The sequence below is a fragment of the Bacteroidota bacterium genome (genome assembly GCA_036522515.1).
Taxonomy (GTDB): domain Bacteria; phylum Bacteroidota; class Ignavibacteria; order UBA10030; family SZUA-254; genus VBOC01.
The window spans coordinates 1-57,671 of record DATDFQ010000055.1 but is presented as its reverse complement, the minus strand read 5'-3'; the positions used below and the strand labels follow the sequence as shown (position 1 = coordinate 57,671).

Here is a 57,671-nt window from a genome sequence, read left to right as displayed (position 1 = left end):
GCATCCCGGCAAGCGTGCGGAAGAGAAATTTAAACACCACGAAGTTTACGAAATAGTTGGGTGAGAATCGAATGAATCCCGGCGTTCGTACCCCGGGCCTCGTCGTCTTTCTCCCCAGCTCGTCATGCTGACATGCTCCTGGTCAGCATCTTTCAACGCTTTTAGAAAGATCCCGGCCAAAAACATGCCGGGATGACGAGATAAGATGAAAGCGCGGCACTCACCGATATTTTACATTCTTGCGGGAATAGAGTATATTTCCAGGAGTCAGTCTACCCCGCAACCCCTCAAATCCATCGACAGGAGATACACCGTGCCCAAATGCCCGACCGTGTTACGCGCAATCTGGCCGATACTGTGCGCGTCGCTTCTATTCACTTCTGACTCCTTCACTCAGAGCTCAGTCAAACCGCTCGACCCCACCAACTTCGACACGTCCGTAAAGCCGGCGGACGATTTCTTCCGTTATGCAAACGGCGGCTGGATGGCCCGGAACAGTATTCCTGCGGACCAGCCCCTGTGGGGGAGCTTTAGCGAACTTCAGGACCAAAATTATGCCGTCCTGCGCGGCATTCTGGAGCAAGCCGCGAATGACAAGTCCGCCGCGGATGGCAGCCCGAAACAGATGATCGGGGATTTTTACGCCAGCGGCATGGACTCCGCCGCTATCGAAGCACAGGGGACAAAATCCCTCGCAGAGGAGTTTGACCGAATCAACTCTCTCACCGATGGCGGAGCGCTCCAGTCCGAGATTGCGCACCTGCAGACGGTCGGTATCGGCGCCCCCTTCGCCTTCTTCGCAAACCAGGACGCTAAAAAAAGCACGGACGTGGTCGCCCATCTCTCGCAATCCGGTTTGGGGCTTCCCGACAGGGATTATTATACGAAGGAGGATGAACATTCGAAGAAACTGAGGGACCAGTATGTCGACCACGTCAGGAAGATGTTCGTCCTTCTGGGCGACGACGGCGCGACCGCGGCAGGCGAAGCGGCGACGGTCATGCAGATCGAAACGGATCTCGCGAAGGCTTCGATGACGCGGGTCGAACGGCGTGACCCGAACGCGACCTACCACAAGATGACTCTCGAGGGGCTCTCCGCCCTGGCCCCCGACCTCGCCTGGAAGGCGTATTTTACGAACGTCGGCCTCCCCGAACCCGGCACTATCATCGTGGGGATGCCCGAATTCATGAAAAAGGTCGACACCCTCTTCTCCGCGGTGCCCATCGACAAATGGAAGGTGTACCTCCGCTGGCATCTCATCAACAGCACGGCAGATTATCTCAACGCCGCGATCGTCGACGAGGATTTCCAGTTCGGAGGGGCCGTTCTCACCGGTGTGACGGAGATGCGACCGCGCTGGAAGCGGATTCTTGAAGCGACGAACCGCGCGCTCGGCGACGACCTGGGCCAGCTCTATGTCGCGAAGACGTTCACCCCTGAAGCGAAAGCCCGCGCGAGGGAAATGGTCATGAACCTGAAAGCGGCCCTCCACAACAGGATTTCAAAGCTCGAATGGATGGGCGACTCGACAAAAGAGCAGGCGTTCAAGAAGCTCGACGCCTTCGGGATCAAGATCGGCTACCCGGACACCTGGCGGGATTATTCGGCCCTGAAAATCAGACGCGGTCCGTACGTCCAGAACGTCCTGGCCGCGCGAAGGTTCGAGTTCAACCGGAACCTTCAGAAAATCGGGAAGCCCGTAGACAAGACCGAATGGAGAATGACTCCGCCGACGGTCAACGCATCGTATAATTCGAGCATGAACGACATCACGTTCCCCGCCGGAATCCTGCAGCCCCCCTTCTACGACCCGAAGGCGGACGACGCTGTCAACTACGGCGGGATGGGGGCGGTCATCGGCCATGAGATGACCCACGGATTCGACGACCAGGGAAGAAAATTCGACGCCGCGGGAAATCTCACCGACTGGTGGAAGCCGGGCGACGCGGAGAATTTTGTTTCCAGGGCTTCGATGGTGGAGAAACAATTCAGCGGTTTCACGATGCTCGACACGCTGCATGTGAACGGGAAGCTGACTCTCGGTGAGAATATCGCCGATCTGGGCGGGCTGAAGATCGCCTATGACGCGTTCGAGAAGACTCTGGAGGGAAAGCCCCGGCCGGAAAAGATCGACGGGCTGACGCCGGAGCAGCGCTTCTTCCTCGCCTGGGCGCAGATCTGGCGGGTCAATATCCGGCCGGAAGCCGCGCGGTTGCGCCTGAACACCGATTCCCACGCCCCCGGACGGTTCCGCTGCAACGGCCCGCTCTCCAACATGAAGGAGTTTCTCGAAGCTTTCGACGTCTCCGACGGGAGCCCGATGGCGAGGCCTGTTGATATGCGCGCCCGCATCTGGTAGGGAGATCCTTCGGTCGCCTGGCTTCCCCGGGACGACAACGTTATGAGCCTGGAAAACGTTCGGAAAGAAATCAACTCCATCGACGAGCAAATTCTTGAGTTGCTCGGCAGGCGCCGCGGCCTGGCCCGCGAGATCGTCAAGGTCAAGGATGAGCACAAGGGTCCCATCCGGGATACGGGGAGGGAGGAAGAGCTCCTCGCGCGTCTCATCAAACGAGGACGCGAGCTTGGACTCGACGCGCACCTGATCACCAGGATCTTTCACGAGATCATCTCCGACTCGATCCGGTCCCAGCAGAACATCCTCCAGAAGAGCCTCAACCCCGAACGGGACGGGTCGAGGCGCATCGCATACCAGGGCGTCGAGGGGGCTTATAGCCAGCTCGCCGCGAAGAAGTTCTTTACGGAGTCTCTTGACAAGACTTCATTTACCGGATACTCCTCCTTCGCCGAAGTCGTCGAGGCGGTCGAGGAGGGATTCGCCGATTTCGGTATGCTTCCGGTCGAAAACACCACGGCGGGGAGCATCAACGAAGTGTACGATCTCCTCTCCCGGACGAAACTGAGCATCATCGGGGAAGAGGTCTACCGCGTCGACCATTGCCTTGTGGGGCTCGGGGAGGTGCCGCTGTCGTCACTCCGCAGAATCTATTCACACCCCCAGGCGCTCGCACAGTGCGGGAGATTCCTCTCCCGGCTGCCCAATTGCGCCACGGAGGAATTCACCGATACTGCGATGGCCGTTCAGCTGGTCAAGGAAGAGGGCGACCCGGCTCAGGCTGCGATTGCAAGCGCGGAAGCGGCAAAACTCTACGGAGTCGGCATTCTCGCGCGGGGGATTGCGGATCATCCGAACAATTTCACCCGCTTCCTTGTCGTCTCCCCGGCGCCGATCCAGGTGGATGCCCGGGTCGCGAGCAAGACTTCCATTATCATGGCGACGCTCCACCAGGAGGGGGCTCTTTTGCGGGCGCTCGACGTGCTTCACCGGGCCCGCATCAGCCTGACGAAACTCGAATCGCGCCCCAAGCCGGGATCACCGCTCGAATATCTCTTCTATATCGACTTTGAAGGGAGCACCTCGGAGGACCGGGTCGGCAAGGCGCTGGATGAGCTTCGCGGAGCGACGAGCTACCTGAAGATCCTCGGAAGTTATCCGAGCGATTTTCGGATCTGAAACCGGGGACAAATCGAATCAAATGATTGAGGTTCCCTCACCAGGACAATAGCGAAAAGGGTTCTCCATGTCTCGAAAACTGGCAATCGTTCTTTGCATCTCCCTCTGCTCGCTCCTGACGCTTCCCTCGTGCCACAGCCAGGATCTGACGCCAAGGGAGGGATTCATCGACGTACCCGGAGGACGCGTGTGGTACCGGATCGCGGGGACGGGGAATCGCACACCTTTACTCTTGCTTCACGGAGGCCCCGGCGCACCAAGCTACTTCCTCAAGCCTCTTGCGGCCCTCGGGGATGACCGGCCGGTGATCTTTTACGACCAGCTCGGATGCGGCCATTCGGATCGCCCCACCGACACGACCCTCTGGACGATTGACCGGTTTATCGAGGAGCTTAAAACCGTTCGCGAGGCGCTGGGGTTGAAAGAGGTCCACATCTTCGGGACTTCGTGGGGGACGATGCTGGCAGTCGACTATATGTTGACGCACCCGGCGGGCGTCCGGAGCCTGATTCTCGCGAGTCCCGCGCTCAGCATTCCTCGATGGGTTCATGACGCCGACAGCCTGAAAACGACCCTTCCCGATTCGACCCGATCCGCCATTTCGCGCCACGAAGCCGATGGGACCTACGATTCGCCGGAGTACCAATCGGCGATGATGGAATACTACCATCGCTACGTCTCCCGGACAAACCCCTGGACCGCGGATATCGAAAGTACCCTGGCCGGGCTGGGGCAATCGGTGTACATGACGATGTGCGGCCCGAGCGAGTTTACGGTAACGGGGTCGCTGAAGGATTATGACAGGACCGGCCGCCTGCACGAAATAACCACGCCGACTCTTTTCACGGCGGGCCGGTACGATGAGGCGATTCCTTCCACGGTACAATATTATCAAAGTCTTATGCCCGGATCCAGACTCGAGATCTTCGAGAATAGCGCTCATTTGACCATGCAGGACGAGCCGGAGAGATATGTCCAGGTGGTGCGCGATTTTCTCCGCGAGATTGACGGCCGTTAAAGGGACCGGAACGTTTACAGGGAAGGCGTCGTTGTGGCAGGGAGACAGATAGCCCTCATACGGGGGATCAATGTCGGGAAAGCGAAGCGCGTCGCGATGGCGGACCTGCGGGCGGTCTGCGAGAATCTTGGGTACAAGGAGGTGCGCACATTGCTTAATAGCGGGAATATCGTCTTCAATTCTCCGCGCACAACTCCGGCCAAATCCGCCGTCGAAATCGAACAAGCCCTTTCCAAACGCCTGGGCGTTTCCGCCAGAGTGATGGTTCTGGGCGCGAAGGAACTTGCCGGAGCGGTTGAGGAAAACCCTCTCGGCAAAGTCGCCGACAACCCGTCGCGGCTCCTGGTCACGTTTCTCATGAATCCCGCCGACCGGAAACTTCTGTTGCCGCTGACAAAACGGCAATGGAAACCCGAAGCATTCGCGGTCGGATCGCGAGCGGCATATGTTTGGTGCCCGGAGGGGATGCTCAAGAGCCCCCTGGCCGAAGCTGTCGGCCGGACGTTGGGAGACGCCGGGACCACGCGCAACTGGGCGACGGTGCTCAAACTTCACGCGCTCGCCGGAGCAGCGGAATAGTAATCGACAATCCATAAAGATGCGATTCGTCATCCCGATTGCATTCTGTTTGACCCTCACGGGGTCTCTCGCTTCAGGCGGGACCGCGCCACGGCGAGCGATCCCATCGAAGCCTGCCGCAGATCGAACCCCATCCACTTCTTTTCCGGCGGCAATCACGCTTGAGGCGGATAGCGTCACTTCCAGGTCCGCGCGGCTTCGGGCGTTATGCAGCCCCCATGGTACAGCCGCAACTGCTTTCTTCGAATGGGGGAGATCGCTCGAGCCGGATACAGGCTCGGTTGGCACCGACCCGCAGACATTCGACCATGATACCGGCGACGTGGTCATGTCGGAAACCGTCGGACCGCTCATGCCCGGCCAGACCTATGACTTCCGGATCTGGATTTCGGCCGGCCCCTCATACAGCCAATGGGCCCACGGCGAAATACGAAGCTTCACCACCGCTTCCGACACCACCGCCCTCTGGCTGGCGATCCCTTTGAGAGTCACCGCGGAGGGAGCCCCGGGGGCCACCATCCGGTTCGGTGTGCACTCGTACGCCACCCCTTGCGTCGATCCCGGTCTCGGCGAGTTGCCGCTCCCACCCCGCCCTCCTGAAGGCTCGATGGAAACAAGATTCCTCGGCCGGTGCCTGGGTCTCGGTTCGTATGTCGATTTGCGCCCCTACGACGCTCCGGCGCAGATCGACACCTATCATGTCAATTTCCTTGCGGGGGGAGCCGGATACCCCGTGACGGTCTCGTGGCCTGACCTCGACAGCCTCTACACCGGGTCTGTCAAGTTGCAAACCGTCGACGAGACGATCGAGATGAGAGGTTCCACCTCCTATGTCATTTCAAATCCGGAAATAGAGGACATTCGCATCATCGCGGCCGGTCCCCGGCCGAAGCGATTGTGCCCGTCTGTCGCGGTCGACACCGTCTCGGCTCTCGCGTCGGGAAATGCGCGGCTGACAGCCACCGTTTACCCTCACGGCCTTCCCACAACCGGGTGGTTTGAATGGGGGACGACCGACAGGTACGGGAACCGGACCGCTCCGCAGGAATTGGGCGATTCGGTCGGCCCCGTCATGCTCGCGGCCGACATCTCGGGACTTGCGGGTCATTCTCTCTATCACTACCGGGTTGTCGCGGAGAACACGGCCGCCACGGTCGCCGGCGATGACCGGTCATTCTCGATTCCGGGCGTATCGGACAAAGAGCTGCCGCATGCATTCGCGCTCCATCAGAATTACCCGAACCCCTTCAATCCGACGACGCAGATCCGTTACGATCTCCCGGTGGATGCGACCGTTGTCATCAGAATCTTCGATCTGCCGGGGCGACAGCTCCAGACTCTCGTCTCCGGTCCGCAGAGCGCCGGCTTCCACTCGGTCCCTTTTGACGCACGCGATCTGCCGTCAGGAATCTATCTCTACCGGATCACCGCGGGCAGCTTCACAGACACCAGGAAGGCTGTTGTGATCCGGTGATTGACATTTCCGGCCAATTTCCGTAAACTACATCACGCAAGCCTGGCGGGGGCCTCCGCATTTTTTCCCTTAAGGATTTCTGCACATGATCGGTCAAACTATATCGCATTATAAGATTCTCGACAAGCTCGGCGAGGGCGGAATGGGCGTGGTGTACAAAGCCCAGGACCTGAAACTCGACCGTGCGGTCGCAATAAAGTTCCTCCCCGCTCATCTCTCCGGTTCCGAGCTGAACAAAGAGCGCTTCCTGCAGGAAGCCAAAGCCGCGGCGGCGCTCAATCATCCGAATATTCTCGGGATCTACGAGATCAACGAAGAGAACGGAAATCTCTACTTCGTCATGGAGTATGTCGAGGGAAAGACGCTCAAGCAGCATATCACCGGCCTGAAAACAGGGACGGGAATTCCGGTGAACCAGGGGCTCGAATGGACCGCACAGATTGCGCAGGGGTTGAAGTCGGCCCACGAAAAGAGCATCGTCCACCGCGATATCAAGCCGGAGAACATCATGCTTACGCGGGACGGAACCTTGAAAATCATGGATTTCGGCATCGCCAAGCTCAAGAGCAGCTCCGGTCTGACGAAAACCGGCACCTCCCTGGGAACTCTCTCCTACATGTCACCTGAACAGGCGCAGGGAATGGCTGCAGATCAGCGTTCCGACCTCTGGTCGCTCGGCGTCGTGCTCTACGAGATCCTCACCGCCGATTTGCCGTTCAAGGCCGAGCACGAGGCGGGCCTCCTCTACCTGATCGTCAACGAGAACCCGCCCGTCCCGAGCCTCATGGACCGCAAGATTCCGCATCAGATCGACACCTTGATCAATAAGATGCTGGCCAAGGAACGAGGGCAGCGGTACCAGAGCGCCGATGAAGTGCTCACCGCCCTTCAGGACGCCCGGCGGGCGATCGAGAATACCGCCTCTCAGGCTCCGACAAAGGCGATCGCCGTCCTCCCGTTCGGCAATATCAGTCCGGATAAGGAAAGCGACTACTTCAGCGACGGGCTCACCGAAGAACTGATCATCAATCTCTCCCGGCTCAAAGATATCCGTGTCGTCCCGCGCACTACCTCCATGCAATATAAAGGGACAACCAAGGAAGTAAAGGCGATCGGGAGGGAGCTCGGCACACGCTACATCCTGGCCGGAAGCGTCCGGAAGTTCCAGGACAATCTTCGCATCGCGGTGGAGCTGGTCGATGTCGAGGCCGACGCGCAGCTCTGGGCCGAGACCTACAAGGGAAAGCTCGAGGACGTCTTCGATATCCAGGAGAAGGTCTCGAAGCAAATCGTCGACGCGCTGATGGTGAAGCTTACCCCCAAGGAGCAGGTGGTCCTCTCGAAACGCCCGACGCTCAATCCCCAGGCGTTCGACTGCAACCTGAGAGCGCGCGACTCCCTCTACCGCTTTACCAAGAACAGCATTCAAACGGCCATCGAACTCTTTCGCAAGGCGATCGAATATGACGGGCGGTATGCGGACGCTTATGCGGGACTGAGCGAAGCTTGCGCACACTTCTACCAGCAATTTGAACGGAAAGATACCTGGCTTGATCAGGCGGTCGAGGCCGGACTGAAGGCCCTCATGTATGACCCGTCCCTGTCGGAGGCGTATTCCGCGCTCGGACTGGTCTACCTTTACAAGAAATCCACTGACGAAGCGGTGGAATCGAGCCGGAAGGCGATCGAGCTGAACCCGGCGAACCATGCCGCGTACTGGATACTCGGCCGCACCTACCTCACGATGGACCGCGCGCGCGAAGCCGCCGACCTCTTCAGGAAAGTCATCGAGCTCAACCCTGACTTTTATGCTGCGTATGGCGACCTGATTCTCTCCCTGGACCAACTGGGCGAACAAGAGCAGATCAAGAAGGCCCTCGCGGCAGCGACTGAGATGTTCCCCCGGTACCTCTCCCTTCATCCTGACGATGCGCGCGGGCACATCTTCTTTGCCATTACACTGGTTCGATCTGGAAGGATTGAAGAAGGGAAGGCAAGGGCAAGCAGAGCCATAGAATTAAGCCCCAATGACCCCCTGATGTTCTACAACGCCGCCTGCTTTTACTCCACCGTGGGCGACAAAGCGCTCGCATTGGAGTCCCTCAGGAACGCCCTCGACTCCGGATACGAATTCTACGAATGGATCAAGCGGGATCCCGATCTCGATTCGATCCGCAATGAGCCGGAGTATCTAAGATTGATGGACGGTAAATAAGCTGTACTTTATTTGATACGGCTTGTTGGTTTGAACCCAATTTTGCTGAACCATTGGGACCCCCTCCGTTGGTTAACCTTTGGATTTCACCCAAATTTGTGCTTTCTTTAAGATAACCCGCCTCCGAAGGGTGGCACTATTATTGTGGATTAATCTTCCAAATGGGTGACCGTTCTTTTGCACCAATAAACCCGATGCGACACGTATTCATCAAAACCTCATTTTGCCTTCTTCTTCTCGCTCTGCTCCCCTCGACCCGGGCAAGGGCGCAGGAATCGTATGCCTATGACTGGGAACTCTCCCAACTGAGGGGTACCTGGGAATACCGCACGTTCCGCGACAAGTGGAGCCTCGAGTTCGAATGCGATCACAAGATGTTCTTCGACCGCGAGCCCGCGGACTACTCGCTCGTCCCCGGAGCGATTCGCATCCAGGACGGCAACGGATCTACCGACTACCCTTATACAATCTCCGCCGAAGGACTCACGCTGACGCTTCCCGACGGCTCCCAGCGGATCTACAAGAACACCGATCCCGGAGAAGCGGAGAAGGGCGTGTTCGGAACGATGTACGGGCCAAAAAATGGTTCATCTCCCCGGGAGAACATTTCGTTCGATGGGGACCACCTGTTCGTCTACCATTCGCTCCAGAACGGGGGAAGCGCCGGACAGGCCGATGCAAACGGGAACAGCGGCCTTTTGGAAACAAGGGGCGTCTACAGGGTGGAAGGGGATGTCGTTGTCCTGGCGTTCTATGACAGCACAACCATCGAAGCAAAAGCTCACTTTCGCGATGAGGATGGATCCATTAAAAGCATTCTGATCGGCGATCGTTTGTTCGCGAACGAAGAGCCGGTTGCATCATCATCTTCCGTTTCTCCAGTACAAAACCCGGGCGCGTACTCGTCGCCTCCCCCGGACATCCTCGTGCCTGTCTATGTCCCGCAGGCGCCGCCTGCTTACTCGATATCAACGCGGCCTGCCGCCCAGCCGGCAGCGACGCCCGCAAAGACAGACAGGGGCGCCGGTAAACCGAAGGAGACGCAGCGCGAATTCGGCACCTCCCGCGGTAAGAGTGACGGCAGGTAAAACCACCACGTTGAATTTCCCCATGAACGACACCATGAAGTCCGCGGCACTCGCCGCACTGTGCGTTTTTCTTTCCTCCTGCGAGACCCCCAAACGTGAGCAGGCGGCTCTTCAGACTCATAAAGACAGCCTGAGCTATGCGATCGGACTCGACATCGGAAGAAATCTGAGGCGGCAGGCGATCGAGATCGATCCGGCGATTCTCGCCCGCGGGATGAAAGACATGTACGACAGCTCGGGGATGCTCATGACGGATTCCGTCAACCGGTCCGTCACCGCCGAGTTCAGAAAACGGGCGCGGGCCAGGCATGCCGAGGAGGTGCGGCTCGAAGCGGAGAAAAACATGAGGGAGGGCGAGGCGTTCCTTGCTGCGAACAAGAAAAAAGAGGGTGTCGTCGAATTGCCGAGCGGACTGCAGTATAAAGTCGTGAAAACGGGAACGGGGAAGAAACCAAAATCCGGACAGACGGTCACAGTCAGGTTTCGGGGGACGCTGCTCGACGGCACGGAATTCGATAACTCCGACAAGAACCCCGAACCGTCCACGTATTCGGTCGATGCGGTCATCAAAGGCTGGATGGAAGCGCTCCGGTTGATGCCTGCCGGGTCAAAGTGGGTGCTTTACATCCCCCCCTCCCTTGCCTTCGGCGAGCGTGGGGCGGGTCAGACCATCCCTCCCGCCGCCACGGTCATCTTCGAGCTGGAGCTCCTCCAAGTTAAGTAGCGGTACCCGAGCCTGTCCTACCTCTTCGCTCGTCATGCTGACATGCTCCTGGTCAGCATCTTTCAACTCTTTTATAAAGATCCCGACCTAAAACATGTCGGGATGACGAGATAAAATCAACTTGGCGCTCTGCCGGCGGATGCCTTCCTTTTGAATTGCCACCCATTTTTCCCTCTCGTTCCGCCGCTCTGCGGCGGAATGCATACCGGGACGCTCTGCGTCCCGACCCCGTTGCGGCGCAGAGCGCCGCACACTGCGTTCCCACGCAGAGCGTGGGAACGAGTTGCACGCCCTCCTTTTGAATTGCCCCCGAATTTTTCTACATTTTCCGACGCATGATCGGACAAACGATATCCCGTCCTGAGCGAAGCGAAGGATCTCAGAGATTCTTCGTCGCTACGCTCCTCAGAATGACAAATGGAACGCCCATTTCAGGATCCACATAGGCAATGATCGGCCAGACGATTTCCCACTATAAGATATTAGAGAAGCTGGGCGAAGGAGGCATGGGCGTGGTGTACAAGGCCCTCGACACCAAGCTCAACCGCGCAGTGGCGCTCAAATTTCTTCCCCGCAGGCTGACGGCGGACAATACCGAAAAGCTGCGATTCGCGCAGGAAGCCCAACTCGCCGCAACGTTGAACCACCCGAACATCTGCACGATCTACGATATAGCCGAACACGACGGCGAAATGTTTATCGCAATGGAGCTGGTCGACGGGCAAACCTTGCGGGAGAAAAAGGGGGCCATCAGCTTCAAGCAGGCGATCGACATCGGCATCCAGATCGCCGACGGCCTGGCGGCGGCGCACGACAAGGGGATCGTCCACCGGGACATCAAGCCGGAAAACATCATGATCCGGAAAGACGGTATCGCACAGATCATGGATTTCGGGCTGGCAAAGCTGCGCGGAAACGTCTCACGGCTGACCAAAGAGGGGAGCACTGTCGGTACGGCCGGATATATGTCCCCTGAACAGGTGCAGGGACAGGATGCCGACCACCGGTCGGACATTTTTTCCTTCGGCGTTGTCCTGTTCGAACTCTTCACCGGCCAGACACCGTTCAAGGGAGTCCATGAGACCGCCCTGGCGTACGAGATCGTGAATGTCGACGCTCCGCCGATGTCATCGGTGAAACCTGAGATTGACCCGGCTCTCGATGCGATTGTCATGGAATGCCTCGAGAAAGATCCCAACGAGCGGACACAGTCGGTTAAACAGGTTTCCATCGATCTGAAACGCTTTAAACGTGAATCGAGCCGCTCGCGAGCCAGCCGGATCACGGCTGCAATCCCGGTGAGAAAGCCTGAGCCCGGGGCTCTGCTCCCGGCACCCGATCTTCCGATCCGGCGAAATTATCTCTGGCCCGCGATAGCAGGACTTCTCACAATCGCCCTGGCCGTGGCCGGGTGGATGCTGTGGCATACGCCGCCGGTCACCCATCCCATCGCACGCTTCCGGATTACGCTGCCGAAGGATCAATCGATAAGCATCGAAACCCATACCGCGATCGCTATTTCGCCCGACGGTTCGCGTATCGCCTACGCCGCCAACGACAAACTCTACCAGAAACGGATGGAGGCTTTTGACCCGGAGCCGATCGCCGGAACGGAGGACGGATCGAGCCCTTTTTTTTCTCCCGACGGGCGGTGGGTCGCATTCTTTACCGCTTCAAAGTTGAAGAAAGTGGCGATCGCCGGGGGCGTTCCGGTCGTCCTGGCTGACGTTCAGAATAACCGCGGGGGGACCTGGACGACGGACGGAACAATCGTTTATGCTCCGGGGGGAAGAGGCGGACTGTTCCGGGTCAGGTCCGACGGGGGTGAGGCGCAACAAATCACCACTGTGGACAGCACGCAGAAAGAACGTACGCACCGCTGGCCGCAGTGCCTTCCTGACGGCAAGAACGTGCTCTTTATCGTGGGCAAGATGGAGAGTCCGGACTACTATGAGGATGCCGCAATCGCATCCGTGAACCTCGAGACCGGTCAACGAAAGATCATCATGAAGGGCGCAAGCACTGTCGCTTACCTGCCGACCGGACACCTCCTCTATTCCCATTCCGGCATCCTGTTCGCGGTTCCTTTCGATGCCGGCCGCCTCGAGGTCACCGGTATGTCGTTTCCGGTCGTCGAGAACATCGGAGGCGATCCCACGACCGGCGCCACCGACTTTTCGGTCTCGGCAAACGGAACTCTTGCCTATGTCCCGGGGCTGGCCAACATCACCAATCGGGTCCTTGCATTCATCGATCAGGCGGGCGCGGTATCGACTCTTGCGGCCCCTGTCCAGCAATACATGGAGCCCGCGTTATCGCCCGACGGCCGGCGCGTGGCTGTCGTGATCGGATCGGGAAAGGATGAGGATATCTGGGTGTTCGACATTCAGAGCGCAACGATGAGCAAGATTACCTTCGGCGGGCCAAACCGGACTCCCGTCTGGTCTCCCGACGGGAAGCGGGTCGCCTACTCGTACAATGAGGACGGCAACGCGAAACTGATCATCCGGTCGGCCGACGGCAGCGGAACGCCCGATGAGATGAAAGTCGATTATGACCGCACGTATCTGACCTGCTGGTCTCGCGACGGCTCGACGCTCATCTTCACCGGAACCAGGACCGGCGTGGGGTGGGATGTCGTCTCTTTGCGGCTCGACGGCGACCGGAAACCATCGCCTATCCTGTCGACGAAGTTTGACGAATCGGTGGGATCACTCTCTCCAGACGGCAAATGGCTTGCGTATATTTCGAACGAAAGCGGTAGATCGCAGGTGTATGTTCGGCCATTCCCCGCAGGAAGCGGTAAATGGCAGATATCGACCGAGACGGGGGAGGAGCCGCGCTGGTCGGGTGACGGAAAGACCCTTTTTTACGGGACCGCAACCGGGTTGATGGCCGCTTCGATCAACCCGACGCAAGCATTCGATATCGGGCAACGCAGAGTTGTGCTCAAAGAATTCCCGCACCTCGCGCTTGAAAGCAGCGTTTCATTTGATCTCGCGCCGGATGGCCGGCATTTTCTGGTTACGAAGGTGCAGGAGGGCAACGAGATTTTCCAGCAGATCGGGATCGTCTTGAACTGGTTCGACGAAGTCAAGGCGATCGCCGCCCAGGCGAAATAATCATCGAACGTCCCTCTCTCCCGAATGCAATTCCTCGGTGAAATCAGCGCCCTGCTAACCGCCTGCCTTTGGTCCGGCAGCTCTCTTTCGTTTGCCGCGGCGACCAAGCGGGTCGGTTCGGTCAAGGTCAACATCACACGGTTGCTGCTCGCGGCTCTCGCTCTCCTCGCGATCGTTCTGATTGCCGGGCTCGCCGCCCCGCTTTCCAACAATCAACTTGCCTACCTCGCCGTCAGCGGGGTGATCGGTTTCGCGATCGGAGACACCTTCTTGTTCATGGCATTTCAAAGACTCGGCGCCCGCATTTCGATGCTTGTCATGTCACTCGCGCCGGCTGTGGCAGCGATCCTCGCTTTCCTCATGCTGGGGGAAGGAGTCTCGACTGTCGGCGCAATCGGAATCACATTAACCATGGTTGGAATCTGCATCGTCATTCTGGAGCGCTCCGAACTTGACGGCGAGGCCCCCCGTTTCCATTTCACCTCCGCGGGGATCGCGCTGGCGCTTGTCGCTGCGGCCGGGCAGGGAAGCGGCCTGGTCTTCGCAAAGATGGCGTTCCGGGAAGGGCACGTGAACGGGGTGCTTGCAACGCTTGTTCGCGTCCTTGCGTCGCTCGTCATCCTTCTTCCGGTCACACTGATTGCAGGGAAATACAAGGCGCCGGTCGAGACGTTCCGCCGGGACAGCAAGGCGTTTGTCCTGACCGCGGCGGGAGCTCTTTTCGGCCCGGTGTTCGGCGTGATCTGCAGCCTCGTTGCGATCCAATACACCACTGTCGGCATCGCGGCGACTCTCATGGCTACGACGCCGATCCTGATGCTCCCCCTGGTCCGGATGGTCCACAAGGAACATCTTGGCTGGCGCGCATTTACCGGTTCCTTCGTCGCCGTCGCGGGCGTCGCGGTCCTGTTCCTAAGGTAACCTCCGGTCCCGCGCGCCCCGACTCCTCATGTCTAACGTCCTATCGGTTGCAGAGCTCTCCAAGTCCTACGGGGAAAACATCGCGGTCGATCACATCTCGTTCGAGGTCGGCCGGAATGAGATCGTGGGGCTCCTCGGGCCGAACGGCGCAGGGAAGACGACGACCATCAGCATGGTCCTGGGGGTTCTCGAACCCGGTTCCGGAACGATCCGTATCGGGGATCTGGACATCGAAAAGCAACGCTCCCGGGCGGTGCAGTCCGCGAACTTTGCGGCAACCTATGCGCCTCTTCCCGGCAATCTTACGGTTGCTCAGAATCTCCGGATCTTCGGAATGCTGTACGGCGTCAAGGACCTGACGGAACGGATCGAAGTGCTTCTCAGGCAGTTCGATCTTGAAAAGTTCCGCAACTTAAAAAGCGGCGTTCTTTCCTCCGGGGAGCAGACCCGGCTTTCGCTCGCAAAGGCCATGCTGAACCGGCCCCAGCTTCTTCTTCTCGACGAACCGACCGCCTCTCTCGATCCTTCCTCGGCACGCGAGATCCGGGCGAAGATCCGGGAGTTCGCAGCCGGGGGGACCGCCGGCGTGCTCTGGACTTCCCATAATATGTACGAGGTGGAGGAAGTATGCCACCGGGTGCTCTTCCTTTCGCACGGAAAGATCCTCCTCGAGGGGGATCCGAAAACCCTCCCGCGCGAGCACGGGAAGAAGACGCTTGAGGAACTCTTCATTACGGTCGCCCGCGAACCTCTCTCGCTCGAGCCCGGCCCATGACCTCTTTCAGACGCAGTTGCGCCGTCGTGCTTCGACAGTTCTACCTCCTGCGGGGAAGCCCGGCGCGGATCCTGCCGCTGTTCGCGTGGACTGCGATCGACATCATTCTCTGGGGATTCATCACGACGTATCTCAACCGGATCGCCTCTCCCGGCTTCGATTTCGTTCCCGTGCTCCTGGGGGCGATCCTGTTCTGGGATTTCTTCACCCGCGTGATGCACGGCGTCGCGACCGCGTTTCTCGAAGATGTCTGGTCGCGGAATTTCCTGAACATCTTTGCGTCGCCTCTGACGATTCCGGAGTATCTCGCGGGCCTTGTCGTCACGAGCATCGCCACGAGCCTGCTTGCCCTGCTCGTGATGCTGGCGCTGGCGACGATGGCGTTCGGCCTCCCCTTCCTTGCGTACGGGCTCTCGATTATTCCGTTCCTCCTTATCCTCTTCCTGTTCGGCGTTGCGATCGGCGTCGTGGGAATCGCCCTGGTGTTCCGGTTCGGACCCGCCTCGGAGTGGTTCGTCTGGCCCATCCCGGCCCTTCTCTCCCCGTTCGCCGGGGTCTTCTACCCCGTTTCGACACTCCCGGTCTGGATGCAGTATGTCTCCCGCCTCCTTCCGCCCTCCTATGTGTTCGAGGGCTTGCGGGCGATCGTCGCAGGCGGCCATTCGTCCGCACCGGCCATGCTTTGGGGCGGGGGACTGGCGGTTTTATACATACTCGGAGCGGGATGGTTCTTCGCGCGCATCCACAGGCATGCGGTTCGCACCGGGTTGATTGCGCGTTACAGCGCCGAGAGTGTGAACTAGATTCGGTTTGATATTCTCCAAATTATTCCTACATTTTCAGCCAATCCTCGTCTGCGTCAAGGCCTGCCCGGATGAGCCCGGGCGGCGGTCAAATCAACCAATCATTGGAGGTGTCTCATGGCTAAATTCATGATCAAAGCAAGCTATACTTCGGAGGGCATGAAAGGCCTGATGAAGGAAGGCGGATCGAGCAGGAAAAAGGTAGTCGAAAAAATGCTCGCACCCCTCGGAGGCTCGGTCGAATGTTTCTATTATGCGTTTGGCGACGCCGACGTCTATTCGGTCGTCGAACTCCCCGATGCTGTCAGCGCGGCCGCGGTCAGTTTTGCGATCAACGCCTCCGGCGCGGTTCAGACGTCGATGGTTCCTCTCCTGAGCCCGAAAGAGGTCGACGCTGCGTGCAAAAAATCAGTCGGCTACAGGGCTCCCGGGAAATAGGCCTTCGCGTGGATCCGCAGGCAAATTACCCGACATCGGGGGCGGGGGGACGACGGAATGCTGATGCAGCCGATCCTTTCGGGTGGATCGGCTTGATTTGTTTCACAGCACTCTTATCGCTTTCCGGGTGCAGGTCGGACGTGACCGGAATTCCCGCGCCTGTTTTGCTCGACCACTCCTCCCACTGGGTCGAGGTAAAGGGGGATGCGACCCAGAGCTCGCACATCCGGATCTCTCCGTCGAGTGTGCAGGTCACAACTACAATCCAATTCGATCTGCCGGCGGCCGCGATCGTTTCGATGACGATCTACGACGGGACCGGCGCGGTCGTCGCGAAGCTGCTGGATCGCGAACGACTGGGCCCGGGGACTTACGAGGTCTCGTTCGACGCCTCCTCGCTTTCGACCGGGCTCTATGCATTCACGATCGTCGCCGAGACGCTTCCCTCGGAAGGCCTCCCTGCGGCGGGCGTCCTGACCATGACACACAAAATGCTGCTGATCAAATGAAATCGGCCCTTGCCGTGTTGGTCCTGGGTCTCATCTTCGCGCCCGCAGCGCAACAGTGCCGCGCGCAGGGGGAAGCCGCATTGCCCTTTCTATTGATTCCTCCTTCGCCGCAGGGGGACGGGATGGGGGGCATCATCGGCTCGACAATTTCGGACGATCCGCTGGCGATGCTTGCCAATCCGGGCCAACTGGGATTGGCCAGTCTCGATCATTACTTTTCGGTCAGTTATTTTCCCCCGCAACTTCATGGCTTCCTGCATTGCACGCGACGGACCTCAACTACCGTTCGAGCGCGTTGAGCGCCGGATTGAAGCTGAACCGTTTTTTTTCGCTTCCCTTCGAATTGACCGCCGGCGTTGGCTATTCGAACGTCACCCTGAACCTCGGAACGTTTGGGATCTCGGTCGACGATCCGACGGTTTTGAATTATTTTAGCGCAGAGGAACATTCCAACAATCTGAGCTTCGGAATCGGGGTCGATTATTATCTCAGGCTCGGTTTAGGATACACGCTCAAAATGGCGCAGTCGAATCTTGCACCCTTCGATGTGCAGCGACAAGGCCGGGAGGGTGTTGCCGAAGCGACCACCTACGACATCGGCATGATCGGGCAACTCCCCGTCATAGGGGTCCTCGATCGGATCACCGGTGACTTGATTTCACTCTCCGGACTCGCGGAGCCCCTACTCGATATTTCGTTCGGCTACGCACGCTCCAACCTCGGCGACGATTTCGTCCCCTACATCGACCCGGGTCAGGCGGATCCTTTGCCCCGGACTGCCAGGCTCGGTTTGAGCTACAAAGCGGGCGTCACAAGGCGGGGACCGGCGGCAAACTGGGAACTGTTTTCATTCACGCTCGCCCGGGAAGCGGAGGATCTCCTTGTCGAGCGCTTCCCTGCCCCGACCGATAGCTTCGGTAACGCAATCGCCTCGCCCCCGCCCCCTCAGTACGTCGATGGAAACGGCGCGATTCAATTCGTGAAGAACGTCGTCCTCGGAGAGGGGAACGGGCGCGTGACTCTCCGCAAGGGGTGGCAGCTGAACTTTGGCGAATTGTTTTTTCTGCGCGGCGGTTCGGTGACGGGAAGGGGGGTTGAGTATACGACAAGCGGCTTCGGGGTGCACCTGGGAGGGGTGTTGAAACTTCTGGATAACCTGAGCCCCGCTTTTTCCTCCACTCCCTTTATGGGGTTCGTCGTGTCGCACGTCGACATCCGTTACGACCACGCGTCGAGCGACTATAACGACCCGTACAATCCGAATAACGGGGTTACCTTCAACGCGCTCAGCGTGGTGGTGAAGTAAATCCCCGGACCCGAGAGAGCAGAGCTCCTGAGATATGAGTGATCTGATCAAAGCTGCGCTGCTCGGGATCGTCGAGGGGATCACCGAATTCCTTCCGGTCTCCTCGACAGGCCATCTCATCCTCTTTAACCAGTTCATCACTTTCGAGCCTGAGTTCACGAAGAAGTTCGACGTGGTCATCCAGCTCGGAGCGATTCTGGCGGTGGCGGTCCTCTACAGGAAGCGGTTGTTCCCTCCCGCGGGCGGAGTGACCCCCTTCCTCAAAAGCGACGCCTTCGGGCTCTGGAAGAAGACGATTGCCGGCGTTCTTCCCGCGCTCATCGCCGGCGCCCTGTTGCACAAACAAATTGAAGCCGCGCTCTTCAATCCCCTGGTGGTTTCGATCGCGCTCGCCGGCGGAGGAATCGCGTTGATCATCCTGGAAGGTTCCGCGAGGCGCGAGCGGATCGACTCGGTATCGCTCCTCGATTACAAAACGGCCTTCCTCATAGGCCTCATTCAGTGCCTGGCGATGATCCCCGGAACATCGAGGTCGGCGGCGACGATCATCGGCGCGATGCTCCTGGGGTGCAGCAGGATCGTGGCGGTCGAGTTCTCATTTTTCCTCGCCATCCCGACGATGGTGGCTGCCTCGGGCTACTCCTTGCTCAAGATGGGGCTCTCGATGACAGAAACTGAGATGGGGGTTCTTGCGGTGGGGTTCATCGTCTCCTTCATCGTTGCCTGGGTCGTGGTGAAGGCGTTTATCGGCTACGTGAGCAGGAGGGATTTCAAGCCGTTCGGCTATTATAGAATCGTCCTGGCGGGCATCGTGTTGACCTACTTCTACCTCATCCGGTAGGCGGCAACATCATTCCGCAAGAAGCTCAAACTTCGTTTCCTCCCTATCCACTGAGTTCGGCCCCACGAAGACCGTAAACACGCCCGGTTCGGTGACGAGTTTCATCCCGGCGTCGTAGAACGCAAGATCCCCCGCGGTGAGAGCGAAATGCACGACTCTCGATTCGTTCGGAGCAAGATGAATCCTCCGGAACCCTTTCAGCTCCTCGACCGGCCGCGTGACGCTTGCCACCTCGTCGTGGATGTAAAGCTGCACGATCTCATCGCCTTCGACTTTCCCGGTGTTTTCCACCCGTACGCTCACCCTGACGGTGTCGCTCATCGAAACGCGCTTTTTCTCGACCCGCAGATCGCTGTACCGGTACCGGGTATAACTCAGGCCGAACCCGAACGGAAACTGCGGCGAGTTCTTCAGATCGATGTATTTTGATGTGTAGTGGTCTTCCGTGCTCTCAGGCCGTCCGGTGCGTTTGTGGTTATAATAGAGCGGGACCTGCCCGACGCTCCGGGGAAATGAGACCGGCAGCTTACCGCCCGGGTTCACGTCGCCGAAGAGAATGCCGGCGATCGCATTGCCGGCTTGAATCCCGGGGTACCATGCCTCGAGGATCGCCGGCACATGATCGGCTTCCCAGGGAATCGCCAGCGGACGGCCGTTCATGAGGACCAGCACAACCGGTTTACCCGTCGAGATTATCCTCTCGATCAACTCACGCTGGACTCCCGGGAGCCCGATTCCGGACCGGCTCGCCGCTTCGCCGCTCATCGAACGGTCTTCTCCCGCGACGAGCACGACGGCGTCGGACTGTATCGCAGCCGAAACCGCATTCGCAAAGCGGCTCGTATCATACGACTCGATGTCGCATCCCTTTTCGACAACGATCCTCGTCTGCAGGCCTGCGTGAATCCCGATTCCGGTCAGCACGGTCACCACATCCGCGCTCTTGCCGGCTCCGGCCCACGGACCGAGCATGTTTGCGCTGTCGGCGGCGAGCGGACCGATGAGGGCAAGCGTTCCGATATCCTTGCGCAAGGGGAGGAGGTTCTTTTCGTTTTTCAGAAGGACGATCGATTCCTCGGCGAGCTTCCTGGCCGCCTCGAGATGGCGCGGGGCAAGGATCACTTTCTGATCGAGGCCGGGAGTGCAGTTCCGGTAGGGATTCTTGAAGAGACCGAGACGAAACTTCGTCCGCAACACGCGCCGCACGGATTCATCGACGACCAATTGTGAGAGCTTCCCCGCCCGGACCATTTCAGGCAGGTCGTTCACGTAGATCGAGCTCACCATATCCATGTCAACCCCGGCGGTCATCGCCTTGATCCCCGCCTCAGGCCTGTTCCCCGCGATGCCATGCTTTTGCAATTCTTCGATTGCGGTCCAGTCGCTCACCACGAACCCGTCGAATCCCCACTCCTTTCGCAACACCGCGGTCAGGAGCCACGGATTCGCCGAGCTTGGGACTCCGGAGACATCGTTAAACGCGCTCATGAGCGAGCCCACACCGGCGTTGACGGCGGCATGAAAAGGGGCAAGGTAAATCTCGCGGATGGTCCGCTCGGAGAAATCGACGGTGTTATAGTCGCGTCCCCCCTCCGCACCCCCGTAGGCGGCGAAATGCTTCGCGCACGCGAGGAGCGCGCTTGAATCCTCGAGCCCGGCCGATTGAAATCCGCGCACGCGCGCTGCCGCGATCGCCGATCCGAGATACGGGTCTTCGCCCGCGCCCTCCGCAATTCTCCCCCACCTCGGATCGCGCGCAATGTCCACCATCGGGGCGAACGTCCAGTTGATGCCTGAGGAGGCAGCTTCGGTGGCGGCGATCCGCTCGGCACGCTCGATCAGTTCCGGATCCCAGCTCGCGGCTTGCGCAAGCGGAATCGGGAAGACGGTTCGAAACCCATGGATGACATCCAAACCGAAGATGAGCGGAATGTGCAGCCGGGTTTCCTCCACGGCGATCTTCTGCATCCCCTTCGTCTCCGCCGCGCCCACCACATTCAGAAACGAACCGATGCCCCCGCCCCGCATGAGCTTCAGTTGTTTCTCATCGAGGAACGGCTTTTTCTCTTTGTCGTTCCAGTTCGCCACGATCTGGTTGAGTTGTCCCAGTTTTTCCCCGAGCGTCATGACCGACAGAAGGGAATCGATCTTCCGCTCGACCTCCGGATCGGCGGCGCGGCGCGAGCCGGGCTCGCCCCCGGGCGCACGCAGTGCAGGGACGAGGAAAAGAAACGCAGTGCACCATCGCACGGTTTTCAAAATCCGGTTAATCATCCTGGGCCGCATAGGAGAGAAGGTTTAAGAGATACTGCTGAAGAACCGGATCCGGCCGGCGGGAGTAGAGCGACTCGTTCCCGGCCGATTCCGCCAGCCTCCCGCGCAGTTGAAGCCGGGAAACAAGGACCCGGCCCCTGCCGGAGCGCAGTTCAAACACCGCCGCATGCTTCAACTGCATGCCGCAGCGCGCGTGAATTGTGACGGGGAGATTCGCCGAAACATGATGTTCCGAAACCACCTCCCCGCCGTATCCCCCGTTGAACATCTGCAGGTGTTCCCTGGAAATTCCGCTCCAGAGCGGGTGGGCATGGTTTTCCGCGAACACGTAGGAATCGTATCCGCCTTTGTCCATATCGTTTCTCGGCTCGATCGTCAGGTCAATCCCGCCCGGAATCTGCTGCACTTCCTTCGAAGTCACGCCGAACTCCGGCTCGATGAGGATGAGCGTCCCCCCCGATTCCAGAAAACCGGAGATCTCTTCGGCGCCGGATTGAACGTATGCGTCACTCATGGACCCTTCCGACACGACCAGCGTGCGTGTCTTGGCGAGCCCGGAGCTCCGGACGTCGTCTGTCTCTATTCCGACGGACGCGAGGTAACCCGTCAACTCGCCGCCGGGGTCGAGGAGCGCGACCCTCTTTTTCAAGAGCGTAACCGACGCCTCCGGCGGCTTCAGAACGTGCGCCCTCTTCCGGCTGACCGCGACAACGGGCTCATGTTCCTCGACAAGCTCGGCCGTGACTGTATACGCGCCCTCCTTCGGGGGAAAATGCATGAGCACCGATTCCACGAGGCGCTCCCCGGCCGGTACGTCGACCGGCATCTCGAGCTTCGAAAACCACCTGCCCTGCTCATCGCATATTCCCATGCGAACCACACCCTCCCGGGCTCCCCCTCCGTCGTTGAAGATGAATATCTGCATCATCCTCGGCTCGTCGGTGAAGAAGTGTCTGTCCCACAATTCAATGCTGAGGCCGAACGGCGCAAACGCGTTCTTCAGGGCGGCCAGAACCGGTTTTGGAACGAGCGCGGCGATGTCGCCGGAAAACCAGTTGCCGGTCGGACCCTGATCGTTGCTCAGGTAGACGAACGGCTGGATCGCCTTCACGTCCATGCGCCGGAAAAGCTCGACCAGTTCCTGCGCCAGGAACGACTGGCGTTCGATCAGCTCTTCCTTCTGCCAGGAGGGACCGAGCCACCGCTCAACCACCTCCTTCGTGAGGAGTGTCGGATTGAAATCCCTGTCGAGCCACCACCAGAGGAACTCATTGACCATCGACGGAATTTCCGACCGCTCGATCTCGTCGAGCGCTGACGTGAACCCGAACTTCCAGTTCACCAGGACCGGCCCGAGCGAGTAAATATACGGATGCTGCTCATGAACATCAACGGATTCCCACGGCCGCGTCGGGTCGAGTTTCTTCATTTCCGGAACGATCTCGTCCTGCACGGCCGGATCGGCCGACTCGTTGAGCGGATCCCAGATGACGATGGCCGGGTGGTTCCAGTTATCCTGCAACCAGCGGGTGAACTCTTTTCTGATCTGCTCCGGGGTCCCGGTCGTGGTCCAGAACTGCCATTCGTTCTGGAGGAGCATGCCATGCTCGTCTGCGAGGTCGTACCACCGGTTGTATGCCTGGCCGATGTGGAACCGGAAGAAATTGAAGTGGTGCGCCTTCGGTATGTCGATCAGGAGTTTCTTCACCCAGTCGAGGTTCCACGGCAGGAGGCCGCGCCCGGCGTCCGACAGAAACCGGTGGAACGCGATATTGCCGCCGCGGAGGCGGATTGTTCTTCCGTTCAACAGAAAATCGGGGCCCGCGATCCTGAACTCCCGCATGCCGAATGTGGTGAGGACCCGGTCGAGGATCGACTGGCGGTCGAGCACATAGGCGTCGAGCTCGTAGAGGAACGGGTTCGCGGGCGACCAGAGTTTCGGATCCCGGATACGAAGGTCGACCGACAAATTCCTCTCCTTCCCCGGAGGAAGGATGATCCGCCGCGTCGCGAATTCCGACGCAGGCTTACCCTCGCGCTTCTCCAGCACGCGCAGGGCAATATCGACGGAGACCTCCGCTTCAGATTTGTTCGCCACCCAGAGACGGGCTTCGGCCACGCCGGTGTCGATGTGCGGGATCACCTGCACGAGTTTAATGCGCGGATTCCCGCACACGGTAAGGTGCACATCCCCCCAGATGCCGGGAATGAACTCAGCCCGCTCCTGATCTCTCCCCACGGCGCTCTCCTGGGGAAGCGTCTCTTTGGCGCCCACCCTGACGAGGAGTTCGTTCTCCGACCTTGAAACCAGAAAGTCGGTTAAATCATACACCTGGGAAGTGTAGCAGGCAATGTCCCCGCCCAGTCTCCGTCCGTTGAGCCACACCTCGGTGCCGAACATCGCCTGCTCGATCGTGAGCAGGACCGCGTCGGGACTGAACGGCTCGTCAAATTCGAACAGGGTTCTGTACCAGTTGTACTTGTGATGCCGCCACTCGTACGGCGGGAGCGCGAGGTCGACGAGTCCCGGAACCGGGACGCTGCTGTTCCATCCGCCTGACGGCATTTCTTCTCCCCCGGGTTGGATCTCCCACGTGCCGTTGAGAGGGAACTTGTTCCGGGGTTTGGATGGGTCGATGTGAAAGAGAAACGCTGTCATTGTGGGGTCAATACCGGAACTCAATCGATGCCGGAAGTTTGCGGACAATGACCTCGGAGGACCGGGTCGCCCGGGCTTGAACGCCGTTTATCCTGACCGATGTGAGCTTCTGCTCAAGCGGCGACGGAACAACCAGCCCTCCGCCCGGCACGCGGACGCCCCCGCTCAACTCGAGCCGGATGATCGGGGCGGACTTCTTCCCCGATTTTTTCATGGCGTACGACAGCAATCCGTAGAAGGTCGGAAGGTCGCGCACCTCGACCCCTTCGGGCCCGTTCAGCCATTCTTCGGGAATGCCCGCGCCGATGACCAGGGCGGTGTCTTTCTCGCGCTCGTAGACAAACATCGAGCGGACGGACCGGATAAAATCCGAACCGCACCAGGTGTGCGGCATATCGCCGATGAATTCCGGCGCGAGCGAATCGCGGTGGACCACCTCGGCCCACTCGTTCCACGCCGCCGGTCGCCGGCCGCGCATGAAAAATTCCAGGGCCTCTTCCGCCCGCCGTTTCTGGCCCAGGTAGACGAATGTCCCGATCAGGCGATTCTCGTACGGGGTGTAGGCATCCCAGGGAATCGAGCCCGCGCGCCGTTTCTTGAAATAATCGTAATACTTCTCGAACGTGTTGTGGAGTCCGGGCTCGGGGATCAAGCCCAGTTCGTTTACCGGGTTGACGCCGATCGTGGTGGAGGTCGCGTCGAAATCGCCGAGTTCGACACACCCGGGGATATAGTCGATCCCCTTGAGCGCCATCGCGGACCGCATGGAAGTGTAGAGATCGTTCCGCATGTCGTCCCGCTCGGCGGAAAACTCTCCGGCGAGTTTCGTCTCGCCGAGAATTGCCGCCATCGCCGCCGCGTCCTTCAATCCGCGGAGGATGAAGAAATCGTCCCAGTACGAATGCATCGGCTTCGAGGAATATCCTTCATGGCTGATCGACTGAGGGACCAGTCCGTAGCAGGCGCGCTCTTCGGGGGTCCCCTGCCTGTAGAGCTCCGTCTTTCGCCCGGCGCGTAGAGACTGGATCGCGCGGACGGTCTTCACGACCGGATCAAATTTGGAACGGAGCCACGCCGTGTCCTTCGCATAGTCGAAGTACTGCATCACCGCGTAGATGTACTCTCCGTGACTGTCGTGCTCGGCGGTGGGATCGGCGCCCCTGCTGTCAACCACGCAGGGAATCCTCCCGTCCGGGAACTGATAGCCCGTGTACCAATCCAAGTACTCCTTCACCTCATCCTTCAACCCCATCTCCAGAAGCGCCGTGGACGTGAGGGATCCGTCGCGGATCCACGAACGCTCGTAGCTCCGCGATCCGGGCTGAATCCCGGGGCCGTCCCTGTTGATCAGGATGTAGGCAAGCGTCGATTTCAACGTGTTGACGACCGGTGATGCGATGGCGGGAAGATTGAGACGGACCGTGCTCAGCTTCGACTCCCAGAACCGTAGGGTCGCGTCATGGGCAAGGCTCACGTAGAGATCCGCGCCGGCGCCCATGTTCGGCGAGGGGCTTCCGTTCCACGCGTGGAACGGGACGGCGACGTGGAACTCTTTCGAATCACCGGACGGGACATCGTAGTCGTACTCGAGCGCGCCCGAGGCGAAGCCGCGCGAGTCGAGGACCGCCTGAGAGGGAGGGACCGTTCCGTTCTTCAGATGTTCCAGAATCTCGCCGCCGTCAAAATCGGTCGCGCCGAACGATGACGCGTTGGAAAGGGGTATGACGAGCTTGTCCTGAACGCGCAATAGCCCCTTGTCGTCCCGGATGCTGTCGATCCGCGCCGCCCCGCCGATGAGATTCAGCCTCTGCCAGGGCGGATTCACCTGAAATGGACGAACCGCGACGAAGAGTTTCCCCTTCGGGGGAGAGCTCCCCTCGTTCTCGATCGTGTAACTTGCAAGCAGCATGGAATTGCCGGCCACGCCGGCTGAGAACGCGCGGACCGTCAGCTCGATCCCGCCGTACTTCCATTTGACGGACGGGATGGGGAGGTAGCCGTTCTCGAGGGACTGCTCCAGCGACACGTCGCTCCATGTAATGAGCTTGTTGCCGATAAACAGGAACGGCTCGAGCGAAAAACGGAGCTTGTCGACTTCGATCGCCCCCTGTTCGTTGACGAGGGCTTCCTTCGTATCGCCGCTTGCGCCGACGACCGTCCAGTAGCTCTGCTGGTTCAGGAAGTATCGTGGAAAGTATCCCCGGGGCGAGTCTTTTGCGAGCGCAGAGAAGAAATCGTTCGCGCTTGAGGAAAACTCCGGGCCCTTCACCTCCATGCGCGCGATGCCGTAGCCCTTCCCGCCCGGGCTCTTTCTGAAATTGAGACGCAACTCCCGCGTGTCCGTCTCGGGAAGATAGATGTAATCCCTCCCGCCGTTGCCGTTCGTCACGGTGTAGCACGCCGTCCACTCCCTGCCGTCGTTCGAGAGCTCGACGTCATAGGAGCTTGCGTAACCGGCCTTCTCCCAGTCGATCACCAGCCCCCCCACCTCTTTCAGGCAATTGAAATTGATGGAGAGCCATTCCTGATCATGCTCTCCCCTCCATCCGGTGAGGAGTGTTCCATGTTCGTCCAGGACCGGCTCGCCTCCCTTTTTCATCGAGGAGGCCGCGAACGCGGCGTGCGCGCTCTTTGCCGCCTCGTCGTCGATCGGCTCGAGCCTGAAGTTATCGATGAAGACACTCCCTTTTCCCCCGGTCCCCACCGAGACGACGAACTCGATTTTCTCCACGCGGCGAACCTCCCCGCCCCCCGAAGGCCCCCACGCAAACGAGATCTGGCGTTTCTTGATGCGCTCGGGCGTCCATTGTTTGGGGTACTCGATGTCCAACCTCTTGATCCACCAGACATTGCCGGACGAGTCGAGAAGTTTGAACTCGAAATTATTGACCGGCGCGTCCGCGCGCATATCGAAGGTGAACTCATAGTTCGCGGGCAGGTCGAGGTGAAAGTCCTTCTGAGCGATCGTATACCCCGAGCCTCCGGCGAATTCGAAATCCATCCGGAGTGCGTTCCCCGCCTTGCCGGGGCTCGCCGAAAGATTCAGTTTTGCGCCATCGGAGACGATGGACCTCCATCCCGTGATGGTCTCGAAGTCGTCGAGATGCTTCGATTGGGATCCCGCGGGCGCGGTGATGATGAGAAGCAGTAACGACAAAGAAATGCCCATTATTCCGCCTTTATCACCGGGGTGCGTGCGCTGACGCCGTTCTCGTTGAATGCTTCGATCTGGAAATAATAGGGGAGATTCTTGTCCATCCCCTTGAAATAGTACTCGTTCTTTCCGTAGATCATGATGTTGTTGTAGAGTTTATCCTGCTGGATTCCCGTATAGATCGTGTACCCCTGGGCGTCATCCATCAATTGCCATTTGAGCCAGGCGTCGCGCCGTTCGCTCTGCCCCCTCAGCACAACGAAATTCTTGACCGCCCCCGGCTTCTTGCCGTTCCCATTTCCGAAGACGCGCAAACCGCTGACTGCAAATTTTCCGGTCGGCACGTGAATGTTTTCCAGCTTGACGAAACGCGCCCGCGCCGGCCGGGCCAGTTCGACATACTCGTGCGGGATATCGCTCCTGTTCGCCGACTTGTCGGCCAGAACTTCCCACGCCTTCCCGTCGAGGGAGGAGGAGAGCTTGTATTGATGATAAATCCCCTGCTGCTTGCCGAGGAATTCCGCGTCCTGGTCCGCGTAATTGATCTGAATGGCCCGGACCGTGCTTTCGCGCCCGAGGTCCGATTGAATCCACTCGCCCTTCTCTCCTGTCGCGGCGCTCCAGTAGGTCCTGATATCTTCGTCCACCGCGTAATTCGGATCGTACGCTCCCAGGGTCGAAGAAACCGTCACCGGCTTGTTGAGATTCAGCAGCATCCACCCCGTGAAGAGGCTTTCCGGAGCATTTACCTTTCCGCCCGGCATTGCGAACGGATAATCCCCGTAGGCCGTGTTCGTATATAACACTCCGTCGGAGTCGAACGCGGCCGGGAAGATGCCCAGGCGCCGTTCGAAGTTGTTCTTGACCGATATCCCCATCGTGGAGATGTGCCACCAGTTGCCGGCCCTGTCCTGAAACGTGGATCCGTGGCCGGCGCCCCGGGCGAACCCGCCCGGTTTGTAGGAAAAGGGGTTGTGCGCCTGATAGGTGAAGGGGCCCAGGGGCTTGCTGCCGACGTAGACGCCGTCGCCGTAGCCGCTGAACTCCGTTCCCGGCCCTGCGTACTGAAGGTAATACTTCCCGCCGTGTTTGTTCATCCACGACCCCTCCACGAAGGGGTTGAGAAACGTGTTGTCGTTGTATTCGCCGAACCGTTCCCACCCGTGCGTCTCCCCGTCCGCATGAATCAACTCCACCCGCTCACCGATCGGCAGGAACGTGGACCGGTCGATCTCCTGGCCGTACGTCGGATAGAGATTGCTCGACCCGAAATAGAGGTAAAGGCGCCCGTCGTCGTCGAGGAAGAACGCGGGATCCCATGCGCCGACTTTGAACGAATCGACCCGCTCTTTCCATTCGTCCATCCGGGGTTTCGTGCTCATCCAGACCGGGAAATCGAGCGTGTAGGTCGAGCCGACGACCAGGAGGGTGTCACCCAAAACGAGCGTGGCAGGCGCGCACAGGTCGTCGTAGACCTTGTGCCACGGCTTCAGAAACCTGCGAGAGACGAAATTCCACCGAAGCATGTCTTCGGACCACCAGTAGCCCCACTGGTTCGTGGAAAAAAGATAGTAGTCCCCTTTGAACAACGTGATCACCGGATCGGCGGTGGTGCGATGCTTGCCCTGTTCGGAAAAATTGGGGATCGGCCCGTAGGCGTAATCGATGTTCATCGGATTGCAGTAGGTATGGGGTTGAGCGGAGGCGGAGTAACACCCGAACATTCCTAACGACACCGCCGCTATGATGGAAGCTCTCCGACTCAGGGTGGACACCAACGATCTCCTTTTTAATGTTGTCGTGATTTTCGGCTTCCGCAGGACGGGCGAGGCATACCCCGCCCCTACTTCTTTGCCGTGTCCAGCCACCCGCCGCGGAAGCCGGCTTTTTTCAATCCTTCGACGATGTAGGGGTTTTTCTTCATCACGTTCCAGAGAAACCCGTCGCGGAGGTTTTCAATCATCAGCACGATCGGTCCCTGGTCGATCCCGAGGTAGTCGCGGTCGAACCATCCCCCGGGGGTCGAGGGGGTAACATAGGTCGGGTTAAACGCATCGAGAAAACCGTACCGTGTCCAAAGCTTGCCGCCGTACCTCCGTTCCATCGCTTTCAGGGCGGGAAGGCAGATCTCGGGGGCGAAAGGGAGCGATCCCCCGGCTGCGGTCGGCGAGACGGTGCCGTCGTCGTTCGTCCACTCCGCGGAGGGACCGCGCGCGGAATAGCCTTGAAATTTCCTTGACCGCCCGAGGACGTCGAACGTGGTGTCGCCCGGCCCGTCGCATGCGGTCAGTCCCCAGATCGAGTCTGAATAATCCTGCCACCGCCCCGGGTTTTCGATCGCATAGGCGCGGTTGGCATAGGTGGCGCGCCGCGAGTTTTCGAAGTAATCGATCCCCTTCGCCCGCATGTAGTCGTCCTGAATCCCCCGGTAATCGATCCAGAGGTGCGAGTACTGGTGACCGAAGAGCGGAGCGAAATTGAGATACGCCTGGCCCTCATGTTCCCGCCACACGTAGGGGGCCGTCCAATGTTCCCACACGGTCGCGGGAACCGTGTGCGTGGGGGATCCGAGCGCAAGGATGTAAATGATCATCGCCTCGTTATAGCCGTGCCAGGTGAGCGGGGTCCACCCTTCCTCCGGTTTCCAACCCATCCAGATCCCGCTCGTGTCGCCCATGGCCCACCGCCAGTCGATTCTTCTGTAGAGTGAATCCGCAAGAGACCTGATCTCCCCCTCGGCGGGATCGGCGCCGTCAAAATACGATTGACAACACAAGACCCCGGCGATGAGAAGCCCGGTGTCGATCGTCGAGAGTTCGCAGTTCCATGCCCGCATCCCTGTCTGGGTTCCGATGAAGTGATAGAAGAAACCCTTGTACCCGGCGGAATGCACGCCCGTGTTGTCCTGCGGCAGGCTCCAGAGAAAACGAAGAGCCGTACGGGTTCTCTCCGCGGCTTCGGCCCGTCCGATCAGCGAATGCCGCACCGCAATGGGAGTCGCAGCCAGCGCAAATCCGGCGGCGGCGATGCTCGAGGGCGAGGATGCCGGCCACCGGTCGGGCGTGAGCCCCGTGGCGCGGGGGGTGACGTCCAGAAACCACCTGATCGTCCGCGCCTGCAGGGTGTCGAGGAACGGGTCGCTCAGCGATTGGGGCGTCTGCCCGGCGACATCCTGCGCCGCGCGCCTGTCGGGACAACTGCCGGGAACGATTAATAACAACGCAAGGAGGAAATATCTCATCTGGTCACTTGAGAAGGATGAACTGTTTGACGGCGACCCGGCCGCGGGAGACGAGCCGGTACCGGTAGACACCGGAGGAGAGAGGATCCGCGCTGAACGTTACAGCGTGGACTCCGATCGATTCCTCTCCGTTGACGAGCGTGCGAATTTCACGGCCGAGAAGGTCAAAAATCTTCAGAGTGACGGAGCCGGAAGAGGGCAGCGAATACCGGATCACGGTCGAACCGTTAAAGGGATTGGGATAATTCTGAAAGAGTTCGAACGAGGCGGGCGCGAGCGACCGGTCCTCGACACCCGCGAAGGGCTGAAAGCCGATGCGCGCGAGTCCGCGCTGGATGTCCGCGTTCTGCATGAACCGGTTCCAGACTCCGCCGGTCCGGTAATTTTCTATCATGATGATGATCGGCCCCTGGTCGATGCCGATGATGTCCGGACCCCACCAGTTGGCTGTCAGGTTGAACGCGTCCCGGAATCCGTACGGCGTCCAGAGCTGGCCGCGATAATTGTTCCACAGATTGCGAATCACGGGGATCACTTCTTCGGGCGCGAACGGAAGGGAGCTGATGGGCGCCGTGGGAACCAGCGTCCCGTCGTCGTTCTGCGCGGGCGGGGCGCCCCGGGCGCTGTAGGTGTTCCCGGTGTCGTCCGACGCGGTGATTCCCCAGAGCGTGTCGCTGTAGCCCGCCCACCCTCCCGGATTTGCCGCACAGTAGGCGCGTTGTGCGAGCGTCGCCCGGCGGGAGTTCTCAAAATAGTCGATCCCTTTGTTACGCATATATGAATCCGCGATGCCGCCGAAGTCGATCCAGCAGTGCGAGTACTGATGCCCGAAGAGCGGCGGGAAGATGACGTACGTATAGCCGTACTGCGTCTGCCACTGGTATCCGCTGGTCCATTGTTGCCATCCGAGCTGGTCTGCGACCGGGTGCGTTGGGGAACCATATCCGAGAATGTACATGATCATCGCTTCGTTGTAGCCGGTCCATTGTCCGTACCCGGCAAACCCAGTCCCCGGGTTCCATCCCATCAGGATACCCGCGTTGAAATTTCTGAACCACTCCCAGTCTGCGCGGCGGTAAATCGAGTCGGCGAGCGAGCGGATCTGCACTTCTCCGGAGTCGCTCCCGTTGAAGTATTCCCTCGTATGGAGAATCCCGGCGAGAAGCAGCCCGCTGTCGATCGTCGAGAGCTCGCTGTTCCAGGTCCGGACGCCCGTGTTCATGTCGAGAAAATGATAGAAAAACCCTTTGTAGCCGGTCGTGCCGGATGGTGCGGTTCCCTGGGGGCCTGTCCAGAATGTCCGGAGAGCGGCCAGTACCCGGTCGCGCGCCGCTTCGCGCGTCACCCACCCATGGTCGGCGCCGATGCAGATCGCGGTCAGGCCAAACCCGACAGAGGCGATGCTGCACGGAGCTCCGGATGCGCTCCGGTCTTTGATCAATCCGTTCGAAGGGTTGGCTTCCTGCCAGAAGAAACTGAACGCGGAATGCTGGAGTGTGTCGAGCAGCTGATCGTCCGTAACCTGTGCAGTGAGGGGATCTCCGGACGCCCCGAGCGTCAGTGCGATGAGCGTCATTCTGAGGAGCGAAGCGACGAAGAATCCGGCTTTTCGATGATTGGTCATAGTGAGATCCTTCGGTCGCCTTGCTCCCTCAGGATGACAGTCCGCTTCCCATCACGACACGAATATTGTGCGTCGTGCCCGCCGGAAAGAGCGGCGCTGTGTTCGATCTCGGGCTTGCGCCCCCGCGCTGCAGCTCTCCGTCGACCCACATCTCATTCACCCCGCACTCGACATGGCGGGGGTTTTCCACGACGATGTTGTACTGGGCTCCCCGGAAGTTCCGGCGAACGGCGAACCCCTTCCAGCTCCGTGGAATGCACGGATCGCACAACAACCCGCCGAACGCCGGGCGTATGCCGAGAATCCATTCGAAGCCTGCGTTGAAGAGCCACGCCGCCGAGCCGGTGTACCATGTCCAGCCCCCCCTTCCGTAGAACGGGGAATCGGGCCCTTCGATGTTTCCGGCTGTCACATACGGTTCGGCGCAGTACCTGCCGGGATCCTTCCCGCGGTTCACCGGATTGAGCTTGGAGTAGATCCGAAACGCGGTTTCTCCGCGGCCCAGCATCGCCGCGGCGATAACCGCCCAGGTCGCGGCGTGCGTATAGACTCCTCCGTTCTCGCGCATCCCCGGACTATAGCGCGTCAGATAACCTATATATTCGTCGGGTGTTTTGTATGCCGGTTTCAACAAGAGCGGGCCGATCTCCGCTTCCAGCTTCTGTTCAACGATGTCCATGCACTGTTGAGCCCTGCCCTCATCCGCGACACCGCCGATGATCGCCCATGTCTGGGGGTTGAGCCAGATCGCCCCTTCGGTATTGACGCTGCTTCCGAGCTTGTCGCCCGAGTCCTTCGTGGCGCCGTAGTAGTAATCGCCGTCCCACCCGAGCCTGTTCAGGTTCGCTCGCAATTCATCCGCCCGGGAGCAATACCGTTTCGATCGCCCGGTGTCTCCCCGGCGCTCTGAAACCGCAGCAAATTCGATCAGGATCCGGTGGAGAAACTGGCCCAGCCAGATCGATTCCCCTTTCATTTCGAGACCGACCGCGCTGAGACCGTCGTTCCAGTCGCCGCTACCGATGAGGGGAAGGCCTCTCGGACTGAAGCGGGTAAGAGCGAAGTCGATCGCCAGCACGCAATGATCGTAGAGGGACGCTCCCTGGCTGTCATCGACCCAGGGTTCCCGGAGATCGAGTGTTGAGAAGTCGTTCGTCTCCAGCAGATAGCGGTTCATCGCGTAGGGGAGCCAGAGCAGGTTGTCTGAAATCTGATTCCGCAACCCCAGCTCGGTGAGAGGATGCCACCAATGATAGACGGTTCCCTCTCTGAACTGGTGCCTCGCGTGGAGCCGGATCTGATCGAGTGTCCGCGCCGGATCGATCGCCAGCCAGAGGAGACTGTCCTGCAATTGATCGCGGAACCCGAAGGCGCCTCCGGTTTGATAGTACGCGGTGCGCCCCCAGATTCGTCCCGAGATCGCCTGGTACTTTAGCCATCCGTTCTGCATCAGGTCCATCGCACGGTCGGGCGTCTCCGCGACTGCGCCGTTGAGAAGACCCGACCAGCGCCGGTGCACTTCCTCCAACGCCGCCTCCACCTCCCCGGGATCCTTATACTTGAGAATGAGCCCTTCGGCCTGCGATCGGGAATCCGCGGCGCCGAGAGTGTAAAGAAGCGTTTTCGATTCGCCCGGTTTGAGGGCGATTCCGGAATGAAGGCTCGCGACCGGGTCGAGGCCTTTCCCCGCGCTCTTCCGCAGCCTGTTTCTTTGAACGCTCTCGGGCGAGGCCGTCGAGCCGTACATCCCGAGGAAGGTTTCTTTATCGGTGTCGAACGACGTGGGTTTGAGGTTGGAGGAATGAAAGGCCACATAGGGCCATGGAGTGTTCCAGTGGCCGCGGGGGGTGGGGACCTCCCAGAGCCGCTTCGTCGCATAGACTGCCCGCGATCGGGGGTCGTACTCCGTTTCGATGAAGGATTTGTGGAATTCCCGGTGCCAGTCGGGGGCCTGGCCGAGGCCCCATTCCAGGTATGTGAAAACGGAGAGGGAACGCGCCCTTCGGGAGCGGTTCGTGACCGTCAGGCGCCAAATCTCGAGTGGCTCTTCCATCGGAACAAAGACGAGCAGCTCCGTCCCGATGCCATCATGGAGAGATTCGATCGCGGAATAACCGAACCCGTGCCGGCAGCGATAGGACTCCGGTTCGGCGCAGACCGGTTTCCACCCGGCCGACCAGATATTGCTCTTCTCGTCCCGCAAATAGATGTGTTTCCCCCAGTCGTCCCTGACCAGGTCCTGTTCCCAGCGCGTAATCCTGTTGAGCTGGGCGTGTGTCCGCCAGCTATACCCGCTTCCCGCCTGGGAGAACGTCATCCCGTAATCTCCGTTGCTGATGACGTTGATCCAGGGGCGGGGAGTCCGGGGCGTTGAAATGATGTACTCTGTTCCATCGGGCGAAAATGACCCGAATCTCGTCTTGAAGCGGTTCAAGGCCGGTTGCCCATCGTTCGGGGAATGAAGGTTCTAAAAGAAGATGCCGAGCGTAAAGCGGTGCGTCTCCTTGAGCCGGCCGTGGTCGGCCCATCCGTAATCGAAGCTCACCCTGTAGACGTCGAGTGTGGACTGCACTCCCACCCCGAAGGTGAGCCCGACTTCGGAATCTTCCAGGAAAAGATTCTGATAGCCGCCCCGGAGGAAGAGCGTGTTGTCGTATCCCCATTCGATTCCCATGCTGAGACTTTCCGTGTTGTCGCTCGGATGAAACGCGTCGAAGGCGACGTTCACCCTGTTTCGCTCGTTGAGTGCGACCGGAATACCGACGCCGACCCGGAACAGGATCGGCAGGGGGAATTCGTCGGTCAACAACTCCGCGGGAAGACTCCCGTTGTCGCCGAACCTTGCCGGATTTTGGTCGAAGAGGACGCGCAGGTCGGTCCCGTTGAACCGGGCGGGCGTTCCGAAATTCGAGATGCTCGCCCCGATGCGAAGGCCGCTTTCCGAAATCCGGTAGAGCGTTCCCACGTTGAGCGCGAACGCGTACATCGAGCTGTGCCAGATCGTCTCCGTCAGATACGTGCCCTGAAGTCCGACCGAAAATTGTTCCGAAACCTGGCGCCCGTAGCCGATCCCGAACGCAAGATCGGTCACGGTATATCTCTCGCCCGTTCCAAGGGGTTGTTCGACCGTCCGCACATCGATCTCGCCCGAGCTCAGTGACGTGATGCTCGCATAGATATTGCCGACGCTCCCCAGTGTCACGCCGGCGGCCGCAAAATCATAGCCGATGTCTGCCAGCCAGAGACTGTGCGTGAACTCCACGCCGCTTCCTGTGAAGAGCCCGATGGCGGCGGGGTTGTAATAGGCGGCTTGAATCTCGCCGTAGATCGTCGAACCGGCATTTCCCATCCCCGCCACGCGGGCGCTCGGTTCGATCAGCAGGAATTGTCCGGCGCTGGTGCCCGTCTTCGACTGCCCGGCCGCCCACGCGGCCGCAAGCAGGAAGAGTCCGATCAGGAGAAGGTTTCGGATCATAGTCACCCGCCTACTTGATGATTGCGAACTTGCCGATGTAGGTCCCGACGCTCCCCGCGTCGACCTGATAGACGTACAACCCCGGCGCGACGTCGAGATTGTCCTTCGTGCGCAGGTTCCACGCGACAAACCCGTCCGTGGAGCCGTCATGGGTGAGTGTTTGAACCAGCTCGCCCCGAATCGCGAAAATTCTGATCGTGCAGCTTTGCGGCAAGCCGCGGAACTCGATCCGGCGCTCGCCGCGGCCGTTTGTCGCGAAGAGGCCCGGCTCAAAACTCGCCGCCCCCACGTACGGGTTTGGAACGACGTACGGCGAGGAGTTGAACTGCGCCGTCGCTTTCGCATTTTCGACCACTTCGGCTTTCGTCGTGTAGGTGAAAACGTCTCCGGTCGTGAAGGGATAGAGAAGCTTCAACTCATAGACATCCCCCTGGGTGGGCTTCCGGGTCGTGACGCTGTCGTTCTTGATTCTGACCGCCCACGTCAGACGGTCGCCGGCGGCAAGACTGTCCGGACCGGTGAGTATCTGGATTACCTCGGAATTCCCCGGATTGGGGCTGAGCGTCGAGTCGCCGTTGAGGTCGACGAATTTCGTATGAAGATGAAGGTCGCCCTCGGGCGCATGCGCGACGACGCGGAACTTCACCGGCTTTCGAAAGGCGGGGAAGGGGAAAATACCGTCAGCGGTGTCGAGAATCGTGTTGGAGAAGGTAATCGACAAATCATACGGGAACCCGGTGCGGCGAAGGGTGACCGGCATCGTCACGCCGGAATATTTCACGTCGAGCCTTGCGTTCGTGCTGCTTCCCGCGGCGAACCCGCTCAGGAGCGTATCGACCACGACCGTCGGGAGCGTGGTAACGACCGGCTGGACGCCTCCGCCCGAAAGGCCGCGCCCTTCGCCCGCGAAATCCCTCCCCGTCTTGAACAACACCTCGCCGGTCGTGCTGTCGACCAGGTTGTACGAATTCGCCAGCACTTCGTCCGAATTGGCATTGAACGTGATCTTGAAGAGATGATTCTCCGGGACGAGCTTGGAGTCGAGCACTCTCACGCTCACCGTTCCCGTCCCGGCCCCCGCGACCCGCGTGACGCTTCCCGCTTCCGCCGGAGTGTACCCGAGCACTTTCGGGTTGGGCCGGACCGACACCACATTCCCGGGGAGGATCGTCCCGCCGCGCGGCGTCCGGGAGACCGTGATCGAATTCTCCGAGGGATAGTAGGTGAACACCTCCTGGCTCTGAAGCCGGATGCTCGGTCCATAATCATAGGAGCAGACCGCATAGTAATAGAGCTGCCCGTTCACCACGGTCGTGTCTCTGAACGTATGCTGGATGCCGGTCTCCCCGCCGAGATAATATGCGATGCCGTCCACGGTCGTTTTCGAATAACCCGAGATGCCGTCCTTCAGGTCGAATTGCGCGATCGGCTTTCCGTTTCCGATGGGCCCGGTTCCGCGCGCCGTCTGGATGATGCGCGGGTCCCTGAACTCCGGGTCGGTCGAGCGGTAGATGCGGTAGCCCTCAAAATCGTTCTCGGTCACGACCGGATCGGTGCTGTTTTCCGCGGCATCGTCCCAGGTGAGCTGGACGTACTTGTTGCCGGCTTCCGCTTTCACGGTGGGGAGGGGCGGGGGGACGGCGAATTGATAATTCGCGTTGTAAATCGCCTGCACGACCTTCACCGTCGAGCGCAGTTCCTCGAGGTCGGCCCCGTAGGCAAGCGCGAGGCTGAACCGCTCTGTCTTCCCGGCCTTGAGCGTGAAGGGGCCCGACGCGAACAGAAAACCGATATTGATCCGCACCGCGCCCGACCTCTGATCGAACCGGTCATGCGGGTTGGGGCTGGTCCATTTCTCGTAGAGCTCCTTCGGCCAGTCGGGGTGCGGCGGCCGGCCCGTCTTGAAGAACACGATGTCGTCCGGCGTGCCGCCGGGGTTGTTGATGTAGTTCATCTGAAATCCCGTCAGCCCGATCTGGTCCGATTCGTCCTTGTCGGTCTTGTCGAAGTGCGGCTCCCCTTCGGTCGGAATCCCGTCCCCCTCTCCGGGGTCGTGCGTCCCCCACACTCCGTCCTCACCCGTGTCGTCCGCTTCGGCGACCCAATCAAGGTCTTCGTCCCCCGTCCACCATTTGCCCGCCAGCACCGCCGGCCGCTGGCTGATCGGCCCGTAAAACCTGTTGAACTTCACCGTGTCGTAATGCGCGGCGGCGTAGGCGAGAATCGCGTCCCGCCCTTCGATCAGAATTCCGGGGCCCGAATCCCGCCGCTCGTCGGTGATTCCGTCATTGTCGTTATCGATCCCGTCACCGGGCTTGCCGGGTGTTTCCAGGTAGGCATAGCCGAGGTAACCCGTGGGATAGCAGGTATTCGAAAGCCCCACGCCGTGGCCATAGTAGTCCCATGTATAGACGAGGTTCAGCCCCGAGGTGGTGTCGAACGTGGCGTTGTCGTCGTCCGACTCGAACACCCCGTCGCAACTCAGCGCCTCGCCCCCCACGCCGGCATCCATATAGAGGCCGAAGATGATATTTTCCGGCTCGCCGGGGGCCGGGTAATCGGTGGTCCCTTCGTTCGTAATGTCGTAATGCCAGAAGATCACGTTCGCCGCCTGCGGATTGGCCCATTGGAAGCCCCGGACTTCGACCCGCAATCCGAGCCCGTGCCGGGTGGAGTCGCGGCTGTCGGGATAGTAGAGCGATTTCCATTTGTCGTAATAGTCGTCGTCCATCACGCTGTAGCTCTCCTGGTCTGCGGCCGGCTGCTTCCCAAAGTAGCCGTTCCAGGATCCGTTCCAGGTGGCGTCCTTGTCGGGCCATGAAGCAGGCCAGGTGCGGGGATCATTGCTGAGCGCCGGGGATCTTCCCCTGTTGAGGACCGGATCCGGCTCGAAGTATCCCGGCCTCGGCTCAAAGCGCATCGTGAGGGCGGAAAAGGGGCTCGTTTCCTGGCGCTCGCGGTATCCGGTCTCCATGATGTAGGCGGAATCGCCGTTCAGGAGACGCTTTTTTGCCAGCACGAAGGGGGTGATGCCGTCGGTATAGTTCACGCCGCTTCCCTTCGGCACCTCGACGGAATGAAACACGCTCAGGTCCACGTTGCCCGGATCCGGCGGATAGTCGCCGACCATCCCGTAGTTGTAAAACACCGTGCGGATATTGTTCGCGTCATGAAATCCCAGCCGCTCCGCGTCGATCCGGCTCCGCATATCCTTGGGAACGGGGGTCACGACCTGCGCCGCGAGACGTCCGGCTGCGCAGAGTGCGAGTGTGACAAGAAGAGTCAGGAGGCGATAACTCCGCATGTTCATCGGCGGCATCTCCGCAATCAGAGGGCTGAGTTCATTGAAATGCCGATCTCGATCCGGCGCGGAGCGTAGTACCGCGTCGGGTCGGCCAGCTTGTTCTTATCCTGCGAAAGCGGGAAGAGGCCGTAGTCCGGACTCCCGGTGTTTGCAAAGACGTCCCCGTTGAAATAGCGGGTGTCGAGCATATTGAAGACCCTCACGAAGAAACTCATGTTCGCGCCCGAGAGCGCAAAGGACTTTTCGGCCCGGAGATCGACGGTGAAGCCGTTTGGTTTGCGCCCCGAGTTCTTTTCCAGCGCCGCCCCGAACCCCGAGCCGATCGCCGGGGTGTAGGGCTGGCCGCTGCCGAACCGGAGGATCGTGCTGACGGAAAAATTCCCCTCCCGGGAGAGTTGGACGGTCGCGTTCAGGGTATGGCGCTGATCCCAGTCGAACGGCACCTCGCGCGGACGCGGATCTTCTCCCGCCGCCGCCCTGGTCGCTGTTTCCGAAGGGTCGCTCGAGTTTCCGCGGGCCGTCTGCCAGGTGTAATCGAGCGTCGAGCTGACCATACCGATCTGGCGTTGATCGAGCGAAATGGTGAATCCTGTGACGCTGCCAAAATCGACGTTCGTGAGGCGCGCGTAGGAAGCCGCGGTGTAGGTGTCGACGAACTCCACTCCCAGAAGGTCGCGGATGTCCTTATAGAAGAGGTTGACGTTCAACCCGAGAAAATTGGTGATGGCATGCTTGTACCCGAACTCGTATTGCACCGTCCGCTCGGGTTTGATATCCGGATTTCCGTAGACGGTGCCGTAGTTGCCGGTCCCCGCCTGGAGGGTCGCGAGCTTGTCGTAGTTGGCATTGTTGAATATATCGCGCAGGGGCGGGAGCTGATAGAAATGCCCATACGAAAAAAACACCGCCGAGGTCGCCGTAATCGGATACGAAATCCCGACGCGCGGCGCGAGGGAAAGTTTCTTCGTCGCACGCTGCGGGACGGACAGAGGCGCGCCGGCGATCGCATTGGCGGGGTTGGCGAGATCGCTCGGTAGGAAGCTCCGGGCGTTGAAGTATTCAAACCGGACGCCGGCGCGGACCGTCAAGTCGTTCCATTCGGACTGATCCTGCACATAGGCGGCGGCCGAAACGGGGTGATAGTGCTGGACTCCCGGATAATCGGGAGGAAAATCGACGTACCGGTAGAGGGTATCGCCCTTATAGGTGAGAGTCCCGGCCGTCCCGAAGTCGATCGCCGAGGTCTCGAATTCTCCGCCGACTTTTACCAGATGGTCGCGCGAAATCTGGCTTGTGAGGGCGCCTTTCAACACGAGAGAGTTCGTTATCTGCTGGAAGCGCCCGAAATCGACGCCGACGAAGGAGGCCCCGTTTGCAATATCGTCGATCCCGGAACTGGACCCCGCATAATCATACCGAGGGTCGTAAAAATCGTCGAACACCCAGTCATGGTAGTTGAAATAGTTCTGCCGCACGCTGAGGTTGTAATATGTCTTCCCGGAGATTGTGTGCGTCCAGTCCAGCCCGTGAACGATGGACGAGGTCTGCTGTTTCTTCTTGCCGTCGGGGTTGAACCGGAACGTAAACGCGTCGTCGAGCTTGCTCCCCTCGATGCCGTTGGCGAGCGCCTCATACGCGATCTCGATGCCCGGCAGTGACCGGTTGGTGATCTTCGCGAGGCCCGACCACTCATGGGAATAGGCGAGGGCCACCGCCTTCTGGTCGCCGTTCGGTTGCGTAAGCCACTTATAGAGGTTCGAAAACCCGTTCGTATCGAGGGGATTGATGTACCGGATCCCCACGTAGTAATCGTTGAAGACATACCGCCGCCCGCTCAGGAGGAAGTAGGTCTGGGGCAGTCCCGTCGGGCCGCTCAGGCTCAACTGGTAGTTCTGGTTAAGCAACTCGGGCCTGAATTTGTACTCCAGGTCCCGGAATCCCCCGCTTCCGTAGACAAAACTTCCCGCGAGCGCTTCGGCATTCACGCTGAACCTCTCGCTCCCCGACTTGAGGACGGTGTTGACGACGCCGCTCATCGCCTGGCCGTATTCCGCGTCGAACGTACCGGTAATCACCTGGACTTCCTGGATCAGCGAGCGGTCGATCTTCACCACAGAAGTGTTGTCGTAGGAGTTGTTGACGGATACTCCGTTCACCTGGTACTGGACTTCTCCGGCCCGCCCGCCCCGGAAGTGTCCGTCCACCACCCCCGCCTGGAGGTTGACGATATCGGTGAGCTCCTGCACGGGCAGCGCCTGAATATCCTTGTCGGTGACCGTGGAGATCGTGCTGGTGAGGTTGACGTCGACCACCGGCTTCTCCGCCACCACCACGACTTCCCCGGCAGTCACGGGAGCTTCTTCGAGGATCGCATCGAGTCTTGTCGTCCTGTCGGCGGTGACGAGAATCGCCTTCACGGTATACGGGCGATACCCGATCAGGCGGAACTCGACGTCGTAGGTCCCCGCGGGAATGTTGATGATGCTGTAATAGCCGTCGGCAGCCGTCGAAGCGCCGAGCGCCGTCCCGGCGAGGAGGACATTGACGCTGGCAAGGCCCTCGTTGGTCGCCTTGTCGATCGTCCGCCCGGCAATTTTCCCGGTCGTTCCCGCAAATGCGAAGGTGAAGCTCAAGGAGAGAAAGAAGAGAACCGTTACGAATGCCCGGTACCGGCTCGGTTTCAAACAACATGTCATCCTGAGCGGAACGGAGTGCAGCGAAGGATCTCCACCCGACAAGCGCCGGGATCCTTCGCTTCGCTCAGGATGACAAAATGGTTCGAATCGGCGTACAGTCATGTGGGCTTATGGTCGAAGTACAGTCGCGGTTCGCCCTCACCGATTGACAGGCAGTCAAGAGGATGGCTGGGTGAGGGAAGATTGGAAAGCGCCGGTCAAAAGGAGGAGGCGGGCCCCAAAAAGGACCCGCCTCTCCTCGTCCAGATTTACTTAAGAAGAATCATCTTCCCGTCAAATGAAGCGCGTTCGACCTTCGAACCGGGGGCAGACATGTGGACACGGTACGCATAGACCCCCGAACCGAGCCTCTCCGCGTTGAATGTTGCGGAGGCCGTTCCCGGACCCTGCCAGTTGAAAAGCTGCCTGCTCACAAGCCGGCCCAGAATGTCAAACACCTCGACCGAAACGTCGCTCACCACCGGAAGCACGTATTTGATGGTAGTCGACGGATTGAACGGGTTGGGATAGTTGCCTAGAAGAGCGAACTCGCCCGGCGTCGTCTTTTGGGTCTCCTTCACGCCGACAGTAATGCCCGGGTCCATATAGCACCATGCGGCTCCGTCATTGAAGTCGCCTTCCCGCATGTACCAGGAGCGGCTTCCATAGCTGTCGGTAAACGGCGAGAACGAATCCCCGTCATACAATACTGCCCCCAGGAAGAGAACGCCGTCACCCCGGCCCGCCGGATACCCGAACTTCGGCAGGACGACTCTCATTTCCGCGGTGTAACCGGAATCGGGCACTATACCAAGCGTATCGATCGTCGTTCCGCCCTTCAGCGCCATGACCACCTGGACCGCCTGAGCGAGCGAATCCCATGCCGTCGGACTGAGATCGTCCTCGCGCACAGTGGTAATGGCCGCCCCCTGACCCCCGACCCTGAAGCTGAGCCGCCGCGGGAAGAGGACGTTGTCGCCGTTGAGCTGATCGCGCTGGCAGATGATGATGCGGAACCCGTCCCAACGGTCAAGCTGGTCGACGGCCTGGACAACGAGATCGCTTACATCGAACCCGAGGAACAAGGAATCATCCTTGAAGAAGTACTTTATGATTCCCAGGCTCGGATCCTGAATCGCCGCCTGACTGCTATTCACCGTCGGCTGGAACTGGCCGCTCCGGTAGGGCCCCGTGCTGGGGTAGGCCGACCGGATCGCCGCGTCTCCGTACTTGATCTGCAACACCCCGACATTCGGGGCGCTCCAGACCGGATCATCGAGCCGTCCGTCGAGGACCGGCGAATCGAAACTGCCGGCGCTCGGGATGACCCGTTCCGGACCGATGGCGGGAACAGGACCTGTCAGACCGACGTCCGGCCGCGCGTAGACTCTCACGTGGTTGTAGGCGGCGGCATTTCCCCAGGGGCACTGGAACCAGACGCGGTTCCCCGACTGCTTGGCAGTATCGAGAGGCCATTGATAGTCCGCATCGTAGATCGACAGGCTATGCATGACGATATCGCCCTCGGGCTGGGAAACGTTGTAGCCGAAGGTGTTGAGGTTGATTCTGAATTCCATCGTGTAGCTCGTGTCGACGTCCGAGTCGTCATTGAGCGTCCCCTGGACCGTCGTCGCCGCATACCAGGTCGCCCTGCTCAGCGAATCGGGACGTCCGTCATAGGGAGAACTCCCCCAGAATCCTCCGAAGAACGGGGGTCTTCCGGGCGACGTGGCCAATGTATCCGCCCACGTTTCGCTCACCCACGCGTAGAAGATTTCACCCGGAGAGACGGGGCGGCTCGCTTGCTGTCTCTGGCGAATGTTCGACAGAATGCCGTCGAAGTGGTTAAAGAGCCCGCCGCCGATCGACTTATCCCAGACCCTGACGCCGACGTAGAGGCTGTCGGCCTTGACAAGGTATTTCACGATCGCGTGCGTCGGATCCAGCGGAGGTTCCAGGCCATTCTCGTGAAACCAGCCGCTGCCCGGGTTGCCGTTATTGACTCCGTAATTTACCTGGACAGACTCCGCCGCAGCCCAGGCCGGTTCGTCCAGTACGCCGTCGACCGTGATCGGGTCGGTCGTGGTCCGGGCCCAGATTGCATCGGTCCGCTGCGCCTGTCCCCGTGTGATCATACCAACAAGGCAGATCAGCAGAAGAAGATATACCAACGATTTGTTCATACGGCCCCTCCTTTCAGAGAGTGTTGAGAGGTGTTGGTGAGTTTATCGTGAGTTATAATAGTATTCTCCAATGTCACTGTGCTCCGATTTTGCCGGCAAGAACCGGCTGACTTCCGCCGGGACTCCCGGCGGTGCACCCGCACGACTCGCGGGCGATCACGGTGGTCGGAAGGACGATGCGCTTTCGTGTATGCGCGTTCTTTTGCCGGATCGCGTCGACCAGGCGTTCCACCGCGAGGGCGCCCATTTCGCTGATCCTGACTCTGACGGAGGTGAGTGAAGGTTTGATGAACCGGGCGATGGGGATGTCGTCGAATCCACCGAGCGCCATATCCTCCGGCACCCTAAAGCCCGCCTCGAACAGCGCGCTGAGCGCCCCGATCGCCATCGAATCGTTGGAGGAAAACACCGCCGTCGGACGTTCCCGGCGCTCAAGGATCGCTTTCATCGCGTCGAAGCCCGACGCCTCGGAGAAATCGCCCCGTTCCTCAATCATCATCGAGCCCTCGATCTTCGCATTCTTCATCGCCGCCTTGTATCCCCTGACGCGCTCCTCCGCGTCGCAGTTGCGTTCGGTACCGCGGATGATCGCGATCCTCGAGTGGCCGTGCGAGATGAGGTGGCTCACCAGTTGATACGCCCCGTTGAAGTTGTCGATATCGATGGAGTCGGTGGAACCGCCGGCCGCGGAGGAACTCATCAACACGACCGGAAGAGTGCGGGGCAGGTTGCGCACGAGCGTATCGGCGTCGATATCGGGCGACATGACGATGAGCCCGTCTACGCGGCCGTGCATCATACGGAGAGCGGCCTCAAGTTCCTCCCGGTCGTTGTGGGAGCTCGAGACAAGGAGGTGATACTTTTCGCTCTGGGCCGCCTGGTCCGATCCCCGGATTACTTCGGAGAAGAACTCGCCGTGGAGATCGGGCAGAAGGAGCCCGATGCCTTCGGTCTTCCTCATGCTCAGGCTTCTGCCGATCGGGTTGGGGGTGTACCTCAGCTCGCTCGCCACGTCGAGCACGCGGCGGCGCGTCGACTCATCGACGGCTCCGCTCGAATTCAACACACGGGAGACAGTTGCGGTGGACACCTTCGCCTTCCTCGCGACATCTCTGATAGTGGGGTTCATGAGATGGACCGGTGTAAACGGTTACAAAAAACGAGAATACGTACCCTCCGGTGTAACCGGTTACATTGTAAGAAAATTTCTATTTCGTGTCAAGTGAGAAAATCGAGCCGGGGAGTGGGCAATGACCAGTTCCGGCCGGCCGCCGCACATTCACCCCCGGGCAGGATTTGGGGGATTCGGTACTACCTCATTTTGTCATCCTGAGCGGAGCGAAGGATCTCATAGATCGGAAAGACGAGATCCTTCGGTCGCTACGCTCCCTCAGGATGACATATTCGGTGAAATTGAGACATTGCCTGCGATTTTGGTGAATACGATAAAGGATAGTATATTGGGCGAACGATGAGCGCCTTTCGCACAATCCCCATCTTTGTTGCTGTTCTGGCCCTGCTCTATGCCGCAGGCTGCGGATCGAGGCCCGGCACCGGCACGGAGATCGTATTCTGGGCCTTCGGCCAGGAGGGAGAGCGTGTCGCATCCATGATGCCCGCGTTTGAACGGCGAAATCCCGGCATCACCGTCCGCGTCCAGATGATCCCCTGGAATGCCGCCCATGAAAAACTTCTTACCGCCTTCGCGGGCCGGTCTCTCCCGGATCTCTGCCAGCTCGGAAACACATGGGTCCCGGAATTCAAAATTCTGAACGCGATCGAAAACCTCGGACCCTGGGTGGCGTCGAGCGGCTCGATCCGCGACTCGAATTACTTTCCGGGGATCTGGGACACGAATGTCGTCGACTCGCTCCTCTACGGCATTCCATGGTACGTCGACACACGGGTGCTCTTTTACCGGACAGACCTCTGTGCGAGAGCAGGTTATTCCAGGCCTCCGCGTTCGTGGGAGGAATGGTCGGACCTCTGCCGGAAGCTCAAGAAAAATTCTCCGGAGAACTATGGCGTCTTCTTCTCGACAAACAACGAATGGACGGGGCAGGTGATTCTCGGACTTCAGGAGCACTCGACGCTTCTCAAAGACCGGGACACTCGTGGCAACTTCAGCGGTCCGGAGTTTACAAAGGGGATGAAGTATTTTCACGAATTCTTCCAGAACGGGTGGGCCCCGGTGAAGACGACGCAGATCATCAACGTCTTCCAGGCGTTCGCCGCGGGATACTTCGCGTCGTACATCACCGGCCCCTGGAATATCGGCGAATTCGGGAGAAGGCTCCCCGACTCCCTGCGCGATGCATGGATGACGGCGCCGTTGCCCGGCCCGGACGGGTCGACCGGGCTTTCGCTTGCGGGAGGATCAAGCCTCGTCATGTTCCGGTCGTCGAAACACCAGCAGGAAGTCTGGAAGGTGATCGAGTACCTTTCCGAGCCGGAACAGCAGCTCGAGCTCTACCGGCTCACCGGAGACCTGCCGGCGCGGGTGGCGGCCTGGAACGATTCGTCGCTCGCGAACAACAAATACACCCCCGCGTTCTTCGAACAGTTGAAGCACGTCGTCGCCACTCCGAAGATCCCCGAATGGGAACAGATCGCCCAAAAGGTGAGGGAGTACGGAGAGCTGATCTCGATGGACCGGATGACGGTGGAGGAGGGGCTGGCGTCCCTGGACCGTGAGATCGACGTCATCCTTGAAAAGAGAAGGTGGCTGGCGCATGAAGAGTAAGAAGACCGGGGCCCTGACCGCGAGCGGGCACGGCCGGGCCGCGCTTCTCTTCCTTTCCCCCGCGCTGCTTGCGATCGCGGTTTTCTTTTTTATTCCCGTGATCGCCGCGTTCGTCCTGAGCTTCACCGACTTCGACATCTACTCGCTGGGCGACCTTCACTACGCGCGGTTCGTCGGACTGGCGAACTACCTCCACCTCTTCGAGGATCCGCTCTTCTGGAAGGCGATGCTGAATACGCTCTACTTTCTCGGCGTCGGGGCTCCGCTCTCTATCGCCGTCTCGCTCGCCACCGCGTTGCTCCTCCAATCGAAGGCGGTCCGTCTGAAAGGGCTCTTCCGCACGGCGTATTTTGCCCCGGTCGTCTGCACGCTCGTGGCGGTTGCCGTCGTCTGGCGGTTTGTCTACCACCCCACCTCCGGTCTCCTGAACCATGCGCTTTCCTGGGTGGGAATCGCGCCGATCGATTGGCTGGGAGACTCCCACTGGGCAATGCCGGCGATCATCCTCCTGGCGGTCTGGAAGAATTTCGGCTACAACATGATCATATTTGTCGCCGGCCTTCAGAACATCCCGGACGAACTCTACGAGGCCGCTTCGCTCGACGGGGCGGGAAAAGTGCAGCAGTTCACCTCGGTCACGCTGCCGATGCTTGCGCCTACGACGATCTTCATCTGCGTCATCACGATGATCGGGTATTTCCAGTTGTTCGCCGAGCCGTACGTGATGACCCAGGGGGGACCGCTGAACAGCACGCTCAGCCTCGTCTTGCTCATGTACCAGCACGGGTTTCGCTGGTGGAACATGGGCTACTCGGCGGCGCTGGCGTTCATCCTCTTCGCCATCATTCTCGCGGCGTCCGTCGCACAATCGCAGTTACGAAAGAGGCTCTCGCTCCCATGAAGAGGCTCACACCGGTCCTTCTTTACGCATTATTGACCGTGATCGCGGCCGCAACGCTCGCGCCTCTCGTCTGGATGGTTTCGGCTTCACTGATGCCGGCCGGCGACACCGCCTCGTTTCCTCCGCCGTTCTTCCCCCGCCGGATCACGTTCGAGCACTACGCGAGCGTGCTGACCCGGTTGAACCTCGCGCGGGCTCTCTTCAACAGCGCGTTTCTGGCGTTGAGCGTGACGGCGATTTCTCTTCTGATCAATTCGATGGCGGGATATGCGTTTGCGAAGTACCGCTTCCGCGGCCGCGATCCGCTCTTCCGGTTTCTCATCGCGTCGATGTTCATACCCGCGCAGGTCACCATGCTGCCCCTTTTCCTCATGCTCAACAAGATGGGCCTCGTCAATTCCTACGCGGGCGTCATGATACCGGGGCTGGCGAGTATTTTCGGCATCTTCCTCATGCGCCAGTTCGCAATGTCGATCCCGGACAGCACCATCGAGGCGGCCCGGATCGACGGGGCCGGCGATTTTCGCATTTACCGATCGCTGATCCTCCCGATGTGCAAGCCGATCCTTATCACGCTCGCGATCTTCACGTTCATGGGGACCTGGAACGATTTCCTCTGGCCCCTGATCGTGATGACCGACGATTCCATGTACACGCTCCCCGTGGCGCTCGCCGGACTTTCGCTGGAGCATGTCCAGGACACGGAGCTGATGATGGCGGGCTCCGTGATCACTGTGGCTCCGGTGCTGATCCTCTTTGCCGCCGTGCAGAAATACTACATCAGAGGAATCATGGCGGGTGGGCTCAAGGAATAGGGGTGGCGTAACTGGATAACCGAACTCCTCGTAGCTGCATTTCGTCCCCTTCTTTTGGCGTCCTGCCGAAATCCCCTTGAGCCGGGCATGTAAATGCCGTACCATGAAGTATGGCCGTCGGGCGGACGGTCAGACGGTCAGGTCCGGCCATTGAACAGTGAAGAGTTCCGGGCGTCCTATGTAACCATATGACGTTGTACCCGGAAATCGGAGCGGTGGGCCGGACTTGCCGGTTTTTAGGAGGGGGTTACATGCATGCTACCCCCCGACTTCAATCTTCCCCGGGTCGACCCTCAGCCTGTAGCCCCCCGACCGGTTGTTGTCGAATAACTGAGGCCGCTCAAGCCTGAGCGCGAGCGCCAGCCGCTTGAGGTATTCCGGATAATAACCCGCCTTCTGCAGATTAAAATAGCCGTCGGGGTTCTCCTTCCGGGAGCGCGCCATCTCGACAAGCACATGGTAGTAGGTGTCCCGCACCCGTGCTTCCCTCGGCTTCGACTCCCCCTTGATCCACAACTTCACGACAAAGAATCTTTCATCGACCGGCCGGCCTGTGAGCTCGAGGCCGTCGAGCGGGAATTCTCCCTTCTGGGTGGCGGAGCTGGTCGCCAGAGCGAGAAACAGAAAGATGAGCGTCGTTTTTGTCACCAGGAGAAGCGGCCACCGCAATTCGCTCATCGCAATTCCCATTTCCGGCAGCTGGGAAACGACGGTGAGTGCCACGATCGCCACCGAAACGTACTGCAGGATCGGGAAGCCCCTTCCCTTGAACGATTCATAAATCGCCACTTCCAGGACGACCAGCGTGAGGATCGAGAGGATGCAGTCCGGAAGCGCCTGGACCTCAGGCGTTGCTTTCACCGCAAAGCTGACCGCCATGACGATCGCGGCGACGAGGAGGGAAAGGAGGACAACGCTGCCGCGCCAGGAGCGGCTTGCCTCGAACTTTTTGAGCGTCGCGCCGATCCGGCCCGTGATTCCGTAGTCGCCGTAGTCGAAATACCCGATGGAAAGAAGAAGAAATGCGCTATTCAGCGTCGAGGAGACGATCCGCGTGAGGACAAACCAGGAGCTGTTGGAATAGGCCCATCCGAGCATCCCGATCAGGGCCCAAACCAGGGTGGCGTTGCCGAGCCAAAACCAGGTCGGATCGCGCTGGCCGCCGGGATCCCCCCTCATATAGAAGGAATAGAGGACCGTGGAGCCGCAAAGACAGATGCATGCCTGGGCGGGAAAATACCAGTTCGGGAAATCCACCCTCTACCTCACCATGTATCGGTGCAAGAGCCCCGGAAGGCGCTCATTTCGATACACTCCTGCCTCCGAAGATAAACAAGATGGTAACAGTTACTCTCATTCGATAATAACAGATTAACTTGTTGAGCGATATGATAACGAACGAAGCGGGGATTGTCAAGGGATCGGTAGCAGCGACCTTCAGGTCGCGTAGCGAGAACAAACAAACGCAGCCTAAAGGCTGCGGCTACCGAGACCGAAACGTCGGTAACCGCGACCAAGCCCAAGGCGTCGGTAGGCGCGACCTTCAGGTCGCGTAACGACAAGGAAACGATAATATTGGAGACCACAACCATGAACCTACGGATTCACAGGATGGCACAAAGTCTGATCATCGCTGCCGGAATCGCGGCCCTCGTCGCAGGAGCCGGTTGCAACCCCGGGGATGAGAAGGAAATCCGGATCGGGGAGTATTCCTCTCTTACGGGAACCGCGGCGACGTTCGGGACCTCGACCCACAAGGGGGCGAGCCTCGCCGTCGAGGAGGCGAATGCCGGCGGCGGCATTCTCGGGAAGAGCGTCAAGCTCCTCACCGAGGATACCCAGTCGAAACCGGAGGAAGCCGCGACCGTGGTGACGAAACTGATCACGCGCGACCATGTGATCGCGATGGTGGGCGAAGTGGCTTCCAGCCGCAGCCTTGCGGCCGCGCCGATCTGTCAATCGAACGGAGTTCCTATGATCACCCCCTCCTCGACGAACCCCAAGGTGACGCAGGTCGGGGATTACATCTTCAGGGTCTGTTTCCTCGACGACTTTCAGGGCTCGGTGATCGCCCGGTATATCCGGAACAGCCTCAACCTGACTCGGGTCGCCGTCCTGAAAGACGTGAAGAACGAGTATAGCGTCGGGCTCGCCCAATACTTTTCGGAATCTTTCCGGAAGCTCGGGGGCATGATCACTTCCGAGCAGGCCTTCAGCGAAGGGGACAACGATTTCAAAGCGCAGCTCACAGCCCTCAAGTCCACGAACCCCGAAATCATCTTCGTCCCGGGCTACTACAACGAAGCGGCGTTAATCGTCAAACAGGGGCGCGAGCTCAACATCGCGCTTCCCTTTATCGGCGGGGACGGGTGGGATTCGGCCAAGCTGCTCGAAATCGGAGGAGCGGCAATGGAGGGGACATTTTATTGCAACCATTACAGCACCCACGACACGCGGGAGGTTGTTCAGAATTTTGTGCAAAAATTCCGCGCGAAGTTCAATGAGACGCCGGACGCCATAGCGGCCCTCAGCTATGACGCCGTCAGGATTCTCCTCAACTCGATCCGCGCCTGCGGATCGACCGAGGGGCCGAAACTCCGCGACGCGATCGCGGCAACCAGGGACTTTGACGGCGTAACTGGAACGATCACGATCAGCCCCGAGCGAAACGCGACGAAGTCGGCGGTGATCCTTACTGTGAAGGACGGGCAGCTGATGCCAAAGGAGACGATTCGGCCGTGATCCCGGGTTCAGATAACGCGTATGGCGGCGGCATGCAGGCCCCCAGCTCCCTGGTCCCTCAGGCCCGGATGCGAAGCAGTTTATCCCCTTTTTTTGGCATCCTGAAGAATATTCATTTGGCCGGGTGTTCAAATGACGTATCATACACTCCGGTCCGTCGGACAAATGGCAAGTTCCGGCTCTTGCACTGCAAAGACTCCCGGGCGACCTATGCGCCTGGACAGCGGCTTGTCCGGGGATCGATGCGGGAAGCGGGACTTGCCGGTTTTTATGAGGCGCCTGCGTCCGGTAGTGTCTTATTTTGTCATCCTGAGCGAAGCGAAGGATCTTGCAGGTCGGAAAGACGAGATCCTTCGGTCGCTGCGCTCCCTCAGGATGACATGTTGGGTGAAACTGAGACACTACCATGACCGGACCGGATGCGGGCGAAGCCGCAATTTCCTATATTCCGGCTATTGAGCGAAGGGAACATGCCCGGACGTTTAACTCTGCGATGGAAAGTCATCCTCCTCGGATGGGGCCTTTACGGCGCCTACATGTCGTTGGAGTCGATCCTCCTCGGCGCAAAGTCGGGGCGCCAGGTGGACATCACCTTCCTCGTCTTCTCCGAGCTGGCGTACGCCGCCATCTGGATGGGGCTTACCCCTCTCGTGCTCTGGCTGGCGGAGCGATTTCCGTTTTCCAAGAAACAGTGGATCCGCCCCCTCTGGACTCACCTCGGCTTTAGCCTTCTTGTGGCGCTCTGCCACAAGGGGATTCACGGGATCATCCTGACCCTCTACAGGGTGGCGTTCGAGGGCGCCACTTTTTCCTGGTCCTCGCCGTACAACATCATGCTCTCGTACTTCGACTACGGCATCCAGCTCTACTGGATCATCCTCCTGCTCCACCACGCGTATGCCTACTACGCGCGCTCCCAGCAAAACGAGTTGAAGTCGATCCAGCTTGGAAAGATGCTCGTCGAGTCGCAGCTCCAGGCTTTGAAGATGCAACTCCAGCCCCACTTCCTGTTCAATTCGCTGAACGCCATCTACATGCTGATCGAGAAGGATCCGAAACTCGCCCGCTCGACATTGCGGAAGCTGAGCGAACTTCTCCGCCGGACGCTCGAGCGCGTCGGAGCGCAGGAGGTCCGCCTGAAGGAAGAGCTGGAGTTTCTCGCGCTCTATCTCGAAATCGAGCAGATCAGGTTCGGCGAACGGTTGAAAGTCACCATCTCCGTGCCCGCGGCGCTCGAAGAGGCGCGTGTTCCGAACATGATCCTTCAGCCGCTCGTCGAAAACGCCGTCAAGCACGGGATCAGCAAGATCCGCGGCGAGGCCATATTGGAAATATCCGCTTCGCAGGAGGACGGAACGCTCGAGCTTCGCGTCTTCAACAACGGGTTTGGAATCGAGGCGGAAGCCGCCGACTCCGGAGACGCGGTCGAACCGGGGCGTCAGGGGATCGGAATTGCGAACACACAGGCGCGGCTCGAACGGCTCTATGGACCGCGGCAGTCGTTCAAATTGACCGAATTGCCCGGGGGCGGCGTGGCGGCATCGCTCACAATCCCCTACAGCACCGCGACGGGGTTTGCCCTCCAGGATGCCCCCGATGCGTAGGATCAGCGCGTTGATCGTCGACGACGAGCCTCTGGGCAGGGAGAGCGTCCGCGAACTCCTTGCGGGCGAAAAGGATATCCAGATCGCCGGCGAATGCTCCGACGGGCTTGAAGCCATCGAACAGATCCACCTGAAAAGCCCCGACCTGGTCTTTCTCGATATCCAGATGCCCGAGTTGAACGGCTTTGACGTCCTGGCGCACCTCGACCGGGAAAAACTGCCGGCCATTGTATTCGTCACCGCTTACGATGAGTTCGCGATCCGGGCCTTCGATGTGAGGGCGCTCGATTATCTTCTCAAGCCGATCGATCCGGAACGGTTTTCGGCGACGCTCGATCGCGTAAGGGAATCGGTCGCGGCAAAAGATCCCGCCGCGGGAAAGCTCCTGCGCAAACAGATCGGACAACTGCTGAGCGAAGTTTCCGGTTCCCGGGGTTACCGGGAGATCGTCGCGGTCAGGACGTTCAAAAAGATTTCGATCGTCCGGGTGAGCGATATCAACTGGATTCAGGCTCAGGGCGATTACCTCTATCTCCATGCGGGAGGCAAACGGCATCTCCTCCACGAAAGCCTCGCGAGTCTCGAGAAGCAGCTCGACCCCTCCCACTTCATACGCATCCACAGGTCGATCATCGTTAATCTCGGACGGATCGGAGAGATCCTCAGGTCCGCCGAGGGGGACTATGTCGCGGTGCTCCCGAACGATGTGAAGCTCCCCATCGGCAGACTCTACCGCCCGAAGCTCCTCTCCCTCCTGCGGGTTTAATTCTCGCGCATTAAGAGTTTTCTCGTTCCCACGCTCCGCGTGGGAACGCGTATTTGGGCCGCTCCGCGGCCCCCGATATCAATAGTGAGGCGCAGACTCATAGCCGCTGACCAAAAGCACGTCAGCATGACGAGATAGTGAATAGCCGAAGCCTTCATCTCTGCTCGTCATCCCGACGTGCTTCAGGTCGGGATCTTGATTCCTTTTGCTTTTCGTCTCTCCCTCTTGGCCGTTCGTCGATACCAGACCCCGATCCGCCGAAGAACACCGTTTCCAGGCCGAATCCCGCCGTATATTTCAAGAAACGAACTCCTCGGGGAAACGCACGATGGTCCGACGCATACTCCTTTTTATCCTTTGCTATTCTTCGCTTACGGCCGCCTCGGAGGCGGCTATTCTCCGGGTCCCGGCCGCATACTCATCGATCCAGTCAGCGATCCTCGCAGCGTCAAACGGCGACACGGTGCTCGTCGAACGCGGCACCTACTTCGAGAATCTCAACTTCCGCGGGAGGAACATCGTCGTGACAAGCCGGTACTTGCTTACCGGAAACCCCGCCGACATTTTCGAGACGGTGATCAACGGAAGCTCTCCGATCAGCCCGGACTCCGCGAGCTGCGTTCGCATCGTCTCCGGCGAGGATTCAACCGCTGTGCTGGAAGGGTTCACGCTGACCGGCGGCACCGGGACGAAGTGGACGGATGAGCACGCGGCAGGCGTCTTTGTGGAAGGGGGCGGAATTCTCATTCAGCTCTCCTCTCCCACGATCCTTCACAACCGGATCATCTATAACCAGGCGATTTCCGTCCCGCCGGGAGTGCGGAGCGCCGGCGGCGGAGGCATCCGCGTTGGGGACGGGTATCCGAGGATCCTGAACAATATTATCACGAACAACCACGGCATGTACGGCGGCGGCATCGTTCTGAATTTTACCGGAGCGGTGGTCCGGAACAACATCATCGCCCAGAATACGGTCGATCAGGCCGTGGCCGGAGTCGAAACGTTCGGAGGAGGGGGAATCTGGGCTTTTTCAAATTTTGGCGCCGTGCCGAAGATCATCGAGAACAATACCATCGTGGACAACTCATCCTCCGGAACAGGCAGCGCGCAGGCCGGAAGAGGGGGCGGTGTGATCACGGGCGGGACCACGCTCGACCTCCACAACAATATTATCTGGAATAACCATCAGGTCTCCGGCTCCGATGTGGGCACGGGGGCCTCCGGGACGGTTAACGCGACATTCAACGATATCGGGGGAGGGTTCTTCGGGGACGGGAATCTGGACCTCGATCCGCTGTTCAGCGGGCCCGAGTATGTTCTCGGCGCCGGTTCTCCCTGTATCGATGCCGGTGACTCCAGCGTCGTTGAAAACGATCCGGAAGACCCTCACGCTCCCGGTCTTGCTCAGAGTTATTCTGCGAGGACACTGCGCAACGACATGGGAGCGTTTGGGGGTCCCGGACGCACTCCGGAAACCTTTACAATCACGATATCGCCCGGCGCGCACGGCACGATCACTCCGTCTCAGGGATCCCCCCTCCCGGTCGAATCGATTGATGTCCCGTCAGGCGACGACCAGGAATTTATCATCGCCCCCGATTCAGGATACGGGGTGCGGGAACTCCTCGTGAATTCGAATCCGGTCGCCCCGGTTCAGAACTACACCGCTCTCAATGTGCGGAGCGTGGGATCCATCAGCGCGTCGTTCGTCCGGAGGTACACGATCCGGGCAACATCGCGGGGTCACGGGTCCCTCCTTCCCGCCGGAGAGATTCACGTGGACGAGGGGAGTAACATCTCCTTCACGATAACGCCCGAACACGGCTATTTCGTCGACAGCCTCGTGGTCGACGGCCTCCTGACAGGATCCGTCCCCTCATACTCGTTTCTCTCGGACTCCGCCGATCATTCCATCGACGTTTCGTTCCGGCTCGACTCCTCTTATCTTGCGGCGTTTCGCACGATCAGGCCCGACAGCCTCGTGTTCGATAGGGACAACAAGGGAAAGACACTGAAATATGTGAAGGCGAAACCGGACCGGGTGGAATTTTCGTTCCGCGTTCATGCTCCCGCTACCGCCGCATTATCGCTCAAGTTCTCCATGAAAACGTCGGGTGCGATCACGCTGGGGCCGGCCGGAGGAGACACGGTCATGAGCTGGTCGGATCTTGCCGCGATCACAACCCCCGGCCCGATCGACGGCGGCACGACGCTCCGGGTATCCGGAATCGGAAGCAAAGGGAAACCCCTTTCGGCCAAGTATGTCTGGTCGACCATCCCCTCGCCAGCAAAGGGGACCGTGCCGGACACATCGTTCATCCTCAACCTTCCGCGCCTTCCGATGCCCGACAGGGTGAACATCCTGTATGAACTCTTCCGGAGGGGCGCGTTCGGGACCGGTCTCGATGTCGGTATTCCCGCTCCGGAGAGTCCGAAGAGTTACGGATGGGTCTCCGCGCCGAAGTATACCGATGTGTTGAAATCGCTCTTCGACAAAAACGCGGGGCTGCACACCGGGAGCCCGAGGAACTTCGATCAATTCACCGGCGGGAAACCGTTGGTGGGGAGGATCAAATCGCTCTCCCCCGCAAAATACAATAACCGGTTGTTCGCGGACGCTCTCGTCTTGAAACTCAATATCGCGGCAAGCTCGCAGCAAATCACCCCTCCGGGGCTCGGCTCGCTTCTCTACGATGACGGGGCGGCAAACCCCCTGAACGGAAGGTCTCTCGTTTCGATCGCGGAGCTTGCAGATTCGATGCTGAGCGCGAAGTCCCAGCCCGGGCTCTTCCGGAGCAAGGCCGACTATGATGCTGCGATCGGATATTCAAATCTCGACTCGGTGATATACCGGATCAATTCTGCATTCGAGGGGGCGCCCGATACCGCAGTGGGAGGGTTCTCCGGACCTTTGTCGCTAACCGGGACCCGGCAGTTGATGGAGGTTGCGATCCTGAAATCGGGTCCGGTGAATGAGCCCGCCGCCGGAGGGGTGTTTGTTTCGAGACAACCTCCGCTCGCGGAGGAGTTCGCACTGGCTCAAAATTATCCGAACCCGTTCAACCCCTCAACCACGATCACATTCGCGCTTCCAAACGCTTCGATCGTCACGCTCACGGTCTTCAACATCCTTGGACAGGAGGTGGGGAGACCACTCGACCACGCTCAGCTCGACGAGGGGGAAACGGAGGTCGTCTTCGATGCGCGATCACTGGCGAGCGGAGTCTATCTGTACCGTCTGATCGCCGCCGAAGTTACGAACGACGAGGAGGGGATTACGACTCCGCGCACCTTCATCACATCAAAAAAAATGATGCTCCTTCGCTAAGACGATGGTTGTGCCGGCCCGTCCCGCCGCCGGGCGGCCATTCCGTCAAACATTCGTCTGTTTTCTCCGTATATTCAAGTCAACCCCCTTCATCATCGAATCAGAGGAGTCGTTCATGAAACGAGTCGCTTCCATCTTCGCCTTTGTCGCCGTAGCCGCACAACTGCTCATGCCCGCTGTCGCCGCTGCAAGCGATGAAAAATCGCCTGTCCTGGTTTCCACTTCGTGGCTCGCGGAGCATCTCAAGGATCCGGGGATGGTGGTTCTCAATGTGGCCTTTCTCCGGAGGGATTATACCGGCGGGCACATTCCCGGCTCGCGGTTTCTCTGGACCGGCTCCCTTGTGCAGGGCACGCCGGATATGACCTATGAGCTCGTGCCCGTCGCGCAAATCAAGGATGCCCTCGAAGCCGCCGGCATCTCCAACGACTCGCGCGTCGTTCTGTACGGAGTCGGGCAGAGCGTGAGTCCGACCATGCGGGTATTCCTCACGCTCGAGTACGCCGGCATGGGGGGCAGGATCTCCGTCCTCGACGGGGGACTCGACGCCTGGAAGGCGGAGAAGAGGCCGGTGTCGATGGACGCACCTGAGTTCTCCCGCGGATCGTTCACGCCGGACATCCATAAGGAAGTGTTCGTCGACGCCGAGTGGATGAAGGACCACATGCATACGCCCTCCGTCGCGATCGTCGATGCGCGGGCGCCGAACTTCTACAACGGCACGACCCCGGGCCAGGGCCGCCTCGGACACATTCCGGGCGCCAAGAACCTGTTCTTCAACACCCTGTTCGACACCACGAACAAGCTGCTTCCCGTTCCGAAACTGAAGGAG

The 57,671-nt window shown here is 59.7% G+C and carries 39 protein-coding genes (1 of these 39 running past the window's edge); 25 read left to right on the top strand and 14 right to left on the bottom strand.

All coding sequences use genetic code 11. From position 1 onward, the window contains the following. Nucleotides 1-40, bottom strand: the beginning of a protein-coding gene (locus tag VI215_10510) for a M1 family aminopeptidase (GenBank protein ID HEY6192741.1). It extends 1,961 nt beyond the left edge of the window; 40 of the gene's 2,001 nt are visible here — the first part of the coding sequence; the start codon lies at nt 38-40; its stop codon lies beyond the left edge, outside the window. A gap of 273 nt (nt 41-313) precedes the next feature. On the opposite strand from VI215_10510, the gene VI215_10505 reads away from it, so the two are divergent. The 17 genes from VI215_10505 (at nt 314) to VI215_10425 (ending at nt 19,351) form a co-directional block, all read left to right on the top strand. Further along, nucleotides 314-2,362 (top strand): M13 family metallopeptidase, encoded by a 2,049-nt coding sequence (locus VI215_10505; protein ID HEY6192740.1) that lies wholly within the window; start codon nt 314-316, stop codon nt 2,360-2,362. A gap of 42 nt (nt 2,363-2,404) precedes the next feature. Beyond that, a complete protein-coding gene (gene pheA / locus VI215_10500; protein ID HEY6192739.1) occupies nt 2,405-3,538 on the top strand; it encodes a prephenate dehydratase in 1,134 nt (377 codons plus the stop codon). A gap of 67 nt (nt 3,539-3,605) precedes the next feature. After that, on the top strand, nt 3,606-4,556 hold the full coding sequence (locus VI215_10495) for a proline iminopeptidase-family hydrolase (GenBank protein HEY6192738.1): 951 nt from the start codon (nt 3,606-3,608) through the stop codon (nt 4,554-4,556). Between the two features lie 33 nt (nt 4,557-4,589). Beyond that, nucleotides 4,590-5,135, top strand: a complete 546-nt coding sequence (locus VI215_10490; GenBank protein ID HEY6192737.1) for a DUF1697 domain-containing protein — start codon at nt 4,590-4,592, stop codon at nt 5,133-5,135. Between the two features lie 19 nt (nt 5,136-5,154). Then, complete coding sequence (locus VI215_10485; protein ID HEY6192736.1) at nt 5,155-6,609, top strand: T9SS type A sorting domain-containing protein; 1,455 nt, start codon at nt 5,155-5,157, stop codon at nt 6,607-6,609. 85 nt (nt 6,610-6,694) lie between these two features. Next, nucleotides 6,695-8,824, top strand: coding sequence for a protein kinase (locus tag VI215_10480; GenBank protein HEY6192735.1), 2,130 nt, complete (start codon nt 6,695-6,697; stop codon nt 8,822-8,824). Nucleotides 8,825-9,018: 194 nt separating this feature from the next. Next, nucleotides 9,019-9,912 (top strand): hypothetical protein, encoded by an 894-nt coding sequence (locus tag VI215_10475; protein ID HEY6192734.1) that lies wholly within the window; start codon nt 9,019-9,021, stop codon nt 9,910-9,912. Between the two features lie 34 nt (nt 9,913-9,946). Further along, nucleotides 9,947-10,636: an FKBP-type peptidyl-prolyl cis-trans isomerase gene (locus VI215_10470; GenBank protein ID HEY6192733.1), complete on the top strand. Its 690-nt coding sequence runs from the start codon at nt 9,947-9,949 to the stop codon at nt 10,634-10,636. Nucleotides 10,637-11,085: 449 nt separating this feature from the next. After that, entirely contained in the window at nt 11,086-13,758 is a 2,673-nt protein-coding gene (locus VI215_10465) for a protein kinase (GenBank protein ID HEY6192732.1), read from the top strand. Nucleotides 13,759-13,782: 24 nt separating this feature from the next. Continuing rightward, nucleotides 13,783-14,679 (top strand): DMT family transporter, encoded by an 897-nt coding sequence (locus VI215_10460; protein ID HEY6192731.1) that lies wholly within the window; start codon nt 13,783-13,785, stop codon nt 14,677-14,679. A gap of 28 nt (nt 14,680-14,707) precedes the next feature. Beyond that, the gene (locus VI215_10455) at nt 14,708-15,454 is read left to right on the top strand and encodes an ABC transporter ATP-binding protein (GenBank protein ID HEY6192730.1); all 747 of its coding nucleotides are present in this window, start codon (nt 14,708-14,710) and stop codon (nt 15,452-15,454) included. Beyond that, on the top strand, nt 15,451-16,257 hold the full coding sequence (locus tag VI215_10450; GenBank protein ID HEY6192729.1) for an ABC transporter permease: 807 nt from the start codon (nt 15,451-15,453) through the stop codon (nt 16,255-16,257). The genes VI215_10455 and VI215_10450 overlap by 4 nt, the downstream gene beginning before the upstream one ends. A gap of 117 nt (nt 16,258-16,374) precedes the next feature. Beyond that, a complete protein-coding gene (locus VI215_10445) occupies nt 16,375-16,695 on the top strand; it encodes a GYD domain-containing protein (GenBank protein ID HEY6192728.1) in 321 nt (106 codons plus the stop codon). Nucleotides 16,696-16,835: 140 nt separating this feature from the next. Then, complete coding sequence (locus tag VI215_10440; protein HEY6192727.1) at nt 16,836-17,204, top strand: hypothetical protein; 369 nt, start codon at nt 16,836-16,838, stop codon at nt 17,202-17,204. Next, the gene (locus VI215_10435; GenBank protein ID HEY6192726.1) at nt 17,201-17,503 is read left to right on the top strand and encodes a hypothetical protein; all 303 of its coding nucleotides are present in this window, start codon (nt 17,201-17,203) and stop codon (nt 17,501-17,503) included. The genes VI215_10440 and VI215_10435 overlap by 4 nt, the downstream gene beginning before the upstream one ends. An 8-nt stretch (nt 17,504-17,511) precedes the next feature. After that, nucleotides 17,512-18,510, top strand: a complete 999-nt coding sequence (locus VI215_10430; GenBank protein HEY6192725.1) for a hypothetical protein — start codon at nt 17,512-17,514, stop codon at nt 18,508-18,510. A gap of 34 nt (nt 18,511-18,544) precedes the next feature. Then, nucleotides 18,545-19,351, top strand: coding sequence for an undecaprenyl-diphosphate phosphatase (locus VI215_10425; GenBank protein HEY6192724.1), 807 nt, complete (start codon nt 18,545-18,547; stop codon nt 19,349-19,351). A gap of 9 nt (nt 19,352-19,360) precedes the next feature. Here the strand turns inward: VI215_10425 and VI215_10420 are convergent, their stop codons facing one another. The 12 genes from VI215_10420 to VI215_10365 form a co-directional block, all read right to left on the bottom strand. After that, the gene (locus tag VI215_10420; GenBank protein HEY6192723.1) at nt 19,361-21,625 is read right to left on the bottom strand and encodes a glycoside hydrolase family 3 N-terminal domain-containing protein; all 2,265 of its coding nucleotides are present in this window, start codon (nt 21,623-21,625) and stop codon (nt 19,361-19,363) included. Then, nucleotides 21,618-24,284 (bottom strand): glycoside hydrolase family 2 TIM barrel-domain containing protein, encoded by a 2,667-nt coding sequence (locus VI215_10415; GenBank protein ID HEY6192722.1) that lies wholly within the window; start codon nt 24,282-24,284, stop codon nt 21,618-21,620. Before VI215_10415 ends, VI215_10420 begins: the two co-directional genes overlap by 8 nt. Before the next feature lie 7 nt (nt 24,285-24,291). Beyond that, complete coding sequence (locus VI215_10410) at nt 24,292-27,453, bottom strand: discoidin domain-containing protein (protein ID HEY6192721.1); 3,162 nt, start codon at nt 27,451-27,453, stop codon at nt 24,292-24,294. Then, the gene (locus VI215_10405; protein ID HEY6192720.1) at nt 27,453-29,162 is read right to left on the bottom strand and encodes a family 43 glycosylhydrolase; all 1,710 of its coding nucleotides are present in this window, start codon (nt 29,160-29,162) and stop codon (nt 27,453-27,455) included. The genes VI215_10410 and VI215_10405 overlap by 1 nt, the downstream gene beginning before the upstream one ends. Nucleotides 29,163-29,281: 119 nt before the next feature. Beyond that, the gene (locus tag VI215_10400) at nt 29,282-30,679 is read right to left on the bottom strand and encodes a glucoamylase family protein (protein ID HEY6192719.1); all 1,398 of its coding nucleotides are present in this window, start codon (nt 30,677-30,679) and stop codon (nt 29,282-29,284) included. A 4-nt stretch (nt 30,680-30,683) separates the two neighbouring features. Next, on the bottom strand, nt 30,684-32,303 hold the full coding sequence (locus tag VI215_10395; protein HEY6192718.1) for a glucoamylase family protein: 1,620 nt from the start codon (nt 32,301-32,303) through the stop codon (nt 30,684-30,686). A gap of 28 nt (nt 32,304-32,331) precedes the next feature. Next, the gene (locus VI215_10390; protein ID HEY6192717.1) at nt 32,332-34,737 is read right to left on the bottom strand and encodes a glycosyl transferase family 36; all 2,406 of its coding nucleotides are present in this window, start codon (nt 34,735-34,737) and stop codon (nt 32,332-32,334) included. A gap of 33 nt (nt 34,738-34,770) precedes the next feature. Continuing rightward, on the bottom strand, nt 34,771-35,778 hold the full coding sequence (locus tag VI215_10385; protein ID HEY6192716.1) for a PorV/PorQ family protein: 1,008 nt from the start codon (nt 35,776-35,778) through the stop codon (nt 34,771-34,773). A 10-nt stretch (nt 35,779-35,788) separates the two neighbouring features. Next, nucleotides 35,789-39,082, bottom strand: coding sequence for a hypothetical protein (locus VI215_10380; protein HEY6192715.1), 3,294 nt, complete (start codon nt 39,080-39,082; stop codon nt 35,789-35,791). A 23-nt stretch (nt 39,083-39,105) separates the two neighbouring features. After that, on the bottom strand, nt 39,106-41,766 hold the full coding sequence (locus VI215_10375; GenBank protein HEY6192714.1) for a TonB-dependent receptor: 2,661 nt from the start codon (nt 41,764-41,766) through the stop codon (nt 39,106-39,108). Between the two features lie 260 nt (nt 41,767-42,026). Next, nucleotides 42,027-43,940 (bottom strand): T9SS type A sorting domain-containing protein, encoded by a 1,914-nt coding sequence (locus VI215_10370; GenBank protein ID HEY6192713.1) that lies wholly within the window; start codon nt 43,938-43,940, stop codon nt 42,027-42,029. A gap of 73 nt (nt 43,941-44,013) precedes the next feature. Beyond that, complete coding sequence (locus VI215_10365; protein HEY6192712.1) at nt 44,014-45,069, bottom strand: LacI family DNA-binding transcriptional regulator; 1,056 nt, start codon at nt 45,067-45,069, stop codon at nt 44,014-44,016. A 342-nt stretch (nt 45,070-45,411) separates the two neighbouring features. Here VI215_10365 and VI215_10360 point away from each other — a divergent pair, with 342 nt between their 5' ends. The 3 genes from VI215_10360 to VI215_10350 are packed head-to-tail and all read left to right on the top strand — an operon-like array spanning nt 45,412 to nt 48,399. Beyond that, nucleotides 45,412-46,683, top strand: a complete 1,272-nt coding sequence (locus VI215_10360) for a sugar ABC transporter substrate-binding protein (protein HEY6192711.1) — start codon at nt 45,412-45,414, stop codon at nt 46,681-46,683. Beyond that, nucleotides 46,673-47,584, top strand: a complete 912-nt coding sequence (locus tag VI215_10355) for a sugar ABC transporter permease (protein ID HEY6192710.1) — start codon at nt 46,673-46,675, stop codon at nt 47,582-47,584. The genes VI215_10360 and VI215_10355 overlap by 11 nt, the downstream gene beginning before the upstream one ends. Continuing rightward, nucleotides 47,581-48,399 carry a carbohydrate ABC transporter permease gene (locus tag VI215_10350; GenBank protein ID HEY6192709.1) on the top strand — a complete coding sequence of 273 codons (819 nt, stop codon included), beginning with the start codon at nt 47,581-47,583 and terminating at the stop codon, nt 48,397-48,399. Before VI215_10355 ends, VI215_10350 begins: the two co-directional genes overlap by 4 nt. 258 nt (nt 48,400-48,657) lie before the next feature. On the opposite strand, the gene VI215_10345 is transcribed toward VI215_10350, so the two are convergent. Continuing rightward, nucleotides 48,658-49,656 carry a hypothetical protein gene (locus tag VI215_10345; GenBank protein HEY6192708.1) on the bottom strand — a complete coding sequence of 333 codons (999 nt, stop codon included), beginning with the start codon at nt 49,654-49,656 and terminating at the stop codon, nt 48,658-48,660. 333 nt (nt 49,657-49,989) lie between these two features. Here VI215_10345 and VI215_10340 point away from each other — a divergent pair, with 333 nt between their 5' ends. The 5 genes from VI215_10340 to VI215_10320 form a co-directional block, all read left to right on the top strand. After that, on the top strand, nt 49,990-51,141 hold the full coding sequence (locus VI215_10340) for an ABC transporter substrate-binding protein (protein HEY6192707.1): 1,152 nt from the start codon (nt 49,990-49,992) through the stop codon (nt 51,139-51,141). Between the two features lie 470 nt (nt 51,142-51,611). Continuing rightward, nucleotides 51,612-52,745: a histidine kinase gene (locus VI215_10335; GenBank protein ID HEY6192706.1), complete on the top strand. Its 1,134-nt coding sequence runs from the start codon at nt 51,612-51,614 to the stop codon at nt 52,743-52,745. Further along, complete coding sequence (locus VI215_10330) at nt 52,738-53,511, top strand: response regulator (GenBank protein ID HEY6192705.1); 774 nt, start codon at nt 52,738-52,740, stop codon at nt 53,509-53,511. The genes VI215_10335 and VI215_10330 overlap by 8 nt, the downstream gene beginning before the upstream one ends. A 328-nt stretch (nt 53,512-53,839) precedes the next feature. Then, nucleotides 53,840-56,839, top strand: a complete 3,000-nt coding sequence (locus VI215_10325) for a T9SS type A sorting domain-containing protein (protein ID HEY6192704.1) — start codon at nt 53,840-53,842, stop codon at nt 56,837-56,839. A 115-nt stretch (nt 56,840-56,954) separates the two neighbouring features. Beyond that, on the top strand, nt 56,955-57,671 hold a 717-nt coding region (locus VI215_10320; protein ID HEY6192703.1), incomplete at its 3' end, for a rhodanese-like domain-containing protein.

Excerpts from the sequence above, each read along its gene's own strand:
- VI215_10410 (HEY6192721.1), bottom strand. The coding sequence starts at position 27,453 with ATGGGCATTTCTTTGTCGTTACTGCTTCTCATCATCACCGCGCCCGCG.
- VI215_10480 (HEY6192735.1), top strand. The coding sequence starts at position 6,695 with ATGATCGGTCAAACTATATCGCATTATAAGATTCTCGACAAGCTCGGC.
- VI215_10495 (HEY6192738.1), top strand. The coding sequence starts at position 3,606 with ATGTCTCGAAAACTGGCAATCGTTCTTTGCATCTCCCTCTGCTCGCTC.
- VI215_10455 (HEY6192730.1), top strand. The coding sequence starts at position 14,708 with ATGTCTAACGTCCTATCGGTTGCAGAGCTCTCCAAGTCCTACGGGGAA.
- VI215_10350 (HEY6192709.1), top strand. The coding sequence starts at position 47,581 with ATGAAGAGGCTCACACCGGTCCTTCTTTACGCATTATTGACCGTGATC.
- VI215_10450 (HEY6192729.1), top strand. The coding sequence starts at position 15,451 with ATGACCTCTTTCAGACGCAGTTGCGCCGTCGTGCTTCGACAGTTCTAC.
- VI215_10355 (HEY6192710.1), top strand. The coding sequence starts at position 46,673 with ATGAAGAGTAAGAAGACCGGGGCCCTGACCGCGAGCGGGCACGGCCGG.
- VI215_10330 (HEY6192705.1), top strand. The coding sequence starts at position 52,738 with ATGCGTAGGATCAGCGCGTTGATCGTCGACGACGAGCCTCTGGGCAGG.
- VI215_10470 (HEY6192733.1), top strand. The coding sequence starts at position 9,947 with ATGAAGTCCGCGGCACTCGCCGCACTGTGCGTTTTTCTTTCCTCCTGC.
- VI215_10395 (HEY6192718.1), bottom strand. The coding sequence starts at position 32,303 with ATGACCAATCATCGAAAAGCCGGATTCTTCGTCGCTTCGCTCCTCAGA.
- VI215_10445 (HEY6192728.1), top strand. The coding sequence starts at position 16,375 with ATGGCTAAATTCATGATCAAAGCAAGCTATACTTCGGAGGGCATGAAA.
- pheA (HEY6192739.1), top strand. The coding sequence starts at position 2,405 with ATGAGCCTGGAAAACGTTCGGAAAGAAATCAACTCCATCGACGAGCAA.
- VI215_10460 (HEY6192731.1), top strand. The coding sequence starts at position 13,783 with ATGCAATTCCTCGGTGAAATCAGCGCCCTGCTAACCGCCTGCCTTTGG.
- VI215_10370 (HEY6192713.1), bottom strand. The coding sequence starts at position 43,940 with ATGAACAAATCGTTGGTATATCTTCTTCTGCTGATCTGCCTTGTTGGT.
- VI215_10435 (HEY6192726.1), top strand. The coding sequence starts at position 17,201 with ATGAAATCGGCCCTTGCCGTGTTGGTCCTGGGTCTCATCTTCGCGCCC.
- VI215_10340 (HEY6192707.1), top strand. The coding sequence starts at position 49,990 with ATGAACCTACGGATTCACAGGATGGCACAAAGTCTGATCATCGCTGCC.
- VI215_10475 (HEY6192734.1), top strand. The coding sequence starts at position 9,019 with ATGCGACACGTATTCATCAAAACCTCATTTTGCCTTCTTCTTCTCGCT.
- VI215_10405 (HEY6192720.1), bottom strand. The coding sequence starts at position 29,162 with ATGTTCGGGTGTTACTCCGCCTCCGCTCAACCCCATACCTACTGCAAT.
- VI215_10465 (HEY6192732.1), top strand. The coding sequence starts at position 11,086 with ATGATCGGCCAGACGATTTCCCACTATAAGATATTAGAGAAGCTGGGC.
- VI215_10400 (HEY6192719.1), bottom strand. The coding sequence starts at position 30,679 with ATGAGATATTTCCTCCTTGCGTTGTTATTAATCGTTCCCGGCAGTTGT.
- VI215_10335 (HEY6192706.1), top strand. The coding sequence starts at position 51,612 with ATGCCCGGACGTTTAACTCTGCGATGGAAAGTCATCCTCCTCGGATGG.
- VI215_10485 (HEY6192736.1), top strand. The coding sequence starts at position 5,155 with ATGCGATTCGTCATCCCGATTGCATTCTGTTTGACCCTCACGGGGTCT.
- VI215_10325 (HEY6192704.1), top strand. The coding sequence starts at position 53,840 with ATGGTCCGACGCATACTCCTTTTTATCCTTTGCTATTCTTCGCTTACG.
- VI215_10415 (HEY6192722.1), bottom strand. The coding sequence starts at position 24,284 with ATGACAGCGTTTCTCTTTCACATCGACCCATCCAAACCCCGGAACAAG.
- VI215_10425 (HEY6192724.1), top strand. The coding sequence starts at position 18,545 with ATGAGTGATCTGATCAAAGCTGCGCTGCTCGGGATCGTCGAGGGGATC.
- VI215_10380 (HEY6192715.1), bottom strand. The coding sequence starts at position 39,082 with ATGCGGAGTTATCGCCTCCTGACTCTTCTTGTCACACTCGCACTCTGC.
- VI215_10365 (HEY6192712.1), bottom strand. The coding sequence starts at position 45,069 with ATGAACCCCACTATCAGAGATGTCGCGAGGAAGGCGAAGGTGTCCACC.
- VI215_10385 (HEY6192716.1), bottom strand. The coding sequence starts at position 35,778 with ATGATCCGAAACCTTCTCCTGATCGGACTCTTCCTGCTTGCGGCCGCG.
- VI215_10420 (HEY6192723.1), bottom strand. The coding sequence starts at position 21,625 with ATGATTAACCGGATTTTGAAAACCGTGCGATGGTGCACTGCGTTTCTT.
- VI215_10360 (HEY6192711.1), top strand. The coding sequence starts at position 45,412 with ATGAGCGCCTTTCGCACAATCCCCATCTTTGTTGCTGTTCTGGCCCTG.